This window comes from Streptomyces sp. NPDC048751, assembly GCF_043198595.1.
Lineage (GTDB): Bacteria > Actinomycetota > Actinomycetes > Streptomycetales > Streptomycetaceae > Streptomyces.
Genome location: NZ_JBICUX010000011.1, coordinates 1 through 57,288 on the forward strand (window position 1 = coordinate 1; position 57,288 = coordinate 57,288).

A 57,288-nucleotide genomic window follows, 5' to 3' on the forward strand; every position below is an offset into this window, starting at 1 on the left:
GTCATCATCACCCCGCTGTACCGGCTGTACCTGCTCATCGACCTGCCCGGCATCACCATGAGCGGCAAGCTCTACGACTCCGCCCTCGGGCTCGTGCTGATCCACGTCGCGTTCCAGTCCGGGTTCTGCGCCTTCGTGCTCAGCAACTACATGCGCTCCCTGCCCCACGAACTCACCGAGGCCGCCCTCGTTGACGGCGCCTCCGTATGGCGCCTGTACTGGCAGATCGTGCTGCCCCTGTGCAAACCCGCCATGGCCGCCCTGGCGACGTTGCTGTCCATCTGGATCTACAACGACTTCTTCTGGGCCATCGTGCTGATCTCCACCGGCGAGAACATGCCCATCACCTCCGCGCTGAACAACCTCTCCGGCCAGTACTTCACCGACCCCAACCTCGTCGCCGCCGGCGCCCTCCTCACCGCGATCCCCACCCTCATCGTGTACTTCGCACTCCAGCGCCAGTTCGTCAGCGGCCTCACCCTCGGCGCCAACAAGGGCTGACGCCCACTCCTTGAAAGAGACCCCCGTGCACCACCCCTTCACCCCGGTCGCCTCCGTGCCGGTGGACCCGCGCAGGGCCCGCGTCCACGAGGAAGGCTGGCAGTCCTGGAGCCCGAGCGGCGCCTACGCCCTCGGCACGACGCCGTACCGCCCGACCAACGCCAACTGGGCGACCGTCTGCTACCGGCCCGGCGTCACCGCCCCCGAGGGCGCCTTCCAGGGCGAGGGCCTGCTCGCGCTCGACCCGGGCGACGGCTCCCCGGTCCGCCTCTGGGCGGCGGCGGACCCCCTCCGGGAGGTGCCGTCCATCCGTCTGGTCGTCCGGGACCGGTCCGTGGCGGAGATCAGCGCGGACGGCCCGGTGAAGGAGTGGAGCGGCGAGGACGTCCAGTCGGTGCTGGGGGAGTGGGCCGACGCCCTGGGCGTCGACGAGCCGCGCCCCGCTCCGACGGTCTGGTGCTCCTGGTACGAGTACTTCACCGCCGTCACCGAGGACGACATCCACGAGAACCTGCGCGCGATGGACACCCTCGACCTGCCCGTCGACGTCGTCCAGATCGACGACGGCTACCAGAAGGCCCTCGGCGACTGGCTCACCCTCTCCGGCCGCTTCCGCTCCCGCGCGGGCATCGCCGACGCCATCCGGGCCCGCGGCCGGCGGGCCGGCATCTGGACGGCACCCTTCCTCGTCGACCCGGCGAGCGACCTGGCCGCCGAGCACCCCGACTGGCTCGTCCGCGACACGGCGGGCGGCTTCGCGCACGCCGGCCACAACTGGGACCACGACCTGCGCGTGCTCGACACCACGCACCCGGACGCGGCGGCGTACCTCACCGAGGTGTACGCCACCCTGCGCGCCGAGGGCTACGACTACTTCAAGGTCGACTTCCTGTACGCGGGGGCGCTGGAGGGCGTACGGCACGGGACGGGTGACCCGATCCAGGCGTACCGCGACGGCATCCGGCTCATCCGTGACGCCATCGGCGCCGACGCGTACCTGCTGGGCTGCGGTGCGCCGATCCTGCCGTCCATCGGCCTGTTCGACGCCATGCGCGTCAGCCCCGACACGGCCCCGCACCGCCGCCCCGAGGCCGACGACTACAGCCAGCCCGGCCAGGACCCCGCCGAGTTCACTGGGGCGGCCAGGCAGTGGCAGCACGGCCGCCTCTGGGTCAACGACCCCGACTGCCTGATGGCCCGCCCGGCCGTGGAGACCCGGGAACAGTGGGCGGCGCACGTGGAGGCCACCGGCGGACTGATGGCCTCCAGCGACCGCCTGCTCTCCCTGGACCAGTGGGGCGTCGACACCACCCGCCGACTGCTGTCCGGAGGTGCCGAGTGAAGCGCGCCCTGTCCCTGCCCGGACTCGCGTACGGCGGCGACTACAACCCCGAGCAGTGGCCCGAGGAGGTGTGGGCCGAGGACGTGCGGCTCATGGCCGAGGCCGGGGTGAACATGGTCAGCGTCAACATCTTCTCCTGGGCGCTGCTCGAGCCCGCCGAGGGCGCGTACGACTTCTCGCGCCTCGACCGCATCCTCGACATGCTGTACATCCACGGCATCGCCGCCGACCTGGCCACCCCGACGGCGGCCCCGCCGGCCTGGTTCTTCAAGGCCCACCCCGAGGCGCTGCCGGTGGACGCGGACGGGCGCCGACTGTCGTACGGCAGCCGTCAGACGTTCTGCCCGAGCAGCCCGGCCTACCGGGCGGCGGCCCTGCGGATCGCGGGCGAACTGGGCCGTCGCTACGCCGACCACCCGGCGGTCGTGATGTGGCACATCCACAACGAGTACGGCTGCCACAACGCGGAGTGCTACTGCGACACCAGCGCGGAGGCGTTCCGGCGCTGGCTGCGGGCTCGCTACGCCGATGACCTGGCGGCGCTGAACAACGCCTGGGGCACCACCTTCTGGAGCCAGTGGTACTACGACTGGGACGAGATCATCCCGCCCCGCGCCACGGGCGCGGTCCCGAACCCGACCCACCGGCTGGACTGGCGCCGGTTCTGCTCGGACGAGCTGCTGTCGCTGTGCACGGCGGAGCGGGAGATCCTGGCCCAGGCCGCTCCGAACACCCCCGCCACCACCAACTTCATGGTGATGTACAACTTCGACTCGTTGGACTACTGGCGCTGGGCGCCCGCGCTGGACGTCGTCTCCAACGACCACTACCTCCGCTCCACCGACCCCGAGTCGGAGATCGACATCGCGCTGAGCGGCGACCTCGTACGCTCCCTGGCGGGCGGGCCCTGGCTGCTGATGGAGCACTCGACGGGTGCCGTGAACTGGCAGCCGGTGAACAGGGCGAAGGAACCGGGCGAGTTGAGACGCAACGCGCTCGCCCACGTGGCCCACGGCGCCGACGGCATCGCCTACTTCCAGTGGCGGGCCGCCAAGGCGGGCGCCGAGCAGTGGCACTCGGCGATGCTGCCGCACGCCGGCACCGACAGCGCGATCTGGCGGGACGTCGTCCAACTGGGCGCGGACCTCAAGGCGTTGGCCGAGGTGCGGGGCAGCACCGGCACCGCCGAAACGGCGATCGTCTGGGACTGGAACGCCCGTTGGGCCCTGGAACTCCCCTCCCAGCCGAGCGAGGAGGTCCGCTACCTCGACCTGGTCCGCTCCTGGTACGAGCCGCTGTGGCGGTCGGGCGTAGCGGTGGACTTCGTACGCCCCGACGCGGACCTGTCGGCGTACCGCCTGGTCCTGTCCCCGAGCCTGTACCTGGTGGACGACACGGGCGCGGCGAACCTGACCTCGTTCGCCGAGCGCGGCGGCACGCTGGTGGTCGGCTTCCACAGCGGGGCGGTCGACGAGAACTGCCACGTACGGCTGGGCGGTTACCCCGGAGCGTTCCGCGAGGTGCTCGGGGTGCGCACGGACGAACACTTCCCGCTGCTGCCGGGCCGGACGGTGGGCCTGGAAGGCGGCGGCACGGGTTCCCTGTGGTCGGAGCGGGTGCGCCCGACCGGCGCCCAGACGGTGTCCGCCTTCACGGACGGCCCCCTGACCGGCGTCCCGGCGATCACCCGACACGGCTACGGCACCGGCACCGCCTGGTACGTCGCCACCCTGCCCGACCCGGACACCCTGGCCGCCCTCCTCGAGCGCGCGTCCGACGAAGCGGGCGTGACACCGGTCCGCACCGGCATCCCCCAGGGCATCGAGGTCGTCCTGCGCCGCGGCCCCGACGCCGACTACCTCTTCCTCATCGACCACCTGGGCCTGGGCGCGGAGGTACCGGTCGCGGCGGGCGCGGTCGAACTCCTCACGGGCAAGCTGCCGGCCGACGGTTCGGTGCGGGTGCAGCCGGGCGGGGTGGCCGTGGTCCGGGAGGCGCGCTGACGGTCGGTGCGCGGATCACTTACCGGGGTCGGGCCCGTACCACTGGAGGGCCTGGCCCGTGACTGCGGCGATGCACTCGAAGTCGCGGTCGCGGTGCAGCAGGGTCAGGCCCTGGAGTTCGGCGGTGGCGGCCACGACGAGGTCCACGGCGCCCGCGCTGCGGTGGCGCCCCCGCCGGGTCAGGGCTTCCTGGACCTGCCATGCCCTGTCGTACGCGCGATCGTCGACGGGGACCCACCCGAAGAGCACCCGCAGGTCCTCGATGCCGCGGGCGCGGTCCTCGGGGGAGCGCGCACTGTAGAAGAACTCGAGCTCGGTGATCGGGCACGTCGCGAGGAGACCGGCCGCGGCGGCCCGGTCCCAGCCGTACTGCTCGGCGTCGCCCCGCAGGAACCTCGCGAGGGCACTCGTGTCGATCAAGTACTGGGCTGCGTTCACCGCCGGTAGTTCCCCTTGTCCTCGAAGAGATCGAGGTCGAAGGCACCTTCCCCGGCCGCGGCACGCAACCGGGTGAGGGCCAGCGCACGGCGTCGGTTCTCCAGCACCTCGCGCAACGCGGTGTTGACCGTCTCCTTCTTGGTGCTGGTGCCGAGGGCTTTCGCCACGTCCGCGAGCAGGTCGTCGTCGAGGTCTATCACCGTACGACTCATCGAGGCACCTCCATGTATATCAACTGTGCCATCAATGATATCGCGCGAGGTGTGACCAGATCACGCGCCGGAGCGCGGCACGCCCCCACGACGTGCCGCGCTCCTTCCCCCGGTCCCCCCGGGTTTCCCCCGGCTTCTGGTTAGACAGTCTCCACCGTCGGCAGCGTGCCCGTGCGGGCCGCCTGGCCGTACCACAGGGCGCTGGACTTCGGGGTGCGGGCCAGGGTCGCGTAGTCGACGTAGACCGCTCCGAACCGCTTCTCGTAGCCGTACGCCCACTCGAAGTTGTCCAGCAGGGACCACAGGAAGTAGCCCCGCACGTCCGCGCCGTCGGCGATGGCGCGGCGCACCGCCGCCAGGTGGCCGTGGAGGTAGGCGACCCGCTCGGGGTCGTGGACGCGGCCGTCCGAGTCGGGCTTGTCGTCGTAGGCCGCGCCGTTCTCGGTGATGTAGAGGGGCAGGCCGGGGGCCTCGCGGGTGTAGCGCATGATCAGGTCGTGCAGGCCCGTCGGGTCGACCGTCCAGCCCATCTCCGTGCGGTCGCCCGGCGTCTGGTGGAAGGCGACGTCGTCCGCGCCCGGCCAGGGGGAGTGGTTGCTCGCGCCGTGCCCGTCGGTACGGGGCCCCTGGACCTGTGCGTCCGCCGCCGAGACGAGGGTGGGCGTGTAGTAGTTCAGGCCCAGCGCGTCCAGCGGCTGGTTGATGGTGCGCAGGTCGCCGTCGAGGACGTACGACCAGTCCGTCACCGACGAGGTCGCGGCGAGGAGCGTCTCCGGGTAGGCGCCGTGCAGCATCGGGCCGTGGAAGACGCCGTTGGCCAGGTCGTCGATCTTCCGGACGGCCGCGAGGTCCGCCGGGTCGCTCGGCGAGAGCGGGCGCACCACCGACGAGTTGAGGCTGACCGCCACCGTGTTGCGCGACGGCATCGACGACCGGAGCGCGGACGTGCCCAGGCCGTGCGCCAGGTTCAGGTGGTGGGCCGCGCGCAGGGAGGCCGCCGGATCCGTACGGCCCGGGGCGTGCACCCCCGAGGCGTAGCCCAGGAACGCGCTGCACCACGGCTCGTTCAGCGTGATCCAGCTCTCCACGCGGTCGCCGAGCGCCTCACCGACGATCTGGGCGTACTCGGCGAAGCGGAACGCCGTGTCGCGCTCGGGCCAGCCGCCGGCGTCCTCCAGTTCCTGCGGCAGGTCCCAGTGGTAGAGCGTGACGGCCGGCTTGATGCCGTGCGCGAGCAGCTCGTCGACCAGGCGGCGGTAGAAGTCCAGGCCCACCTGGACAGCCGGGCCGCGGCCCGTCGGCTGCACCCGCGACCAGGAGATCGAGAAGCGGTACGCCGTCAGGCCCAGCTCCGCCATCAGCGCCACGTCGTCGCGGTAGCGGTGGTAGTGGTCGACAGCGATGTCACCGGTCTCACCGCCGGCGGTCTTGCCGGGCGTATGGCTGAAGGTGTCCCAGATCGAGGGGGTGCGGCCGTCCTCCCGCACCGCCCCCTCGATCTGGTACGCGGAGGTCGCGGCGCCCCAGAGGAAGGCGGGAGGAAAGGTCACCGACTGTGCGGACTCAGGCATGGAAGCGCTCCCAGAGGAAGTCGTGGAGAACGACGGTTGGGGGAGGGGAGAGGCGGGAAGGGAGGAGGGCGAGACGGCGGTGGCTCGGCCCTCCGGGGAAGCAGGGGCTCACCCCTTGACGGCACCCTGCATGATGCCGCCGACGATCTGCTTGCCGAAGATCGCGAAGACCAGCAGCAGCGGCAGCGTGCCCAGCAGCGCACCCGCCATGATCAGGGACTGGTCGGGGGTGTAGCCGCGGCCCAGGGCCGAGACCGCGACCTGAACGGTCGGGTTGCCGTTCTGGGTCAGCACCAGGAAGGGCCACAGGAAGTCGTTCCAGGTCTGGACGAACATCAGCATGCCCAGGACCGCCATCGCCGGACGCGCGGTCGGGAACACCACGTGCCACACCACGCGCCAGCTGCTCGCGCCGTCCACCCGGGCCGCCTCGATGATCTCGTCCGGCAGGGCCTGGATCAGGTACTGCCGCATGAAGAACACACCGAACGCGCTCACCAGCGAGGGCAGGATCACCGCCTGCAGCTGGTCGGTCCAGTCGAGCTTGGCGACCATCATGTACAGCGGGATCACCTGGAGCTGCGGCGGCACCATCATCGTGCCGATCACGATCAGCATCAGGGCGCCGCGCCCCTTGAACTTCAGCTTGGCGAAGGCGAACCCGGCGATCGTCGACAGGAAGACGATGGTCAGCGCCGAAACACCGGCGACGATCGTGGTGTTGAGGAACGCCTTGCCCAGGTTGGCGTCCGTCCAGGCGAGTTCGAGCTTGTCGAACAGGCCCGAGCCGAACCAGAACGGCGGCGGGTTCTGCGCCAGGCGCTGGTTGTCGCGCGAGGCGGCGATCGCCGTCCACACCAGCGGGAGCAGCGACACGATGGTGAACACGCCGAGGATGATGTACGCCACCGGACCGGCGTGCATCTGCCCGCCCGCCCGCGCCGCCTTCATGCCGCGTGAACGCTTCGGCGGCTCGGGCGCCGCGTCGGCCTCGGGTTTCGTCAGGGTCGTCGTCACGGCCGGTTCTCCTAACTACTGGCGCGCAGCCGGCGCGAGATGACGTAGTTGACGATGCCGATCACGATCAGGATCAGGAACATCGTCCAGGCGATCGCGGAGGCGCGGCCCAGGTGCTGGTTCACCCAGCCCTGTTCGTACATGTACAGGCCGAGCGTCTGGAACTGGTGCTGCGAGCCACCGGAAGCACCCTTGGTGGAGTCGAACAGCAGGGGCTCACCGAAGAGCTGGGAGGCGCCGATGGTCGACACCACGCAGGTGAACAGGATCGTCGGGCGCAGCGAAGGCAGCGTGACGTGGAGGAACTGCCGCCAGCGGTTGGCCCCGTCGAGGGCCGCCGACTCGTACAGGTCCTGCGGGATCGCCTGCATCGCGGCCAGGTAGATCAGCGCGTTGTAGCCGGTCCAGCGCCAGATCACGATCGAGGAGACGGCGATCTGCGAGGGCCACTTCTCGTTCTGCCAGTCGATCTTGTCGATGCCGATCAGGTCCAGCGCCCAGTTGATCATGCCGTAGTCACGGCCGAAGAGCAGGGCGAAGACGAGGGACGCCGCCGCGATCGAGGTGGCGTACGGCGCGAGCATCGCGACCCGGTAGAAGGTCGAGGCGCGCAGCCGGTAGTTGAGGATGTGGGCGATGCCCAGCGCCATCATCAACTGCGGGACGGTGGAGATGATCCCGATGGTCAGGGTGTTCTTCGCCGCGTTCCAGTAGAAGTCGTCGTCGAAGATCCGGGTGTAGTTGCGCAGGCCCACCCACTCCATGTCGGTGGGCGCGGTCAGCTCCACCGCGTGCAGCGAGGCCCACGCCGTGTAGATCAGCGGGAACAGGCCGAACGCCGCGAACAGCAGGAAGAAGGGCGAGACGAAGGCGTACGGGCTCCAGCGCACGTCCCGCTGCCAGCGACGGGAGAGCCGGGCGCGCTTCCTCTCGTCGTCCGGCGGCACGGCGTCGGCGGACGGACGGGCCGGGGCCGCGCCCCCCTCCTTCGCGGGGGGCGCGGCGGCGGTGTCGTGCCGGGTGGACATACCGGTCACTTCTCCAGGTTGTTGTCGATGGTCTTGACCGCGTTGTCCCAGGCGTCCTTGGGCGACTTGCCCTGCGTCACCAGGATGACGCCGTTGTCGGTCAGGCCCTGCTGGATGATCTGGTCCTTCGCGCCGACCACCTGGACCGGGAGCTCCTTGGCCAGCGGCGCGTAGATCTGGCCGATCGGGGCGTCACCGGTCATCTTGTTCTTGGCGTCCTTGACCAGCGGCAGGTCGTAGGCCGCCTGCGCGGTCGGGAAGCTGCCGCGCTTGGCGAAGAGCTTCGCCTGCTGCTCGGGCGCGGTCAGCCAGGCGGCCAGCTTCGCGGCCTCCTCGGCGTGCTTGCCCGACTTCGGCACGCTGAGGAAGGAGCCGCCCCAGTTGGCGGCCTTCGGCGGCACGGCCAGGTCCCACTTGCCGGCGCTCTCCGGCTTCGACTTGCCCTCGATGTAGCCGAGCATCCACGGCGGGCAGGCCATCGCGGCGAACTTGCCGTTGGCGATCGTGGTGTCCCAGGCGGGCTGGAACTGCGTCTGGTTGCCGACCAGCTTGTCCTCGGCGGCCTCGGCCGTCAGGTCGAACGCCTTCTTGACGGCCGGGTTCGTCTTGTAGACGACCTCGCCGGAGGCGTTGTAGAACCGCTCCTTCTCACTGCCGATGATGGCGTTGAACAGGCCGCCGGGGGAGTCCAGGAAGGTGGTGCCCTTGGGGGCCTTCGCCTTGTAGTCCTTGCCGACCTCGATGAGCTTCGCCCAGTCGCCCGCCCACAGCTTGCCGACCTGCTCGCGGTCGGTGGGCAGACCGGCCGCCTGGAACAGGTCCTTGCGGTAGCAGATGGCCATCGGACCGACGTCGGTGCCGAGCCCGACCGTCGTACCGCTCTTCGCGGTCCCCTGCTGCCACTTCCAGGGCAGGTAGTCGCTCTCCTTGCCGTACTTCGACAGGTCGACGAACTTGTCGGAGTACTTCTCGACGACCTCGGCGATGTTGCCGACCTCGATGCCCTGGATGTCCTGCAGGCCGCTGTTGGTGGTGAGGTGGTTGACCAGCGGCGGGTAGTAGTTCTCGTTCCGCTCGATGACGGTCTGCTGGATGTCGATGTCCGGGTGGAGCTTCTCGTACTCCTTGTACAGGCCGGCCTCCTCGAAGCCGAAGCTGCCGAAGAGTCCCAGGGTGATCTTCGTCTTGCCGCTGCCGCCGCCCGACGACGAGCTGTCGCTGTCGTCGCCGCCGTCGTCGGCACAGCCGGCCAGCAGCCCGGTGCCCAGCGACGCGACGGCCGCGAGGACCAGCGCCTTGCGGGCGATTCGGGTACGTGCTCGCATTGCGTCCTCCTGTTGCCCTGACGTGCCGACCCCCCGGCCAACTGCGTGGTTGGGCCCGTTAGTTCTCGTTGCGGCTCGGGCGGGGAACGTGCGGGATGTGTATGTCTCAGGTACCGTGGGAGCGCTCCCACAAGTGATGTGTTGAAGAGTCGTCGGTCCGAGCGGGGGTGTCAAGGGAGTGGGCGCGGAGAGATGTGTTCAGTTATCGGGCTGTTAACTAACTCCAGGGGGTGGCGAACATTCCGCCCGAATTGACATAAATGGGTCCACTGGGTGGACGACAGGGGCGGCAGCCCCCGTGCCGGTCACCGACACGGACAGGACTGTTAAATTCCAGGCCATCGGTAGGGTCGACAGGAGGCGGAGCCCATGGCAAGCCACGGAGCGCGGAACCGGAGTGGGGGGCGGCCCACCCTCGAAGAGGTCGCCGCGCGCGCCGGCGTCGGCCGCGGCACGGTCTCCCGGGTGATCAACGGCTCGCCCCGGGTCAGCGACGCGACCCGCGCGGCGGTGGAGGCGGCCGTCGCCGAGCTGGGGTACGTCCCCAACACGGCCGCGCGCGCCCTGGCCGCGAACCGGACGGACGCGATCGCCCTGGTCGTGCCCGAGCCGGAGACCCGCTTCTTCGCGGAGCCCTACTTCTCGGACATGCTGAAGGGCGTCGGGGCCGAGCTGTCGGACACCGAGATGCAGCTGCTGCTGATCTTCGCCGGCAACGACCGCGAGCGCCGCCGTCTCGCCCAGTACCTGGCGGCCCACCGCGTCGACGGCGTCCTGCTGGTCTCCGTCCACGCCGACGACCCGCTGCCCGACCTGCTCGCGCAGCTGGAGATCCCCGCGGTGATCAGCGGCCCCAGGTCCGCCGCGGAGACCCTCACCTCGGTCGACTCCGACAACTACGGCGGCGCCCGCTCGGCCGTGGAGCACCTCCTCGACCGGGGCCGCACCCGCATCGCCCACATCACCGGCCGCCTCGACGTCTACGGCGCCCAGCGCCGCGTCGACGGCTACCGCGACGCCCTGCGCGACGCGGGCCACGTCGTGGACGAACTCCTCCTCGAACCCGGCGACTTCACCGAGGAGGGCGGCAGCAGGGCGACGCACAACCTGCTGGAGCGCCGCCCCGACCTCGACGCGGTCTTCGCCGGCTCCGACGTCATGGCCGCCGGCGCCCGCCAGGCCCTGCGGGAAGCGGGCCGCCGCATCCCGGACGACGTGGCCCTCGTCGGCTACGACGACTCCGCCATCGCCCGCCACATGGACCCGCCCCTCACCAGCGTCCGCCAGCCCATCGAGGAGATGGGCCGCCGCATGCTCGACCTCCTCCTCGCGGAGATCGCGGACCGCCGGCCTGCGGCGTCGCGGGGGCTGGAGCGCCGGCAGGTGGTGTTGGCTACGGAGCTGGTGGCTCGGGCGTCGTCCTGAGGGCGGCGCGCCCGGGGCATACCTGGCAAGCCATCGACGACGTAGTCGCGGGGCTGAGGGGATCGCACCGTTCGGAGCCCTGGATTGGTGGCAGGTGATCGTCGGTCAGCGCCGATTCGCCTGCGACACGGGGGTGAACAACGCGGCCAACATCAGCTTCCTGCTCTTCACTCGAAGCACCTCGCTGACGTCATCCGTCCCTGAAGGAGTCCTGTGGCATCCATCAAAGACATTGTCTTCGACAGCCCTCATCCGGCGTCGGCCGCTCGATTCTGGGCGCAGGCTCTGGACGATTATGAAATCGCGCCGTACGACGACGAGGAGCTGACCAGGCTGCGCTCCCTGGGGATCGACGACCCGGAGGACGATCCCACTGTCCTGCTCGTTGGCACGGACAGCAGGTTGCCCCGCATCTTCTTTCAACGGGTGCCAGAGGACAAGCGGGCCAAGAACCGGGTCCACCTCGACCTGAGCACGACCGATACTGCCGAAGAGGTCAAGCGGCTATGTGCGCTCGGGGCAACGGTTCAGGCCGTGCACGAGGACTGGATCACGATGCAGGACCCCCATGGCAACGAGTTCTGCGTCATGCGCTCGTGAAATCACGCCTCTCGTTCCTTCCTTGCCCGCACCGGTGTCGTAAGCCCGGTCGCCAACCCATGCCGTGGGTGTCTTCCCGCTCTCCGCGCCGGCTCGCTGGACACCTCGGCCCAGACCTGTTTGCCCCATCGGTAGAGGTCGGTGCCCCACCGCTCCGCCAGGGCATCGACCAGGAGGAGACCCCGGCCGCTGGTGAGGAGGTCGTCACCGGGCTTGGCCACCTCCGGTAGCGTGCGGGCCTTGTCGACGACCCCGATCCGCACGTACCGCTCGCTCGGCCTGGTGATGACGACCCGGATCACGCGGCTGTTGGTGTGCTTGACCGCGTTGGCCACCAGTTCCGAGACGAGCAGTGTCGCGGTGTCGGTCAGCTCCTCCAGGTTCCAGACGGCCAGAGCCGTTCGTACGAGCTTGCGGGCGGTCGCGGCGCTCTCCTCAACACCCGGGAGTGTCTCGGAGTATCCGGGGTGCCCGGTGTGGTGCGGCTTCGCTGACACGATCATCTGAACCTCAGGGGAGTCGGTGTACCCGGCCTTGGTTCAGTCAACGACCAGTCGTCTGCTCCGAGGAGGAAAGGTCGGCCGGGTGTGCGTCGGGCACGACCGGAAATTTCCCCGCTTCTGCCGTCACCGATGGCGCATCGATGGCTACCGTGGGTGCGTGCAGGGGAACGCGAGCCTCAACAGCGCCATGCGGGAAGCGGGCTTCAAGCAGGGCGAGTCAGCCGAAGCCGTCAACGAGTACCTGCGTCTGCACGGCTACGACGGCACCGTCAGCGACCGGACGGTGCGCAACTGGCTGACTGGAAAGACCCACTGGCCTCACCCGCGTCAACGCGAGGCGCTGGAGGCAGTATTCGGATGTACGGCCGAAGCGCTGGGCTTCAGCCCACCAACGGCAGGCCCGCCCGACAGCGAACCGGAGTCTCCCGTGAGGCGCAGGAACTTCCTCACCGCCACCACCGGCACAGCCGCCGCCGTTGTCGTGACGCCGATCGTGGACTCACGACCGACCTCCGTCGGTACCTCCGACGTGATCCGCCTCCGCAGCGGCTTGGATGCCCTGATGGCCCTGGACGCGGCCAGGGGAGGTCACGAGGGTCTGGAGCGGGCCGCCCTGGCGGGAGCGGACGAGGCCCTGGAGAAGGTCGGACTGGCCGCCTCCCAGCGTATCCGCCAACGGCTGTTCTCGGTGGCCGCCAACTACATCGCCACGGCCGCTTGGGCCGCAATCGACGGCCACCAGCTCGACCGGGCCCAGACCCGTCTGGACCGCGCCTTGTACCTCGCAGGGATGGCCAAGGACCCCGTCGCGCAGATGCGGGTCTGGAACTCCTACGCCATGCTCGCCCGTCAGCGGGACCAGCACACCGAGGCCGTGGACGCCGGATATGCGGCCCAGGCGACGGTCATCGCCCGGCGAGACCCCTTCTACGGGTCGCTCGCCCACGCCCGTACTGCTGTCGCCCACGCCAACGTCGGTGACCGCCAGGCCGCCATCCGGTCCTTGGGATACGCCCACGAGGCCTTGGAGAAGGCGCCGCCGGACGAGCCGCGGCCGAGCTGGGTGAGCTTCTACGGGGTGGCCGAGCTGACCGCCATCAAGGCCATCGTGTGGGGCCGGATCGGAGATGCTGCCAGGTCCGAGGCTGCCTCTCATCAGGCGCTTTCCGCGATCCCCAGGCACTTCCGCCGCAACCGCGCGCTGGCCACCACGCGGCTCGCTCTTGCCCAAGTCCACCAACGCGAGGTCGAGCAGGCGACCACTGCGGCGGCCTCGGTCTTCGAGTTGATGTCCGGCAATCCGATCCCCGGCCGGCTGCGGTCGCTGCTCGGAGACTTCTACCGCGACTTGATCACTCTTGTGCCGGACGCGCGGGTCGCACAAGAGTGGGGAGACCGCTATCGATCCGAATGGAGCCGAGCCTGATGGCCGACTTGGACGTCCGTCACTTCACCCATGACGACCTGCCGCAGATCCGGCAAACGATCATCGACATCCACGCGGATGCCCAGGGCGAGGCCATGCAGGACGACTTCAAGAAGCGCTTTCCCTGGTTCGTCGACCACTGGGGCGGGAACCCCAGCTTCGCCTGCGTGATCGCGTACGACGGTGAGCAGGCGGTGGGCTTCGCGTACGGAGCGCCCGCCAACTGGGGCCGCGAGTGGTGGCGGGAGTGCATGGACGAGACGCCGGAGAAATCCAGGACCTTCTCGTACTCCGAGCTGGCCGTCCGCCAGGCGTACCGGAAGCAGGGGATTGCCGACCTCCTCTCCCGGGCTCTGCTCGACAACCGGGACGAAGACCTGGCCGTCCTCCTGGTGGACGTCACACACCCCAGAGTCCAGAAGCTCTACGAGTCCTGGGGCTTTCGGAGGGGGGCGAGCGGCAGCCCTTCCCGGACTCACCTGTGTACGCCGTGATGCTGGCCGAGCTGCCGCTGCCGCAGTGACCGGGCAGGGGTCCAAGACTCACTCGTGCTCACTGATGGGGAACGGTTGACCTCAAGTCCGGTTGAGCTCCTACGTTCGGGTGTGCCGATGTCGACGTACCGGAAAGGAACGGCCATGAGGACGCTGGTGCTGGGGAGGATGCCCGCCAGGGTGACGGCGGTGCTGGACACGCTGCGCGCGGACGGCTTCGACGCGGAGGGGGTGACCGCCGACGAGGAGGCTCGGAAGCTGTTGGAGGCCCAGGAGTTCGCGGTGCTGATCATTGGTGGGGGCGTGGCGCCGGACTCCCGCGCAGCGCTCAAGGAGTTCGCCGCCGAGCACGGGGTACGACGGGTGATCGACGGCGCCTTGACGGAGCCGTTCGACGCCTACGTCCGGCGGGAGTTCGAGCCGCTGATCCGGGAGACCGCCTCCGAAGGGTGACGGCCATGTCTGCCCAGGCGCTGATTCGGGCGGACCCCTCACCAGCCGCAGATCGCGCGGGAGGCGGATGCGGCTGCGTCGCCGCCCCGGCGGGCACGCGCCCAAGTGAAGCGTCTTGAGGGCTCGATCACCACTCACTGCGCGCTGGGAACACCCGCTGGGGCCCGGACCCGATCACCTACGACAGGGGAGAGGTGCCGGGCCTCGAATTCTTCGCGGACGACGAGATCGAAGCGAAGGTCCGCACCGAGGTGAACGCCGTGATCTGCATGGTCCACGACCAGCTCAGCGAGGCCCCTCGCAGTCGGTGCACGCGAGGCTGTCAGCAGGGCACGGGCAGGTGTGGGCGGGCCGCCTGGGTCGAGTGTCGTTGCGGTTGAGGGCCGGCTGTGAGGGCCCGGCTAGGTTTCGGTGCGCTGCTCCAGGCGGCTGCCGCGTGGAAGGGTGACGGACATGATGTCGCTGGGGCCGTCCAGTGCGATGCGGTGCCATCGCCCGCGCGGGACGATGGCGGCCGTTCCCGCCGCCAGCTTGATCTCCTCCTCCTTCTCACCCGGCTGCTCCGGGCGGAAGCAGAGACGTATCCCGCCGGTGAGGCAGGACACGACTTCGTCCGCGGCGGAGTGGACTTCCCAATGGTCAGCGTGGACGTCGGCGTCGGTCTCCACATGGAAGGTCATCATCTGCCAACCGTCCCGCTCGGGGTCGAACACGGGTTGTTCGGCGCGCACCTGGCCGCTCGGGCCAAGGTGAATGAAGGAGGAGAAGAGATCGATCGGGGTGACGGTCATGCCAGGACATCCATTCTGTGGTCGTCGTTCAGCTGGTGAGTTGTAGGGCTTGGGGCGGTACGGTCGGCCGCGGCCGCCTACTGGGCCAGGGCACGGCGCAGGGCTGCGCCGAGTTCGGCGAACTGCCGCTGCGACACCTCGGCGGACAGGACCGCCAGCGAGCCGTGAAAGGTGCCCGGCCACTGGTGCAACTCGACCGGGACGCCCGCCTGCAGCAGACGCAGCGCGTAGGTGATCCCCTCGTCGCGGAGCGGATCGAACTCCGCCGTGGCCACGTAGGCAGGGGGGAGGCCGGACAGGTCGTCGGCCCGGGCCGGGGCGGCGTACGGTGTGGCGGGTCGGGACCCCAGGTAGTGCCGCCACGCTGCCGTGAGTGTGTCGCGATCATGCAAGGGCGTATCGGTGAAGTTCCGCTGCGACCACGTCTCCTGACGGTCATCGAGCAAGGGCTGATTGAGCAGCTGGAAGCGGATGACAGGCCCCTGCTGATCACGCGTCCGCAACGCCACCGCGGCTGCCAGCCCAGCGCCGGCACTGTGCCCTCCGACGGCGATCCGGTTCGAGTCGATGCCCAGCTCAGCCGCGTGCTCGGCCGCCCACGTCAGTACGGCGTAGGTGTCGTCCAGGGCGGCCGGGAACCGGTGCTCGGGAGATCGGCGGTAGTCCACCGAGATCACCACCGTGTCGGCTTCGGCCGCGATCCGGGCGGCGAAGTGGTGATCGGTGTCCAGGTCCCCCATGACCCAGGCTCCGCCGTGCAGCCAGACGAGGGTGCCTTGTGCCCCGCTCGGGCGGTAGATCCGCACCGGCACGTCCGGATCGGCGGGCACGGTACGGTCTTCGATCTCCATTCCTGATGTGTCGGGCGCCGGTGCCGCGGCGGCTCGTGCGGCGTAGTTCTCGCGGTCGGTGACCGGGTCGGACAGGTCGGCTTTCGGGACCAGTGGGACGAACGCTTCGAGTTCGGGATCCATGACGACCATCCTCGTCGTCAGCACCCAAGGGGTCAGCCGCCAACTGTCGCGTATCTGGACTGAGTTACGCACCGACCGGCGCACCGAACAGCTCCTACCCTTGCGCTATGGAGGCTCTCGCTGAACGGCTGTCGCACCTGGACTCACACGCCCAAGGCGCAATTCGCGTCGTCGCGTTCTACGACACATTGATGCGCCGACGGGTGGATCTCCCCGCACTCGCCCGAGCCTCAGCGGGGCTGGCCGGGTGTGTGGTCGGGATTCGGCTCCATGGCACGGGGAGAGTGATCCGCAACTCGCCCGACGGGCAGACGCCCGCTCCGCCGCGCCCTGCGTCCACCACGGCGCCGATCACACTCGACGAGGAGGAGATCGGCACGGCGTGGCTGGAACGCCCCGGCCCGCCCGGTCCGCTCGACGAAGTGCTCCTGGACCGGCTCGCCCTCGCCGCCACCGCGGTCGTCGAGCGCTACGGCCCAGCGCGCACCACCATGGCAGACCCCGCCCTCGTCGAACTGGCGATCAGCTCCGACAGCGACGAGGCGGCCCGAACCCGGGCGCTACGGCTCTTGGGGTTCGCCGCCGACCTACCGGTCCGCGTCGTCGCCGTCCGTTCACCGCTTCCACTCGACCAGGTCGGCACCCTGATCTGCCCGGCTCGCACGGTCAAGGCGGCACCGCTCGCCGACGTGGGTGTCATTCTGGCGACCACCGTGGACCAGGGCCGGTTTCCAGCAGGTGTACGTGCGGGCATCGGTGCCGCCGAAAGCCCTGAGTTGTCCTGGCGGCAAGCCCGCACCGCTCTCCGCTTCACCACCCCGCGCCGCCCGATAGCCTCCTACGTCGACCTCGGGGTGCTGGCGCTGCTCGCGCAGGTCCCCCAGGACAGCGCGCGCGACAACGCCGACGTGGCCGCGATCGCCCGCATCGCCGACAGCCAGCAAGATCTGGAGACGCTGGACGCCTACTGTGCCACCGGCTCCCTCCGCAAGGCCGCCGACCTCGTCCACCTGCACCACAGCAGCGTTGCGCGCCGCCTCGAACAGATCGGCAAGACCCTGAGCATCGAACTCACCGAGCCCGCTGGCCTGATACGGGCGGGGCTCGCCCTCACCACATGGCGGCTGCTCAACGACTGAGGAAGGCCCACGGTCCGGGCGTGTTCGGTGCCTCCTCCGGGCCCGGGCCCGGGAGTCGACTCGGCGCAGGGAACAGTCGGCGACGGGGTCACGGGTGCAGGCGTAGTCGCCAGCGTTGCTCGCCGTCGTGGACTTCGTCGGTGGGGGAGAGGCCGACGGCCGCGGCCACGGTGGCGGAGGCCGTGTGGGCGGGGTGGATGTGGGCCACGATCGTGTGGACGGGGTGGTCGCGCAGCCACTCGACGAGACCCCTCGCCGCTTCCGAGGCGTAGCCGCGGCCCTGCCAGGGCGTGCCGACCACCCAGGCGATCTCGGCGGCGCCCCGCGCGGTGATCGTGGCCTGGACGGTCCCGACGAGCTGCACCTCGCGGCGCGCGCGCAGGACCCAGTTGCACCAGGACACGGACGGATCCGGGGAGCCGGCGACGAGACGCCCGTAGCGGGCCCGCAGGGCGTCGGGGGCCAGGGGCTCGCCGCCGATGAAGGCGTGCAGGGCGGGGTCGGACAGGACGACCGCCATCTCGTGGGCGTGCTCGACGCCCAGCGGGAGGAGGTCGAGGCGGTCGGTGTGGATCGGCTCGGCTTGAACGGTGGCTCCCCGGCGTTTCCGTGCGAAAAGCGAATCAGCCGGTGACCCTGTTTCCAGGGTCACCGGCTGATTACTCAGGGTGAGTGACGGGACTCGAACCCGCGGCATCCTGGACCACAACCAGGTGCTCTACCAGCTGAGCTACACCCACCATGACCGGCGCTTCGAGGAATCTTCTCCCCGACCGGCCGAGAAAAAGTGTACAGGGTCCGAAGGGGTGCTCGCGCACACGTTTCGCGGCGCCCCCTCGCGGACCGAGCTCACGCCTGCTGAGCAGGCAGGACGTGCTTCGCCGCGATCGTCTTCGCGGTGTCCGAGTCCGGGCCGGGCTGCGGTACGAAGATGGCCTCGCGGTAGTAGCGCAGCTCCGCGATGGACTCGCGGATGTCGGCGAGGGCGCGGTGGTTGCCGTTCTTCTCGGGGCTGTTGAAGTAGGCGCGCGGGTACCAGCGGCGGGCCAGCTCCTTCACCGAGGAGACGTCCACGATCCGGTAGTGGAGGTAGCTCTCCAGCGTCGGCATGTCGCGGTGCAGGAAGCCGCGGTCCGTGCCCACGGAGTTGCCGCACAGCGGCGCCTTGCCGGGCTCCTTCACGTGCTCGCGGATGTAGGCCAGTACCCGCTCCTCGGCCTCGCTGAGCGTCGTGCCGCCGGCCAGCTCGTCGAGCAGGCCGGACGCGGTGTGCATCTGGCGCACCACCTCCGGCATGGTCTCCAGTGCCCTGGAGGGCGGCCGGATGACGATGTCGACGCCCTCGCCGAGCACGTTCAGTTCGGAGTCGGTGACGAGGGCGGCAACCTCGATGAGCGCGTCGTCCGACAGCGAGAGGCCGGTCATCTCGCAGTCGATCCACACCATGCGATCGTTCATGCGACCACCCTAAGGCTGAGGTTCACCGGAAAGGCACCGACCGGGGCCCATGTGCCATGGACCCCGGTCGGCTCTCCGCTCTTCTCCGCTCGGCTCAGCTCACGTCCCGCTGCGCTGCCCGGGCAGGCTCGCCCGGCTCGGGACGTACGCCTCGCGGGCGTGGTCGCGGGTGTGGTCCGACTGCAGGCCGATGCCGGCGGTGGCCGCCGTGCGTCGGGCCTGGAGCGGTACCGCGCTCTCCGGGTGCAGACCGGCCGGGGGGAGGCCCGGGGCGCCGGTCACCGGCGGCGGTGGCGCCTCGCCGTCCGTCGGCTTGTCGGCCTGCGGCCTGCGGGCGCGGTACGCGGCCCGGTAGGCGGCGGGGGACGAGCCGAGCTGGCGGCGGAAGTGGCCCCGCAGCGCGACGGGGGAGCGGAAGCCGCAGCGGCCCGCCACCTCGTCCACCGAGTAGTCCGACGTCTCCAGCAGGCGCTGGGCCTGCAGGACGCGCTGCGTGATCAGCCACTGCAGCGGCGCGCTGCCGGTCAGGGACCGGAAGCGGCGGTCGAACGTACGGCGGCTCATGTACGCGCGCGCGGCCAGCGTCTCCACGTCGAACTGCTCGTGGAGGTGCTCCAGCGCCCAGGCGACGACCTCGGCGAGCGGGTCGGCACCGATCTCCTCTGGTAAAGACCTGTCGAGATAGCGCTCCTGGCCGCCGGATCGGCGCGGCGGGACCACCAGGCGGCGGGCCAGCGCGCCGGCCGCCTCGTTGCCGTGGTCCGTCCGCACGATGTGGAGACACAGGTCGATGCCCGCCGCCGTACCCGCCGACGTCAGGACGTCGCCGTCGTCGACGAACAGTTCGCGCGGATCCACGTGCACCGACGGATAGCGCTTGGCCAGCGTCGGTGCGTACATCCAGTGTGTGGTCGCGGGACGGCCGTCCAGCAGACCCGCCGCCGCCAGCACGAAGGCCCCGGTGCACAGCCCGACGATGCGGGCGCCCTCCTCGTGTGCCCGGCGGAGTGCGTCGAGCGCCTCCTCCGGTGGCGGCGAGGTGATCGAACGCCAGGCGGGCACGACCACCGTGCCTGCCCGGGAGATCGCCTCCAGGCCATGTGGTGCGGTGAGTTCCAGGCCCCCTGTGGTCCGCAGCGGGCCCTCCTCGCCTGCGCTCACCAACAAGCGGTAGCGCGGCACGCCGGCGTCCTGGCGGTCAATCCCGAACACCGACAGTGGAATGGAACTCTCGAAGATGGGGCCGCCGCTGAACAGCAGCACCGCGACGATCTCCTTGCGGCGTCGCCCGGAAAGTTTCCGGGCCGCGGCTTCCGGCGCGGCAGTGGAGTCGTGGCTCATACTGCTAAGCCCCCCTCGGTGGTCGCGGCTCCTCGGTTGTGTCGCTCCTGCACGTTTCCCCTCGGTCCTGCACGAGTCCCCCGCCGTAAGACAGTCAAGATCAAATCTACTGGGTGCCGTTGTGCCTCGTGCCGCCGCGGCCGGGTTGGATACCCGGCACATTGTCGACATGGCAACTTGGCGTGAAGCATTCGATCACGAAGCGTTGCACTCGTGGGGCGTGCAGGGAAGTGCGCCTTGTCGCAGTGGCCAATCCACGTAGGGTGCACATGGTCCCGGAGACCCTTTCCATGCAGGTCAAACGGGGGGTGGGGGGTGGTTACGGCAAGGGATGCACACCCGCCAGAAGTTGGCTGAAAAGATGCGGTTGCGTGCGTGAAAACCGGTCAGCCGACCGGTGTGTTTCCCCCAGTGTGACGCCCGCCCCTGTGGGAGTCGGTTCCGGCCTTCCGCGCGCGGCCCCGATTGCGCTCGGAGCGGCGCAGCAGGAACCGGCAGACCGCGGTTACGGCGGCGAGGCCGAGCGCGGTGCCCGCCGTGCCGGCGAGGGAGGCGCCGTACCCGAGCAGGACCACCGGGACGATGACACAGCTGAAGGCGGCCCAGCGGATGACGTCGGTCACGGTGTCCTCGGTCGGGTGACCCTCGGAGGTCGAGCGGGGTGAGGGCATGACGGGCTCCCAGCGATGGCGGTTCACGAGGTTCAACGCGTGTTCGATCGGTCGGTCACTGCCGCGACGGTCCTGTGAGCGCTCGGTGAGTGAATCCTGTGCGAACCGGCTGTACGAGGCAGCAACCATTGCGTTACGGGCGCCCCCTCGTGCATGCTCCCTGGAACCCCGCGCACAGTGGGTCGAGAGCTGAGCCGAGAGCTGGGCCGTTCAGGCTTGGCGCCGTACCCTTGGGGGTAAGGGGTTGGGAAGATGATTCCCGGACACAGCTCCGCCGCACACTGTCGTCCCACCCAATAAGGATCACAACGCCGAGACAGCCATGGCCGGTCACGAATTCTTCGAACCCGCGGACCGCAAGCGGCCGGTCGCCGATCCCACGGCGGCCGATCCCCTGGCGGCGGAAGAGCCACGCCATTCCTGCGATCCCGCCTTCAAGCACGGCGTGGTCGTCGGCTTCGACGGCTCCACCTCCAGCGAGCGCGCCCTCGCGTACGCGATCGGCATGGCCCACCGCTCCGGCTCGGGCCTGATCATCGTCCACGTCGCCAACCGGCTGCCGACGACGGTGTGGGCCGGCTGCGAGCCGCCCGTCTTCGTGGACGTCCCCGATCACCGCACCGAGGTCCTCGGCCTCGAGCTCGCCTGCGCGGACTATCTCGCCGAGGTGCCGTGGATCCTCGTGGAGCGCGGCGGTGACATCTGCCACGAACTCGAAGAGGTGGGGCGGGAGTACGAGGCCGACGCGATCGTCGTGGGCTCCACGCACGGCATCGTGGGCCGCCTCTTCGGCTCCGTCGCCGGCCGCCTCGCCAAGCGCGCGCAACGGCCCGTCGTCGTGATCCCCTGACCGCCGCTCCGCGCCGGTCAACTCCCTTGTGTGCAGCACAAATCTCCCGTGCGGAGGTTGATTGTGCCCTTGTGAAGGGCATATATCGCTCACCGCACCACTGCACCTGCACGAAGGGAGCCCGCCGTGGACAACGACGTCTCCGCGGGAAACACCACCACCACCATCGCCGGCCGACTCGCCCTGGGCATCACCCTGTTGGCTTTCGGACTCGGCCACACCGCTCTCATCGACGGCGTGACGGCGGCTGACGCCGTATCAGTGGCCCACTACGTGGGCGGCGTTGCGCTCTTCGTCGCCGGCCTGCTGGCACTGCGCGAGCGCGACCCCGCCAACGGCACGGCGTTCGCCGTACTCGGCGCGATGTGGTTCACCTGGGCGGTCACCGACGGCGCGCGCGGCTCGGGCAACGCCGCGGGGCTCTTCCTGCTGCTGTTCGCCCTGGTGGCGCTCTCCCTCACCCTCGCGGGCGGGGACCAGCTCGGGCAGGGCGTCCACGGGCTGCTCTTCGTCTCGCTGGTGCTGCTCGCCGTGGCGGTCTTCGCGGACAGCTCCGCTCTCGCCGAGGTCGCCGGCTGGTTCGCCGTCGCGGCGGGGGCGGTGGCCTGGTACGCGGCGACCGCCGCGCGGGCTCACTGGCCGACGGTTCTTCAGCGGCGGGCTGCTCCCGGCCGGGGTGTGACGGCCACGGGCTGATGGCGGCAGCCGAGGCCGGGGGGTTGGGCTCCCCCGGCGCACGAGCGGACCCCCCGTGGTCGTGGCACCACGTGGGGGTCCGTTCTGTTGTCCTGCCTCTGCGGACGCGTGGGGGTTTCTCGCGCCCCCAAAAGGCGACTACTCGACCGTGACCGACTTCGCCAGGTTCCTCGGCTTGTCGATGTCCCGGCCCAGGGCCTTCGCCGTGTGGTAGGCGAGGAGCTGGAGGGGGATGCCCATGAGGATGGGGTCGAGCTCGTCCTCGTTCTTGGGGACGAGGATCGTGTGGTCGGCCTTGGGCTGGTCCTGGTGGGCGACGGCGAGGATCTGGCCGCTGCGTGCCTTGATCTCCTCCAGGGCCGCGCGGTTCTTCTCCAGCAGGTCGTCGTCGGGGACGATCGCGACCGTCGGCAGGGCCGGCTCGATGAGGGCCAGCGGGCCGTGCTTGAGCTCGGAGGCCGGGTAGGCCTCGGCGTGGATGTAGGAGACCTCCTTGAGCTTCAGGGAGGCCTCACGCGCCACCGGGTAGCCCCGGACGCGGCCGATGAAGAGCATCGAGCGGGCGTCGGCGTACTGCTCCGCCAGCTTCTGGACCTCCTCCTCCTGCTGGAGGATCTCGGAGATCTGGCCGGGCAGCTTGCGCAGACCCTCGATGATCCGCTTGCCGTCACGGACCGAGAGGTCACGGGTGCGGCCCAGGTGCAGGGCGAGCAGTGCGAAGGCGACCGTGGTGTTGGTGAAGCACTTGGTGGACACCACGCAGACCTCGGGACCGGCGTGCACGTAGATGCCGCCGTCGGCCTCGCGGGCGATCGCCGAGCCGACGACGTTCACCACGCCGAGGACCCGCGCGCCCTTGCGCTTCAGCTCCTGGACGGCGGCGAGGACGTCGTACGTCTCACCGGACTGGGAGACGGCGATGTACAGGGTGTCGGGGTCGACGACCGCGTTGCGGTAGCGGAACTCGGAGGCCGGCTCGGCGTCCGCGGGGATGCGGGCGAGCTCCTCGATCATCTGGGCGCCGATCATGCCCGCGTGGTACGAGGTGCCGCAGCCGAGGATCTTCACGCGGCGGATCTGGCGCGCCTCGCGGGCGTCCAGGTTGAGGCCGCCGAGGTGCACGGTGGAGAAGCGGTCGTCGATGCGGCCGCGCAGCACGCGGTCCACGGCGTCGGCCTGCTCGAAGATCTCCTTGTGCATGTACGTGTCGTGGCCGCCCATGTCGTAGGAGGCGGCCTCCCACTCGACGGTGGTGGGCTCGGCGGTCGTACGGGTGCCCTCGGTGGTGTACGTACGGAAGTCGTCGGCCTTGAGGGTGGCCATCTCGCCGTCGTCCAGCGTGACTATCTGCCGGGTGTGGGCGACCAGCGCGGCGATGTCCGAGGCGACGAACATCTCCTTCTCGCCGATGCCGAGGACGACCGGGGAGCCGTTGCGGGCCACCACGATCCGGTCCGGGAAGTCGGCGTGCATGACGGCGATGCCGTACGTGCCCTCGACGACCCGCAGGGTCTCGCGGACCTTGTCCTCGAGCTTCTCGGCCTGGGCGCGGGCGATGAGGTGGGTGAGGACCTCGGTGTCGGTCTCCGAGAGGAACTCGACGCCGTCCGCCTCCAGCTTCCTGCGCAGGTCGGAGGCGTTGTCGATGATGCCGTTGTGGACGACGGCGACCTTGCCCTCGGCGTCCAGGTGCGGGTGGGCGTTCACGTCGGACGGGGCGCCGTGGGTGGCCCAGCGGGTGTGGGCGATGCCGGTGGTGCCCTTGAAGCGCGCCGGGACCTTGGCCTCCAGGTCACGGACCCGGCCCTTGGCCTTGACCATCTTCAGGCGGCCGTTGGCCGGGGTGTTGACGACGACGCCCGCGGAGTCGTAGCCGCGGTACTCCAGCCGCTGCAGCCCCTCGAGGAGCAGCGGGGCGACGTCACGCTTCCCGATGTATCCGACAATTCCGCACATATATAGGTGTCCCCAAGCTCTCGTTCACCCGTAGACGATGCGTCGCAGTTGCCTGAGCGTGAGCTCGGGCGGCGCCACCGCTCGGTATTTCAGGTCCGCCTCGATCCGGTCGAAGATCGTCGCGTTGACCAGGCCCTGGGCCTGGAGCTCGCGGTGGCGGCGACGGACGTATTCCTCGGTCGTCTCGTCGAAGTAGGCGAGCACGTCCTGAATCACCCGCAGCGCCTCGCCCCGGTTCAGGGGCGTGGAACGCGTCAGATGATCAACAAGTTCGTCGTGCACCCGCTAGATCTTGAGGCACCGAAGCCGGTTACGCAAGAATCCTGCCCGATTTCGGGCAGACGTCTGTTGGGGATCTTTGGGGGAACGTTGAATCTGATATGAGGACCTGTTCGTCGGCCGTCCATCCGGCGTCCTGTGATTCGTCGCCGGAGGGGACGAGTTTCAGACGCCATGGACACTCCTCGCATGGGCGTACCCGAGCAGCTCGCCGAGCGCATGAGCATGGCCGAGCAGCACGAGTACCTGCGCAGCAGATTCTCCCGACGCACGATGATCCGCGGTGGCGCGGTCACCCTGGGCGCCGTCGCCGGTGGCGCGTTCGTACCGGGTGCCACGGCCCAGGCCGCCGTCCCGACGCGGACCACCCCGAGCACCGAGACGGTCGACGGCTCCCTCGTCGCCCCCTTCGGCCGCCACCTCGCCTACGGCAACGACCCGCGCACGGAGATCACCGTCTCCTGGCAGGTCCCGGTCGCGGTGCAGAAGCCCTTCATCCGGATCGGCGCCCACCCCTGGGACCTCTCCCGCAAGATCGAAGCCGAGGTGCGCACGCTGTTCACCCCGGCCGGGGTCGGCGCGAGCGGCAACCACACCCAGTACTACCTGCACGCCAAGCTCACCCACCTCAAGCCCGGCAAGACGTACTACTACGGCGTCGGCCACGCCGGCTTCGACCCGGCCGCCCCGCACCTGCTGGGCACGCTGGGCACCTTCACCACCGCCCCCGCCCACAAGGCGCCGTTCACCTTCACGGCCTTCGGCGACGAGGGCGTCAGCTACCACGGCCTGGCCAACAACAGCCTGCTGCTCGGCCAGAACCCGGCCTTCCACCTGCACGCCGGCGACATCGCCTACGCCGACCCGTCCGGCTCGGGCAAGACCTCCGACACCGGTTTCGACTCGCGGATCTGGGACCAGTTCCTCGCCCAGACCGAGTCCGTCGCCAAGTCCGTCCCGTGGATGCCGGCCTACGGCAACCACGACATGGAGGCCTGGTACTCGCCCAACGGCTACGGCGGCGAGGAGGCCCGCTGGACCCTCCCGGACAACGGCCCCGACGCCAAGAACCTCCCGGGTGTCTACTCCTTCGTCTACGGCAACACGGCGGTCATCTCGCTCGACGCCAACGACATCTCCTTCGAGATCCCGGCCAACCTCGGCATCTCGGGCGGCACCCAGACCAAGTGGCTGGAAGCCCAGCTGAAGAAGTTCCGCGCGTCCAAGGACGTCGACTTCGTCGTGATCTTCTTCCACCACTGCGCCTTCTGCACCTCCACCGCGCACGCCTCGGAGGGGGGCGTGCGCCAGGAGTGGGTGCCGCTGTTCGAGAAGTACACGGTCGACCTGGTGATCAACGGTCACAACCACCAGTACGAGCGCACCGACGTCATCAAGGGGGGCGCGGTCGCCAAGAAGCTCCCGATCGGCGGTACGGCGTACCCCGAGAAGGACGGCGTGGTGTACGTGACGGCGGGCGCGGCCGGCCGCAGCCTGTACTCCTTCACCGCCCCGCTCTCCTACGAGGGCCATGAGAACGAGGTCGAGTCCGTGGCCTCCTTCATCAACACCAAGGACGGCAAGCAGAACGAGACGGTCGCCTGGTCGCGCGTGCGCTACCTCGACTACTCCTTCCTGCGCGTCGACGTCTGCCCGGCGCCCCGGGGCCGCACCACCACCCTGACGGTGCGCGGCATCGCCGAGAGCGGCGAGCAGGTCGACCACTTCACGGTGGCCCGCACGGCCAAGTAGCGGCAGGTGCGCCCGGAAGGCGGGGCGCACCCACGGCAGGCGGTCCTCACCCGCACTACATGCGCTTGAGGACCGCCTGTTTGGCCATGGTGAACTCCTCTTCGGTGAGCACACCCTCGCGGCGCAGCTCACCCAGCTCGCGCAGCCGCCGCAGCAGCGTGTCGTGGTCGTCCCCGGCAGCAGGCTGCCGCGGGACGGACGCGGGCTCCTCCCTCCGTACGTCCGAGGCGCCCGCGCCGGCCGGGTGCGGGAGGCGGGCCTGGACGGCGGCCGCGACCAGGGCCATCAGCGGGTCCTTCTTGAAACCCCACAGGTCCACGGAGTTGGGGTCGTACTTGGGCGGGGCCTTGGTGGACGCGTTGCGCACGGTGAAGCGCAGCCAGCCGTTCTCCAGGCCGGCCGCCGGATGCCACTCCACGGCCTCGATGTCGGCGACGGCGAGCGTACGGGCGCCTGCGGCGGCCTTGGCGTCCTCCGTCTTCCAGTTCCACTCCAGCCGTACGTGCTCACCGTCGAAGCTCGCGGTGCCGTCCCCGGCGGACACCGACAGGGGCACCGACGGGCCCGGCAGCAGGTACGCGGTGACCGGGTCCGACGGCACCTCGTCGAGCAGCAGCGCGTTGCGCACCTCGTCCACGACGTACTCGGCGACGCCGTAGCGGTCGGACTCGACGACCAACTGGTACGGATCGTGCGGCTCGGTGAGCCTGCCGCCGGTCGCCTGCAGCAGCGGATCGGCGCCGTCCCGCAGCCGCAGCCTCAACCGCCCGTCCCGCTTCCCCTGCTCGAACGACACGCCCGCCAACGCCCCTAAGGGGACGACCAGTTCGCCCAGTGTCCTGCGTAACAGACTCACGTTCTTGTCCCGGCCGGGCGTCAGCCGCAGCGCGTCGCCGTCGAAGGCCCACGTGCCGTCCTTCTGGATGATTTCCGCCATGCGGGGATTCTTCCAAAAAAGCTGACGGGCACCCCGGAGGACCGTACTCCGGGGTGCCCGTCCGACTGTGGGGAGTCACAGGCCCGCTATGGGGTTCTCCAGGTCGCCGACGAGCTGGAGGGCGCCCGACGGGTCCGCGAGGTCGACCATCTGCTTGTTGTTGCGGAGCTGCAGGCGGTTGAGGCAGGACAGGGCGAACTCGGGGGCGAACATGTCGTACTGGCGGAACCTGTCGGCGAGTTCGGGTGCCGAGGCCTGGTACTCGCGGGTGACCTCGGCGACCGTGCGCCAGAAGTCGTCCTCCTCCAGGATCCCCTCGGTGGCGAGGTTCGCGGCGAGGAAGCGGAAGAAGCAGTCGAAGACGTCGGTGAAGATCGACAGGAGCTTCTTGTCCTCGGGGACCTCGACCCGGATCCGCCGCACCTCGGGCGGCAGCACCGCGTCCGGGTCCATGACCGCGATCTCCTCGGCGATGTCCTTGTAGATCGCGCGCCGCACGACCCCGTCCTCCAGGACGAGGATCACGTTCTCGCCGTGCGGCATGAAGACCAGGTCGTAGGCGTAGAAGCTGTGCAGCAGCGGGGTGTAGTACGCCCGCAGATAGTGCCGCAGCCACTCCCTCGGCGTCAGCCCCGACCGCTCGATCAGCGCGCCCGCGAAGGAGGCGCCCTCGTGGTCGACGTGGACCAGGGAGGCCATGGTGGCCAGGGACTCGCCGTCCCGGAGGGAGGGGGCCGGGCTCTCCCGCCACAGGGCGGCGAGCATCTTGCGGTACGGCGAGTAGCGGTCCGTCGCCTGCTCGTACTCCAGGTGCCGGTAGCCCACCGCCGCCCGCTCCCGGATGATCGACAGGCCCGTCGACTTCAGCACCGGGTCGCCCTCGATGAGCTGCGCCAGCCAGTCGTTGATCGCCGGGGTCGCCTCCATGTACGCGGCCGACAGGCCGCGCATGAAGCCCATGTTGAGGACGGACAGGGCCGTCTTCACGTAGTGCTTCTCGGGGTGCGAGGAGTTGAAGAACGTCCGGATGGACTGCTGCGCCAGGTACTCGTCGTCGCCCTCGCCCAGGCAGACCAGGTGCCGGCGGGCGACCTCGGCGGCGAAGGTGACGGTGAGCTTGTTCCACCACTGCCAGGGGTGGACGGGGATGAGGAGGTAGTTGGCGGGGTCGAGGCCCTGGTCGGTGAGCTGCTTCCCGAACCGCTCGACCGTCTCCGCGCCCAGCTCCTCGCGCACGAAGGACTCGTACTCGATCCCCACCCCCGCCGTGAAGGCCGCCCGCGAGCGGTGCGCGGCCAGCCACACCAGCCGGACCGGGCTCGCGGTCTCCGGGGCGTACGACAGGTACTCGTGGATGCCGAAGCCGAGCCGCCCGTTGTTGGCGACGAAGCAGGGGTGGCCCTCGGTCATGCCGGTCTCGATGGCCTGGAAGCCGCTCTTCGCGAGCTCCGCCGACGGGATCTGCGGTTTGGTGAGCTTGTAGCAGGTGCCGGAGAGGGTGGAGGAGATCTCCTCCAGGTAGACCGGCAGGATGTCGTCGCTCAGGCCCAGGGTCTTCTTCAGCTCGATGAAGAAGTCCAGTGCGGCGAGGGGGAGTTCGGCGCCGTCGCGGGTGCGGGTGATCGAGTCGGCGTCCACCTGCCAGTGGTCGAGGGCGCGGCGGGCGGCGGTGAAGCGGTAGGCCGTCAGACCGTCGTCGCTGCGCACGACGTACCGGTCGCCGTCCTGCTCGGGGGCGATCAGCCGCTCGTGGGCGAACTCGGCGAGAGCCTTGCGGACGAGGAGGCGGTTGGCCTTCTCCCAGCGCTCGGGGGAGAGGTGGGCCACGGTGTCGGTGAGGGTCACGCGGTCACTCCCGTCGCCGCGACGAACTGTTCCCGCGTGCAGAAACTCAGCAACGCCTTCTTCTCCGGCTTCTGGATCTCGCGCTCCGGCACGAATCCGACGGCTTCGTTCAGGGTGTGGACGGCCTTGTTGGACACGTCCGGCTCGACGACCACACGCGCGGTCGCCGGGTCGTCGAAGAGGTGCGCCATCACGGCGGTGATCACGGCCCGGGTGAAGCCGTGCACGGGCCGGTCGGTGGGCGCGACCAGGAAGTGCATGCCGACGTCGCCGGGCCGCGGCTCGTACAGGCCGACCAGCTCGCGGTGGGCGGGGTCGTAGTGCTCCATCAGGAAGGCCGGTTCGCCGTCGTGCAGGCCCAGCAGCGCGTGGTGGTGCTCGTCGGCGGCGATCTCCATGTACGCCCGCTCGACGTCCTCCAGCCCGGCGTCCTGCATCATCCAGAAGGCCGCCTTGGGATGGGTGACCCAGCCGTGCAGCAGTTCGGCGTCCTTGACGGGATCGAGGGGACGGAACGAGAGGTTCATACCGCGAACTCCTGGAAGGCGATGGTCTTCTCGACCGGGTAGTACTCCGTGCCGAGCAGCTCACGGATGATGTACGCGTTCCGGTACGCGCCCATGCCCAGGTCGGGGCTGGTGATGCTGTGGGTGTGGACACCCGCGTTCTGCAGGAAGATCCCGCGCCCCGTGACGTCGATGGCGTAGTTGCGGGCGATGTCGTGCCGGCCCTGGGAGTCGTAGCGCAGCCGGTCGCGGACGGGGGCCAGGAACTCGGGCTCGGCGTACCGGTAGCCGGTGGCGAGGACCAGGCCCTGCGAGGAGAGCTCGTAGTCCTTCTCCTGCTCCTCCTGGCGCAGGGACAGGGTGTACGTGCCGTTCTCGTACGTCACCCCGTTGAGCGAGGAGTTGGTCAGCAGACGCGTGGGCACCGGGCCGCCGAGGTTCTTCTGGTAGAGCAGGTCGAAGATCTCGTTGATCAGATCCCCGTCGATGCCCTTGAACAGGCCCTTCTGCTCGGTGGTGAGGCGGTGGCGGGTCCGCTCGGGCAGCGCGTGGAAGTAGTCGATGTACTCCGGGGAGGTCATCTCCAGCGTGAGCTTGGTGTACTCCAGCGGGAAGAAGCGCGGGGACCGCGTGACCCAGTTCAGCCGGTAGCCGTGGACGTCGATCTCGCTGAGCAGGTCGTAGTAGATCTCGGCGGCGGACTGACCGCTGCCGACCAGCGTGATCGACTCCTTGCGCTGGAGTTCCGCTCTGTGCTCCAGGTAGCGGGAGTTGTGGATGAAGTCGCCGCCCAGGCCCTGGCAGGCCTCGGGAACGTACGGCGGGGTGCCGGTGCCGAGGACCAGGTGGCGGGCGCGGAACTCCTCACCGGCCGCCGTCCGCACGGCGTACAGCCCGTCCCCGTCGTCGTACGTCACCTCCGTGACCGTCGTGGAGAAGCGGACGCTGCTCAGCTGGTTCGCGGCCCAGCGGCAGTAGTCGTCGTACTCCACGCGCAGCGGGTAGAAGTTCTCGCGGATGTAGAACGAGTACAGCCGGCCCTTCTCCTTCAGGTAGTTCAGGAAGGAGTACGGCGAGGTCGGGTCGGCGAGGGTGACCAGGTCCGACATGAACGGGGTCTGGAGGTGGGCGCCGTCGAGGAACATCCCCGCGTGCCACTCGAAGTCGGGCTTCGACTCCAGGAAGACGCCGTTGAGTTCGGCGATGGGCTCGGTCAGGCAGGCCAGGCCGAGGTTGAAGGGCCCGAGCCCGATCCCCACGAAGTCATAGGCGGCGTTCGTGGCTTCAGGAAGCGCGGTCAAGGGACTCTCCCAGGTACTGCTCGGCGTGGCCGGCGATCAGATCGAGGACGGCGGCGATGTCGTCGGCCGTCGTCTCGGGGTTGAGCAGGGTGAACTTCAGGTAGTGGCGGCCGTCGACCTTGGTGCCCGCGACGACCGCGTCACCGGAGGCGAACAGGGCCTTGCGGGCGTGGAGGTTGGCGCGGTCGATCTCGGCGGGGTCGGTGACGGCGGCCGGGATGTAGCGGAAGACGAGGGTGGACAGCGACGGCTCGACGACCACGTCGAAGCGCGGGTCGGCGGCCAGCAGCCGCCAGCCCTCCACCGCGAGGTCGCACACCTCGTCGAAGAGCTGCCCGATGCCGTCGGCGCCCATCACGCGCAGCGTCATCCACAGTTTGAGGGCGTCGAAGCGGCGGGTGGTCTGCAGGGACTTGTCCACCTGATTGGGGATACGTTCCTGCACCATGCGGCGCGGGTTCAGGTACTCGGCGTGGTAGGTCGCGTGCCGCAGCGTGGCCGCGTCCCGCACCAGCACGGCGGACGAACTCACCGGCTGGAAGAAGGACTTGTGGTAGTCGACGGTGACCGAGTCGGCGCGCTCGATGCCGTCGATGCGGCCGCGGTACTTCAGGGAGGCGAGCAGTCCGCAGCCGTAGGCGGCGTCGACGTGCATCCAGGCGCCGAACTGCTCGCACAGCTCGGCGATCTCGGGCAGCGGGTCGATGGAGCCGAAGTCGGTGGTGCCGGCGGTGGCGACGACGGCCATGGGGATCAGGCCGTCCTTCGCGCAGCGCTCCAGCTCGTGGGCGAGTGCGACGGTCTGCATGCGCTTGTCGTGGTCGACGGGGATCGACACGACGGAGTCCTGGCCCAGGCCGAGCAGTTTCGCGGACTTCTTCACGCTGAAGTGGCTGACCTCGGAGGCGAAGACGCGCAGTTCGGCGAGCGAGTCCGTCTTGCTCTCCTCGCGGGCGAGCAGCAGCGCCTGGAGGTTGGACTGGGTGCCGCCGGAGGTGAACACGCCGTCGGCGGCCGGGCCGAGGCCGATGCGCTCGGCGGTCCAGTCGATGAGCTTGCGCTCGATGAGGGTGCCGCCGGCCGACTGGTCCCAGGTGTCGAGGGAGGAGTTGACGGCGGACAGGACCGCCTCGCCGAGCACGGCCGGGATGACGACCGGGCAGTTCAAGTGGGCGAGGTAGCGGGGGTGGTGGAAGTAGATCGCGTCGCGGAGGTAGACCTCCTCCAACTCGTCCAGGACGGCCGCGGTGTCGTGCAGCGGCCGGTCCAGGTCGATCCGCTCGATGCGGGGAGCGAGAGCGTCGACCGTGACGCCGGTGAACGGACGGTCGGTGGCGGCGAGTTTGGCGGCCACCCGCTCTACTCCTTCGGTCACGGAGCGGCGGTACTGCTCCGCGGTCGTGTCATTGAGCAGGTGCGAGCGCATGTGGGGAGTCCTCCGGTGGGGGAGCGGAACTTAGGTTAGCCTAACCTAAGTTCCATTCATGTGTCACTCCTGCACCCTCAGCTGTTCCTCGGTCAGGCCCTGCCGCCAGTACCCGACGAACGTGACCCGCCGCCGGTCGACCCCGCGCTCCCCGACGAAGTGCCGGCGCAGCGCCTTCACACAGCCGGACTCGCCCGCGATCCAGACGTACGGGTGCTCGGCGGGCGGGAGTTGGGCGTCGCGGAGCGCGGCGAGGGCCATGGGGGATCCCTCGCCGCGGGTCTCGTCCTCGATCAGCCAGGTGATCTCCGCGTCCGCCTCGGTCGGCAGGTCCTGGATGTCCCCGGCGTCGTGCACCTCCAGCCAGGCGCGCACGCGCTGCCCGGCGGGGAGGGATTCGAGGATCGCCGATATCGCGGGCAAGGCGGAGGTGTCACCCCAGAGAACCACCAGATCGGTGTCCTGCGGGGGGCGGAAGCGGATGGCCCGGTTGTCGGCGATGGCGGGCCCGAGCAGCACGACCCGGTCCCCGGCGCTCGCTTGCGCGGCCCACCGCGAGGCGGGGCCGGCCGGGGTGTGCAGCACGAAGTCGATGTCGATCTCGTCGGGATCGTGCCGCAGCGCACGCAGCGTGTACGACCGCATCACGGCCCGCACGTCGTCCGGCAGCTCCCGCCACGCCTGCCACCACCCGTCCCCCAACTCGTACGGCACGGCCGGCTCGCTCTGCCCGGGGTGCGGCAGGAAGAGAGACAGCGACTGGTCACGCCCGTCGGAGAGGAAGTACTGAAGGTCATCCCCACCGAAGGTCACCCGAACAAGAGACGGCCCGAGCTGCCGAGTCCGAACAACTTGCAGGGAGAAGAACCGGAAAGGAGCGGCTACGGCGGTAGTCATGGGGGACTCCTGAAACGTGGGGAACTCTAGCTACCCAGGGGCGCGGGGCTGTATCGATTTGCGGCTCCGCCGCGTGGGCGCGACCAGCCACAACGGACCCGCAGCCAACCAAACTGCTCAGCTGACCTTCTTCGCCTTCTCCAAGGCCTCCGCAAGGCCGGTGAGAAGCGGCACACACTTGTCGTAAGACAGAATCGGCTCGGGATTACGCGCGATGACCTGCCCCGCCTTCACCGCAGGCAACTTCTTCCACGTCGCCTCCGTGATGTCAGCGGGCTGAATCGCCGACGTCCGGTTGTCCATCATGATGATGTCCGCCCCGTACTTGTCGACGTTCTCCCAGCTCAGCGACTCGAACCAGCCGCCACCCTGCTTCTTCGCGGACTCCGGCGGCTCCACGAAGTTCACGCCGAGCGCCTTGAAGTACTCCAGGTCGATGGAGAGGTTGGTCCCGGAGACGTAGAACAGCTCCTGGCTCGCCGACCCCGCGAGGACCTTGATGTCGGGCTTGGCCTTGGTCGCGGCCCGCAGCCGTGCGGCCGCGTCCTCGAACCGCTTCTTCGCGTCCGTCACCTTGGCGGACGTCACGTCCGCGCCAAGGGACTTGGCGAGCTCCAGCATGCGCTGCAGCGGCTCGGTCAGCTGGCGGTCGTAGACGGAGATGCCGATGCTCGGCGCGCCCACGGCCTCGATCTTCTTCTTCGACTCCTCCGGCACGTACCAGAGCGTGCCCGCGTCGTCGAACATCGTGGAGACGAGGAGGTCGGGTGCGAGGCCGGCGTACTTCTCGACGTTGAACTCGCCCCAGACGTTGCCGAGGATCTCCACCTTGCTGATGTCCATGTCGCCGGCCTGGACGTCGGCCTTGCCGGACGTCGTCTTCGTCGGGCCGAAGACGCCCTTGACCTGGACGCCGTAGTCGTACAGCGCGGCGGCGACGCCCGTGAACGCGACGATGCTCGACGGGGTCTTGTCGGCCTTCACGGTCTGGCCGCGGTCGTCCTTGAAGGAGAAGGGGCCGGACTTCGCGGCCGCCGCCCCGCCCTTGTCCGCGTCGCCGCTGTTCTTGTCGTCGTCACCACAGGCGGCGAGCACGGCACCGAGGCCGACGGCACCGCCCGCGGCGAGGATGCCGCGACGAGTGAGGTGGGTGGCACGGGCGTTGGGCATGGGTAGGACTGCTTTCGAACGGGGCGGAGCACCCGCCGGGACAAGTTCGAAGATAGGTTAGCCTAACCTCATTTTATGTCCAGGGGTGGGGGCCCTTGGGGTCGCGGCGGCGTGAGATGTGTGAGGGTGCGTCAGCTCTGCGTGGCGGCCTCAACCACTGTGCGCGGCAGGCTCGTTGATGCGACATCACAGGCGCGTGATCTCCAAAAGTGATCAACCCCACCCTTGAATCTGGAACCCTCGCGCTCTTTACTGTCCAGCAAATATGAAGATCGGGTAAGGAAAACGGGGGATACGTGCGATCGCACTCGCGCAACGCGGCCGCTGGGCACCGGCGAAGAAGGCCCAGACGCCTTATTGCGTTCACAACCGGAATCACTTCGATGGCTCTGCTGGCGTCCCTGCCGGCGTTCGCGGCAACAGCTTCGGCCGCACCGGCCGAGACACCGTCCGCCTCCTCGGAGACCACGCACCGCACCGCCGCGGAACAGGCGGCGGAGACCGGCCGGCAGGTGGAGGTCACCGGTGAACGCACCGAGTACTCCACCACCATGGCCAACCCGGACGGCACCTTCACCCTCGTGCAGTCCGCGGTGCCGCAGCGCGTCAAGGACGACGACGGCTCCTGGGACGCGGTGGACCCGACCCTCGAACGCCGGGCCGACGGAACCGTCGGCCCGAAGGGCGCCGTGGTCGACCTGTCCTTCTCCGGCGGCGGCGACGGCGCCGGCCTGATCAGCCTCGGCAACGATCAGGGCACCCTGCGCCTCGGCTGGCCGGGCAAGCTGCCCGAGCCCCGGATCGAGGGCGCCAAGGCGGTGTATCCCGACGTTCTCAAGGGCGTCGACCTGGAGCTCACCGCCACGGCCGAGGGCTACCGCGAGGTGCTCGTGGTCAAGTCCGCCGAGGCCGCCGACAACCCGGAACTCGACCGGATCGAGCTGACGGCCTCGGGCACCGACCTGGACGTCGTGCCCGGCGCGGGCGGTGGTCTGCGCGCGATCGACGCCGACGGCAACACCGTGTTCAAGGGCCCGGCGGGCCAGATGTGGGACTCCGCGAGCCGGACCCAGGAGTCCGGTGCCGGTGGCGTGAGCACCCAGTTGATGACCGCGGCCGAGGCCGACGCGCCGGCGCCGGTCCCCGACCCCGTCGAGGACGGCACCCAGCCGCACTCCGGCGACGCCAGCGCGGTGATGCCGGTCAAGGTCCAGGGCGACACGATCTCGGTCACGCCCGACCTCGACCTGCTGCGCGGCGAGGACACCGTGTACCCGGTGCGCATCGACCCGTCGGTCGGTCTCGGGGTGTCCGAGCGGACCGTGCTGTCCTCGGACGGCGACAAGTTCTGGATGTTCAACGGCGACTACGGCGTGGGACGCTGCAGCGTCTCGGGCCCGTACTACTGCGGCAGCAACTACACCAACCGCATGTACTTCGAGTTCTCGCCGTCGAAGCTGGCGGGCAAGTACGTCCTGGACGCCACCTTCCGCGCGTACGAGACCTGGTCGTTCAGTTGCAGCCCCAAGTGGGTCGACCTCGAGCGCACCAACAACATCTCCGAAGGCACCGGCTGGCCCGGGCCCACGCAGCTCGACCAGATGGGCGACCGTCTTGTCTCGGCGGGCCGCGGCAGCCAGTGCAGCCCCGACCAGCCCGACCAGTGGGTCGAGTTCAACGACAACCCGGACGAGGCCGACGAGAACCTCGCCTCCACGGTGCGCAGCTTCGCCGACGGCAAGATCAACCGCCTCACGTTCATGCTGCGGGCCAAGGACGAGTCCGACCCCGAGGCCTGGAAGCGTTTCGACGACAACGCCGAGCTCAAGGTCAACTACGCCTTCAAGCCGGGCGTGCCCACGGACGTCGGCCTGATCCCCGGCGACGGCACCACCGCCTACTGCAAGACCTCCTCGTCCGACCCGCTGATCGTCACCCGCGTCGATCCGATGGTGCAGGCCCGGGTGCAGACCAAGGTCGAGCACAACATGGGCGACGAAGAGGGCTCCCTTCAGGCCGAGTACGTCGTCGAGCGCGGTGACGACGCCGCCTGGCACCAGGTGTGGTCCGACTACCGTCCGGACTCCGGCTGGGACCCGGACGGCACGCTGGAGAAGATGCGCACCACCAACCGGGCCGACGGCGGCCTGTACCGGCTGCGCGCCCGCACCCAGTCGCACTGGTCGTACGGCGCCAAGTCCGGTGACCTGTTCTCCTCGTACTCGTCCTGGTGCTACTTCAAGATCGACTCGACCGCGCCCAAGGCGCCGACGATCACCACGGGCGCCCCGTACACCGAGTGCACCACCAACCTGTGCGACGGCAAGGGCGGTCCGGGCGTCCCCGGCAGCTTCACCTTCAAGCCCAACGCCGCCGACAAGGACATCACCGGCTACCGCTGGCGGCTGCTGACCACCTCGGCGAAGGAGGCCAAGCCGGTCACGGGCACCACGGTCACCGTCAACGACGTCACCCCGTCACTGTCCGGCACGCAGGTGCTGTCCGTGGAGGCCAAGGACGTCCGCAGCCGCTGGGGCGCACCCGCCGAGTTCAGCTTCAAGGTCGCTCCGGCCCAGGGCGCCTCGGGCACCTGGCACTTCGACGACAGTGTGCCCGGATCCGGCGTGACCCTCGCCAAGGACACCGCCACCGAGGGCACCCGGCACGACGCCACGCTCTACTCCGGTGCCGGATGGTCGTCGCTGGCCCGCCGCGGCGACACCGACTACTCGGTGTTCCTGGACAGCTCCGACCCGGCCAACCAGCAGGCGTACGCGGCCACCGCGACCTCCGCGGTGAACACCAAGGACTCCTTCACCATCTCGGCCTGGGCGTACCTGACGGACAACGCGTCCACGCACGTGGTGATGGCGGCCCCGGGCACCAACGCCTCGGCGTTCACCCTGTACTACTCGGCGCCGGCCAAGAAGTGGGTGTTCAACCGCACCGCGGCCGACGTCAAGGACGGGCAGACCTACCTGCGGTCGATCGCCGACACCGCCAACCCGCCGCTGAGGGTCTGGACCCACCTCACCGGTGTGTTCGACACGAAGAACGACGCCGACAAGACGAACGACACCATCCAGCTCTTCGTCAACGGGCGTCCGCAGGGCCAGCCCGTGGTCCTCAACTCCCAGGGGGCCGCGTACACCCCGTGGGTCTCCTCCGGCGGCCTGCAGTTCGGCCGCTCGCTGGTCGGCGGGGTGTACGGCGAGCACTTCCGCGGCCGCCTCGACGAGGTGAACGTCTGGCAGCGCGTGCTGACCCCCGACGAGATCGCCCAGCAGGCGCAGCTGCTGGAGAACGGCGTGGCCGCCAACGAGCTGGTGGCGCACTGGGACGCCGGCTCCTCCACCGGCACCACGGTCAAGGAGGTCGGTTCGTACCCGGCGCCGAGCCTGACGCTGTCCGCCTCGGGCGCGACCCTGGACGGGGAGAACAACGCCCTGGTCCTCGACGGCACCGCGGGTTACGCGGCGGCGACCGGACCGGTCGTCGACGAGAGCGGCTCGTTCACCGTCACCGCCCGGGTGCAGCTCGACTCCGCGAAGCTGGCGGGCAAGCCGGTCGGCTACCAGGCCGTGGTGGCCGGGCAGCAGGCGTCCACCGGTGAGTCCTCCTGGGCGCTGTGGGTGGTCAAGCCCGCCGCCGGCGTCTACCAGTGGAAGTTCACCCGGACCGCGGTCGGCAGCGACGGCAAGGTCACCCAGAGCGCCGAGGTGCCGGGCGGCGACGTCGCCGCCACCGACACCTGGGTCCAGGTCACCGGCGTCTTCGACGCCCAGGAGGCCTGGGAGTGGACCGACCCGAACGACGCGACCAAGACGGCGACCCGCTACGGCAAGCTCCACCTCTTCGTGGGTGAGTTCGACCAGCCCTCCGAGGACGCGTCCGGGTTCACCACCGCCCAGTTCGGCACCGGCACGCTCTCCGTGGGCCGGGGCAGCAAGGGCGGCACCACCGGGAACTACCTGCCCGGCGCCCTGGAGGAACTGCGCGTGTGGACCGGCGCGATGAGCGCCGACCAGGTCCGCTCGCAGGTCCTCGGCGACGTGTGACCGTCTGACCCGCCTCACACCGACTCGGCCCGGGGCCGCGGGACCTCCCGCCCCCGGGCCGCCTCGGCACGGCGCGCGCCCGTCCGGCGCGCCCCGCGACGGGCTGCCGTCGCGTGCGCTCCCGCAGGCTCCGGCGGCCCGCGCCCACTCGGCTGCACCTCTCCGAACCCAACCAAAGGGACTCTTCCTCATGCGACCCAAACCCCCGGTCCGGCACGCACCGGACCGGTCCTCGCCCCACCGCGCGCCCTGGCTGCGGCGCGTCAGCATGGTCGTCGGCCTCGGGCTGCTGCCCGGTCTGCTCGCCCCCGCCGCGGCGATGGCCGACGACGTCGACCCGCTCGGCCGGCCCGCGCTGTCCAAGCCGCGCGCCCAGAAGGTCCAGCCCTTCAAGGGCAAGTCCGACCCGAAGACCACCGCCGTCGTGAAAGCGGCCGCCCAGGCCGACAAGGCGGCCGCCGAACGCGCCGACAAGGACCGGGCCCGGACCACCACATGGCCGTCGGGCGGCTCGGCCCGCCTCACCCTGCCCGTCTCCGGCGCGGCGAAGGCCAAGCCGGGCAATCTGCCCGTCACCCTCACCCCGCCCGCGGCCGGCGCGCGCACCACGGCGGTCACCGTCGAGGTAATGGACCAGAAAGCCGCCCAGGTCCTCGGTGTCAAGGGCGTCGTCCTGAAGGTGACCGGTCCGGCGGCCGGCGGCCGGGCCAGGCTCGGCATCGACTACTCGGCCTTCGCCTCCGCCTACGGCGGCGACTGGGCCGGCCGGCTCGCCGTCCTGCGCCTGCCGGACTGCGCCGCGCAGAGCCCGGCGGCCGCCAAGTGCCGGGCCGCGACCCCGGTCGGCTACACCAACTCCCGCGCCAAGGAACGCATCACCGCTGACCTGACCTTCGCGAAGAAGCCGGCGGGGAGCGGCAAGGCCGGCAGGGCCACGAAGCCCGCGCCGACGGCGAACCCCGGCCCGTCGACCACCGCCAAGGCGGCCTCCGGGCCGACCATGATGCTGGCCCTCACGGCCGGCAGCGCCTCCGCCGACGGCGACTACAAGGCGACCCCGCTGGCCCCGTCGTCCACCTGGGAGGCGGGCACCAGCTCCGGCACCTTCACCTGGAGCTACCCGCTCAAAGCACCCGAGCCCGCCGCGGGCCAGGCCCCGAAACTGGAGATCTCCTACGACTCCGGAAGCGTGGACGGCCGTACGGCCACCAGCAACAACCAGGGCACCCAGGTCGGTGAGGGCTTCGACATCACCTCGTCGTACATCGAGCGCAAGTACGGCTCCTGCACCGATGACGGCCACAGCGACAAGCACGACCTGTGCTGGAAGTACGACAACGCCTCGCTCGTCCTCAACGGCAAGGCCACCGAGCTGGTCAAGGACGACACCACCGGCGAGTGGCGGCTGAAGAACGACGACGCCTCCAAGGTCACCCTGGACACCGGGGCCGAGAACGGCGACGACAACGGCGAGCACTGGACCGTCACCACCAACGACGGCACCAAGTACGTCTTCGGTCTGAACAAGCTGCCCGGCGCCGGCACCGACGACCGCACCAAGTCGGTGTGGACCGTGCCGGTCTTCGGTGACGACGAGGGCGAGCCCGGCTACTCCTCCGGCAGCACCTTCGCCGAGCGCGCCAAGAAGCAGGCATGGCGGTGGAATCTCGACTACGTCGAGGACACCCACAGCAACGCCATGAGCTACTGGTACGAGGACGAGACCAACAACTACGACAAGCTCGGCGACGACGACACCGGCACCCAGTACACCCGCGGCGGCTACCTCGAGGAGATCCGCTACGGGCAGCGCGCCGGCGCCCTGTTCAGCGGCACCCCGGCTGCCTCGCACAAGATCGCCTTCAGCTACTCCGAGCGCTGCCTGGCCTCCGGCACAGGCTGCGACTCGCTCACCGAGGACACCCGGGACAACTGGCCGGACGTACCGTTCGACCGGATCTGCAAGGACGGCGCCAAGTGCCCGTACCTGGACAGCCCGACGTTCTTCACCCGCAAGCGGCTGACCGGGGTCACCACCTACGCCTGGGACGCGGCGGCGGCCACCCCCGCCTTCGCGCCGGTCGACGCCTGGACGCTCAAGCAGCTCTACCTCGACCCGGGCGACACGGGTGACTCCACCGACCAGTCGCTGTGGCTGGACGAGATCAAGCACACCGGCAAGCACGGCACCGACCTCTCCCTCGACCCGGTCAAGTTCTCGCACGTCTTCCTGCCCAACCGTGTGGACAGCCCGAGCGACGACATCCTGTCCTTCGAGCGGCCGCGGCTGAAGACGGTCGTGTCCGAGACCGGCGCGCAGACCATCGTCGACTACATGCCGGCCGACTGCGTGGCCGGACAGACCATGCCCAAGGCCGACGAGAACACCTCGCGCTGCTACCCGGTGTACTGGTCGCCCTACGGCGCCGAGGACCCGATCCTCGACTGGTTCCAGAAGTACCCGGTCAGCGCGGTGCGCACCACCGACCCGTACGGCGGCTCGGAGGCGGTCCAGCACACCTACCAGTACTCCGGTGGCGGCGCCTGGCACTACAACGACGACCCGCTGACCCCCGCGAAGGAGCGCACCTGGTCCCAGTGGCGCGGCTACGAGCGGGTCACCCACCTCACCGGCCCCTCCGGCGGCACCCAGACCAAGACGGTCACGGTGTTCCTGCGGGGCATGAACGGCGACCGCGTCCTCGGCTCGGACGGCAAGACCCCGGACCCCGACCAGCGCAAGACGGCCAAGGTGACGGGCGTCAAGGCCCCGGAGATCACCGACTCCGAACAGTTCGCCGGCTTCACCCGGGAGACCGTCTCCTACGACGGCACCACCGAGACGTCCGGCACCGTCAACGACCCCTGGTCGCAGCGCACCGCCACCCAGCACAAGTCGTACGCCGACACCGAGGCGTACTACACCCGCGTCGGCGCCTCGCACGCGCGTACCAACGTCACCAGCAAGCTCACGCCGTACGACCGGGTCCGCACCACGAAGACCACGTACGACAGCCTCGGCATGCCGACCACGGTGGAGGACCTCGGCGACGACTCCGTGACCGGTGACGAGAAGTGCACCCGCACCTGGTACGCCCGCAACGACGCGGCCAACCTGACCGCGCTGGTGTCGCGCACCCGGATCGTTTCCCGGGCGTGCTCCGTCGCGGACACCTCGCTGGACCTGCCGGCGGACTCCACCCGCACCGGTGACGTGGTCTCCGACACGGCGACCGCGTACGACACCCTCACCTGGTCGGCCACGCAGACGCCCACCAAGGGCGACGCCCGCTGGACCGGCCGCGCCAAGGGGTACGGCAGTGACGACCAGCCGCTGTGGCAGCAGACGGCGGTCACCGAGTACGACACGCTCGGCCGGCCCACCCTGGTGAAGAACACCAACAACGTCGTCACGTCCACCACGGACTACGTGCCGACCGCGGCCGGCCCGCTCACCCAGACGGTCGTCGGCAACGCCAAGAGCTACAAGACCACCACACTCAAGGACTTCGCCACCGGCGTGGACCTGAAGGTCACCGACGTCAACGGCAAGGTCACCGAGTCCGAGTACGACAGCCTCGGCCGCGTCACCAGCGTCTGGCTGCCCAACCGGCTGCGCGCGCTCGGCAAGACCGCGAACTACGTCTACGCCTACAGCGTCAAGTCGACCTCGCTGCCGTGGGTGTCCAGCGCCTCGATCAAGGGCGACGGCTCCGGGTACAACACCACCTACGAGATCTACGACTCGCTGCTGCGCACCCGCCAGGTGCAGGCGCCGTCCGCCGCGGGCGGGCGGATCATCGCCCAGACCCTGTACGACGGCCGCGGCCTGCCCGTGACCGCCCAGGCGGACATCTGGGACAACACGGCCGCGCCGTCCGGCACGATCGTGCAGATCGACGGCGGCCAGGCGCCCAAGCAGACCGACAGCGTCTACGACGGCATGGGCCGGGTGAAGAAAGCCATCACCAAGAGCTACGGCGTCACCAAGTGGTCGGTCGACACCACCTACCAGGGCGACACGGTCCTCACCAGCGCCCCGGCGGGCGGCACGGCCAGCGCCGTGGTCTCCAACGCCCTCGGCAAGACCGTCGAGCGCCGTGACTACGCGGGCACCTCGCCGGCCGGCACCACCTACATGACCACCCGCTACGGCTACGACGGCGGCGAGCGACAGAAGACCATCACCGCGCACGACCAGTCCGCCTGGTCGTACACGTACGACCTCTTCGGCCGTCAGGTCTCTGCGTCCGACCCCGACAAGGGCACCACCACCACCGAGTTCAACGAGCTCGACCAGGTGGCGAAGACCACCGACAGCCGCAACCAGGCGCTGCTGTTCGAGTACGACGTCCTGGGCCGCAGGACCGGCATGTGGCAGACGTCCAAGACCGACGGCAACAAGCTGGCGGCCTGGACGTTCGACACGCTCGCCAAGGGCCAGCAGGACACGGCCGTCCGCTACGAGGGCGGTGTCGCCGGCAAGGCGTACACGCAGAAGGTCACCGGCTACGACCCGCTGTACAAGGTCACCGGCAACCAGCTGCTCCTGCCCGCCGGCGACCCGCTGGTCACCGCGGGCGTGCCCAGCACCCTGTCCTTCTCCACGGGGTGGAACCTCGACGGCACGGTCAAGCAGGCCGCCGCGCCCGCCGTGGCCGGACTGTCCGCCGAGACCGTGTCGTACACCTATGACACGCTCGGCCAGGTGCTGACCGCCAATGGCAGCACCGGCTACCTCCAGGGTGCCGCCTACTCCCCTCAGGGCGATGTGCGGCAGCTGACGCTCGGCACCGACCCGGCCGGCAAGAAGGTGTACGCCAACTACGACTACGAGGCCGGCACCCGCCGTCTCACCCGGTCGTACGTCACCGACGACGTGCACGGCTACATGCTCCAGGAGTTGAAGTACTCCCAGGACGACGCCGGCAACATCACCTCGATCCACGACGGCACCACCCTGGGCGGCACCGGCAAGGAGGACTACCAGTGCTTCACCTATGACGGCTACCGCCGTCTGAGCGAGGCCTGGACCCCCAAGACCGCCGACTGCGCCGCGTCCGGCCGCACCACCGCCAACCTCGGCGGGGCCGCGCCGTACTGGACGAGCTACCAGTACAACGACTCCGGCCTGCGTTCCCAGCAGGTCGTGCACAGCATGGCGGGAGACGTCACCACCGACTACCACTACGGCACCGCCAAGGGCCAGCCGCACGCCCTGTCGTCCACGACGTCCGGCTCGACGACCACGTCGTACACCTACGACGCCACCGGCAACACCGAGACCCGGCCCGGCACCCAGGCCAAGCAGACGCTGACCTGGAACGCCGAGGGCAAGGCCGCCACCGCGAGCGAACCCGCGGCGGGCACCAAGCCGGCCACCGGCACCGGATACGTCTACGACGCCAGCGGTGAGCTGCTCATCCGGAGGCCCACCACCACCGACGGCGAGACCGTGCTCTACCTGGGGGTGACCGAGGTCCACCTCAAGGTCAGCGGCGGCGGCGCCACCAAGGCGCTCTCCGGCAGCCGCACCTACAAGGCGGGCGACACGGTCATCGGTGTGCGTACCTCCACCGCGGGCGTCACCGGCACGAAGCTCACCTTCCTCGCCGGTGACCACCACGGCACGTCGAGCCTGGCCATCGCCTCGGACACGCTGGCCTTCGTCAAGCGCTACACGGCACCCTTCGGCGCCCAGCGCGGCACGGCGTCCGGCACCTGGCCCGACGACAAGGGGTTCCTCGGCAAGTCCGTGGACCAGACGACGGGGCTCACCCAGCTCGGCGTCCGTCTGTACGACCCGGGCAACGGCCGGTTCCTGAGCGTCGACCCGCTGCTCGAACCGGACAAGCCGCAGTCCCTGAACGGCTACGCCTACGCGAGCAACAGCCCGGTCACCAACTCCGACCCGACCGGCAACAGTGACGGCATCGGCGGCATCATCGGGGCCATCGGCGCCATCATCGGCGGGGTCGTCGGAGCCGTGCTGGGCGTCGTGGGCGCCGCGATCGACGCGGTGTCGTCCTCCGGCAGCGGTACGGCGTCGACCGTCTCCGGCGGCTGGACGGGCCAGACCATCAACCAGTGGACGCCCGGGGCGACGTACAACTACATCACCAAGTCCTGGGACCTGCCGTTCAACAGACCCGGCAAGAGCCTGGACGAGATGCTGGCGTCCCTGCCCGACTGGGGCATCGTCCAGGACTCGAAGGCGATGAACCAGTGGGAGTCCTCGCGCTCCCTGTTCTTCGGCTGGCTGTGGGGCGGCGGCTACCCGCTCAGCGACCACCAGGACTTCCGCGGCGGCGACGCCTTCACCGCGATCCTGGCCAAGGACGACACCATCGCCGGGTGGCGGTCCAAGATGGTCGGCCAGGCCCGTGAGGGCACCAAGGGGCAGTTCGCCAAGGAAGTCGACATCCAGTACAAGGACCGCGGACCGGATCCGGGCAGCCCCTGGTGGAAGGCGAACTCGCTGCGCGGTGCGGCCAACGACGTCCTCGGCACCCTGACCAACGGCTCTCTGGGCACGGAGAACTCGGCCGACGCCTTCCTGGGCACCTGGTCGGGCACGGCCAAGATCAAGTCGATCAACAAGAAGGAAGGCTCCGTCACTCTGAAGTTCACGGCCTGGAACCTGTCGGACTGGCATTCCGCGACCCACTTCATTCCCCGGATGATGAACCCCGCCTTCACCGACACGTTCGGAGCGGCGACCCGGCAGGACTTCTCGTGGGAGGAGAAGTGGCCGGTCAACGAGTGCGTGAACTATTCGGACTGGCTCTGACAGCGATCCGCACCAACCGCGCCGCGCCAACCGCGGCGCACCGGTAAGACACCGTGGGGCCGGGACCGTCGAACGGCCCCGGCCCCACGGCCGTTCCAGCCCCACACCTAGGATGCATTCGTGTTCAAGAAGCCGCTGAGGTCCGCCCGCTGGACCGCTCTCCTCATCGCGCCGTTGCTGCTGGTCACCGCCTGCGGCGACACGGAGGAGAAGGCGAAGGTCCCGGCGGAGCAGATCGTCGGCACCTGGACGGCGGCCGACGGCGAGACGTTCTCCTTCGCGGCCGACCGCACCTTCACCTCCGCCGGCCTCGACTCGAAGAAACTCGCCGACGCCCGGTGCCCCGGCGAGAAGGCCACCGGTAGCTGGGCGTTCTTCGCCGACCAGGGCGACGGTCTGTACGGCACGTCGGAGAAGGCTCGCTCCGGCGACGAGATCGGGCTCGCCTTCGACAAGGAGCCGCAGGAGAGGTGCACGATGAACCTCAGCGTGGTCGACGGCGGCAAGACCCTCTGCGCCACCGACGACCCTGATGACCCCTGCGGCCTCGATGTCCGCTTCACCCGGCAGAAGTGAAGTGACGCGGCGCCGGTTGGCAGGGCGTGTCGCGCCCTAGCCCGCCAGCCCCAACTCCCTCGCGATCAGCATCCGCTGCACCTCGCTCGTGCCCTCGCCGATCTCCAGGATCTTGGAGTCGCGCCACATACGGGCCACCGGATACTCGTTCATGAAGCCGTACCCGCCGTGGATCTGCGTGGCGTCGCGGGCGTTGTCCACGGCGACGGTCGACGAGTACAGCTTGGCGAGCGCCGCCTCCTTCTTGAACGGCTCGCCGGACACCAGACGTGCGGCGGCGTCACGCCAGGCGAGGCGGGCCGTGTGGGCCTTCATCTCCATGTCGGCGATCTTGAACTGGATGGCCTGGTTGGCGCCGATGGGCCGCCCGAAGGCCTGACGTGCCTTCGCGTACTTCACCGACTCGTCCACACAGCCCTGCGCGAGACCCGTGCCGAGCGCCGCGATGGCGATACGGCCCTCGTCCAGGATCCGCAGGAACTGCGCGTAACCGCGGCCCTGCTCGCCCAGCAGGTTGGCCGCCGGGACCCGCACGTCGTCGAAGGACAGCTCACGGGTGTCCGAGGCGTTCCAGCCGACCTTGGAGTACTGCGGTGCCACCGTGAACCCGGGTGTGCCCGAGGGGACGATGATCGAGGAGATCAGCGGGCTGCCGTCCGGCTTGCGTCCGGTGACGGCCGTGACCGTGACCAGCCCGGTGATGTCCGTGCCCGAGTTGGTGATGAAGCACTTCGTGCCGTTGATCACCCACTCGTCCGTCTCCGCGTCGAGGCGGGCCGTCGTCCGGGTGGCTCCGGCGTCGCTGCCGCCGTCCGGTTCCGTGAGGCCGAAGGCGCCCAGGACCTCACCGGTGCACAGCCGCGGCAGCCACTCGCGCTTCTGCTCCTCCGTGCCGAAGAGGTGGATCGGCATGGCGCCCAGCGAGACACCGGCCTCCAGCGTGATCGCCACCGAGGAGTCGACCCGGGCCAGCTCCTCCAGGGCCACGCCCAGGGCCAGGTAGTCGCCGCCCATGCCGCCGTACTCCTCCGGGAACGGCAGCCCGAACAGGCCCATGCGGCCCATCTCGCGGACGATCTCGTACGGGAACTCGTGCCGCTCGTAGAAGTCGCCGATCTTGGGCGCCACCACCTCGTGCGCGAACTCCTCGACCGTGCGGCGGAGTTCTTCCAGTTCGGGGGAGAGTCGGAAGTCCATCGGGATCAGTGCTCCTTGATGTCCTGGGCGTCCTCGTGGGACAGGGCTCGGACGGTGCGGGACGGGCTGGGTCGGCCCAGTCGGTCGGCCATCCACACGCTCGTGGCGACGAGGCGGCCGAGGTCGACTCCGGTGTCGATGCCGAGACCCTGAAGCATCCACACGAGGTCTTCGGTGGCGAGGTTGCCGGTGGCGGACTTGGCGTAAGGACAGCCGCCGAGGCCGCCGGCGGAGGCGTCGACGGTGGTGACGCCGTGCTGGAGGGCGGCCAGGGTGTTGGCGAGCGCCTGGCCGTAGGTGTCGTGGAAGTGCACGCCCAGCGCGCCGACGGGGATGCCCCGTTCGCCGAGCGCGGCGAGGAGGGCGTTCACATGCCCCGGGGTCGCGACGCCGATCGTGTCGCCGAGGCTCAGCTCGTCGCAGCCCATGTCGGTCAGGGCCGCGCAGACCCGTACCACCTGGGCGACGGGGACCGGGCCCTCCCACGGGTCGCCGAAGCACATCGACAGGTAGCCGCGCACATGGACGCCCTCGGCCTTCGCCCGGGCCACCACCGGCTCGAACATCGCGAGGGCCTCGTCCACCGTGCGGTTGAGGTTGGCCTTGGCGAAGGACTCGGTGGCGCTGGCGAAGACGGCGACGCGCCGCGCCCCGAGTGCCAGGGCCCGGTCCAGGCCGCGCTCGTTCGGCACCAGGACCGGCAGCGCGACAGGCAGCTCGCTGACGGCCGGGAACAACTTTTCGGCGTCGGCCAGTTGGGGCACCCACTTGGGGTGGACGAAGCTGGTGGCCTCGATGGTCGTCAGGCCCGCGTCGGCCAGCCGGCGGATGAACTCCGCCTTGACCTCGGTCGGGACCGTCGACTTCTCGTTCTGGAGGCCGTCACGCGCGCCCACCTCGTGGATGCGGACGCGGGCGGGCAGGCCCTGGGCCGGTACGGTCATGGGCAGCGTCATTCGTCCTCCTCCACCGGTGCGATGACGGCGAGCACCTGGTCCATGGCGACCGTCGTGCCCGGTGCCACGTCCAGCTCGGTGACGGTGCCCGCGTGCGGGGCGGAGATGACGTGCTCCATCTTCATCGCCTCCACCACCAGCAGGCTCTGACCGGCGGTCACCTCGTCCCCGACGGCCACCTTCACCACGGTCACCGTCCCCGGCATGGGCGCGGTCAGCGAGTCGGCGCCCGCGTGCGCGGCCCGGTTCAGGGACGCGGCGACGGGATCGTGGTCGCGCACGTGCCAGGCGTCGCCGTCGCGGCCGAGCCAGTCGGCGCCGCGGTGGAAGGTGTGGCGGACGCCGTCGAGGGTGACGGAGACCCGGTCGTCGGTGACGGTGTGGGTGCCGCGCGGCACGTACTCCACCGGGTCCTGCACCCGCAGGTGGAAGCCGACAGGCCGGGGCTCCCCGCCGAGCCGCCAGCCGCTCGGCACCGAGAAGGGATCGGTCCAGCCGTCCTCCGCCCTGGGCCGCAGCGCCTCCAGCCGTACGGCCGCCGCCGCCTCGTACACCTCGTCCGGTACGTCGGTGGAGACGAGCCCCTCCACCTCGCGCTCCACCAGACCGGTGTCCAGCTCCCCGGCGACGACCGCCGGATGGGCCAGCAGCCTGCGCAGGAAGCCCGCGTTGGTCTGCACCCCCAGCGTGACCGTCTCCGCGAGGGCGGCCCGGAGCTTCCTGAGCGCGGTCGCGCGGTCGGGGCCGTACGCGATCACCTTGGACAGCATCGGGTCGTACAGGCTGCCGACCTCGGTGCCCTCACTGAGCCCGGAGTCGGTGCGCACGCCGTCGCCCTGGGGCTCGCGGAGCCGCAGTACCGTGCCGCCAGAGGGGAGGAACCCGCGGGCGGGGTCTTCCGCGCAGAGGCGGGCCTCGATCGCGTGCCCGGTGAGAGCGATGTCGTCCTGTCCGAAGGACAGGGGCTCGCCCGCAGCCACCCGCAGCTGCCACTCCACCAGGTCCAGGCCCGTGACCAGCTCGGTCACCCGGTGCTCGACCTGGAGGCGGGTGTTCATCTCCATGAAGTAGTACGAGGAGGGGTCGCCGCCGGGGACGATGAACTCCACCGTGCCCGCGCCCCGGTAGCCGCAGGAGCGGGCCGCCTGGACGGCAGCCTCGCCCATCGCGGCCCGGGTCTCCTCGTCGAGGAGAACCGAAGGGGCCTCCTCGACGACCTTCTGGTGGCGCCGCTGGAGGGAGCACTCGCGCTCGCCCAGGTGCACCACGTTGCCGTGGCCGTCCGCCAGGACCTGGATCTCGATGTGCCGGGGCCGGTCGACCCACCGCTCGACGAGGAGGGTGTCGTCGCCGAAGGAGGCGCGGGCCTCGCGGCGGGCGGCGGCGATCTCGTCCTCCAGGACGGTCAGGTCCCGCACCAGGCGCATGCCCTTGCCGCCGCCGCCCGCCGAGGGCTTGAGCAGCACGGGCGCCCCGAGCTCACGAGCCGCTTCGGCCAGCTCGGGGTCACGGCCGCCGGGGACGACCGGCACCCCGGCCGCCCGGACCGTCTCCTTGGCGCGGATCTTGTCGCCCATCAACGCGATGGCGTCCGCCGGGGGCCCGATGAAGACCAGGCCCGCCTCGGCGCACGCGCGCGCGAAGCCGGCGTTCTCGGCGAGGAAGCCGTATCCGGGGTGGACCGCCTGGGCGCCCGTCCGCGCGGCCGCCTCCAGGAGGCGCTCGACGGAGAGATAGCTCTCCGACGCGGGCGCCGGACCGATCCGTACCGCGGTGTCGGCCTCCCGGACGTGCCGGGCGTCGGCGTCGGCGTCGGAGAAGACGGCCACCGAGCGCACGCCCATCAACCGCAGCGTCCGGATGACGCGGACGGCGATCTCGCCCCGGTTGGCCACAAGCACTGTGTCGAACATCGTCGTCAGGTCCCTCACATCCGGAAGACGCCGAACTGGGGCTCACCCAGCGGGGCGTTGGCGCACGCGGTCAGGGCGAGGCCCAGCACCTGCCGGGTCTCCAGCGGGTCGATCACACCGTCGTCCCAGAGGCGGGCGGTCGCGTAGTAGGCGTTGCCCTGGCGCTCGTACTGCGCCCGGATCGGCGCCTTGAACGCCTCCTCGTCCTCCAGGGGCCAGGACTCCCCGCGCCCCTCCAGCTGGTCCCGCTTGACGGTCGCGAGGACGGAGGCGGCCTGCTCGCCGCCCATCACGGAGATCTTGGCGCTCGGCCACATCCACAGGAAGCGCGGCGAGTACGCCCGACCGCACATCGAGTAGTTGCCCGCGCCGTACGAGCCACCGACGACGACCGTCAGCTTGGGGACCCTCGTGCACGCCACGGCCGTGACCATCTTGGCGCCGTGCTTGGCGATGCCACCGGCCTCGTAGTCCTTGCCGACCATGAACCCGGAGATGTTCTGCAGGAACACCAGCGGGATCCCGCGCTGGTCGCACAGCTCGATGAAGTGGGCGCCCTTCTGGGCGGACTCGGAGAACAGGATGCCGTTGTTGGCGACGATCCCGACGGGGTGGCCGTGGATGCGGGCGAAGCCGGTGACCAGGGTCTGGCCGAACTCGGACTTGAACTCGGCGAACCGGGAGCCGTCGACCACGCGCGCGATGATCTCGCGCACGTCGTAGGGGGTGCGGGAGTCGACCGGCACCGCGCCGTACAGCCCGTAGGGGTCGACCTTCGGCTCGACGGCCGCGGTCACCTCCCAGGGCAGCTCCCCGCGCGCGGGGAGCGTGGCGACGATGTTCCGGACGATCCGCAGCGCGTGCGCGTCGTCCTCCGCGAGGTGGTCCGTCACACCGGACACACGCGAGTGGACCTCGCCCCCGCCGAGCTCCTCCGCGGTGACGACCTCGCCGGTGGCGGCCTTCACCAGGGGCGGGCCGCCGAGGAAGATCGTGCCCTGGTCGCGGACGATCACGGCCTCGTCGCTCATCGCCGGGACGTACGCGCCGCCGGCCGTGCAGGAGCCGAGCACGGCTGCGATCTGCGGGATGCCGGCGCCGGACATGCGGGCCTGGTTGTAGAAGATCCGCCCGAAGTGCTCGCGGTCGGGGAACACCTCGTCCTGCATCGGCAGGAACGCCCCGCCGGAGTCCACGAGGTACACGCACGGCAGCCGGTTCTCCAGGGCCACCTCCTGCGCGCGCAGGTGCTTCTTCACCGTCATCGGGTAGTACGTGCCGCCCTTGACGGTGGCGTCGTTGGCGACGATCACACAGGCGCGGCCGCTGATCCGCCCGATCCCGGCGATGACCCCGGCGGCCGGGGCCTGCCCGTCGTACATCCCGTCGGCGGCCAGGGGCGCCAGCTCCAGGAAGGGCGAGCCGGGGTCCAGAAGGGTGTCCACGCGGTCGCGCGGGAGCAGCTTGCCGCGCGCGGTGTGGCGGGCGCGGGCCTTCTCACCGCCGCCGAGACGGGCCGCGGCCAGCTTGCCGCGCAGCTCCTCGACCAGCGCGCGGTGCGCCTCCTCGTTGGCCCGCCAGACCTCCGACGCGGGGTCTGCCGCGCTCTGAAGCTCCGGTGCCTGGTGCATCCTGCGGCCCCTCACTTTGTTAATGAGCGTTAACGCATTTCCTTCAGGTTAACGACCGCTAACCTCCCTGTCTAGAATTGCCTTCATGAGCACCCGGACCGACGCCCCCACCCGCCGTGAGCAGATCCTCAAGGAGGCCGCGCGGCTCTTCGCCGAGCGCGGCTTCCACGGCGTCGGGGTCGACGAGATAGGCGCCGCGGTCGGCATCAGCGGCCCCGGCCTGTACCGGCACTTCCCGGGCAAGGACGCGATGCTCGCCGAGCTGCTCGTGGGCATCTCCGGCCAGCTGCTGACAGGGGCGAAGCAGCGGCTGAAGGAGGCCGACGGCGTGACTCCCGGGGAGGTCCTCGACTCGCTCATCGAGGGGCACATCGACTTCGCGCTCGACGACCGTCCCCTCATCACCCTGCACGACCGCGAGCTGGACCGCCTCCGGGACAGCGACCGCAAGCTCGTCCGACAGCTCCAGCGGCAGTACGTCGAGCTGTGGGTGGGAGTCGTCCGCGAGGTCTACCCCGACCTGGGCGAACCCGCGGCCCGCTCGGCCGTGCACTCCGTCTTCGGCCTGCTCAACTCCACCCCCCACCTCGGCCGCGCCGGCTCCCTCCCGGGCCGCGGCGCCACGGCCGAGCTGCTGCACCGGATGGCGCGGGGGGCGCTGGAGGCCGCCGGGACCGAGTGACTCCGGCCGGCGCCGGGTCCGAAGCGTGATGAGCGTTACGTGGACGCAGTCGCTTACTCGCCGGTACGGTGAATGAGCAAGCGCTTAGACATGCTCAGGACGTGGAGGTGGCGCCGTGCGCCGTACGCTTTTCGACGAGGATCACGAGGCGTTCCGGGATACCCTCCGGGCCTTCATCGAGGCCGAGGTCGTCCCCGTCTACGACGAGTGGTTCGCCGCCGGCCAGGCCCCGCGCGACTTCTACTACAAGCTCGCCGACCTCGGCGTCTTCGGCATCCGCGTCGACGAGGAGTACGGCGGCGCCGGCATCGACTCCTACAAGTTCGAGGCCATCCTCTACGAGGAGACCGCCCGCGCGGGTGTCTCCTTCGGCGGCTCCGGCGTGCACGTCCTGCTCGGCCTGCCCTACATCAAGCTCCTCGCCACCGACGAGCAGAAGAAGCGCTACCTGCCGAAGTTCGTCTCCGGTGAGGAGATGTGGGCGATCGCGATGACCGAGCCGGGCACCGGCTCCGACCTCGCGGGCATGAAGAGCACCGCCAAGCTCTCCGAGGACGGCACGCACTACGTCCTCAACGGCGCCAAGACCTTCATCACCGGTGGTGTGCACGCCGACCGCATGATCGTCTGCGCCCGCACCTCCGCGCCCACCGCCGAGGACCGCCGCCACGGCATCTCCCTCTTCGTCGTGGACACCAAGGCCGAGGGCTACTCCGTCGGCCGCAAGCTCGACAAGCTCGGCCTGAAGACCTCCGACACCGCCGAGCTGGCGTTCGTCGACGTCAAGGTCCCCGTCGAGGACCTCCTCGGCGAGGAGAACAAGGGCTTCTACTACCTCGGCCACAACCTGGCCTCCGAGCGCTGGGGCATCGCCTACGGCGCCTACGCCCAGGCCAAGGCCGCCGTCCGGTTCGCCAAGCAGTACGTGCAGGACCGGGTCGTCTTCGGCAAGCCCGTCGCCGCCTTCCAGAACACCAAGTTCGAGCTGGCCGCCTGCCAGGCCGAGGTGGACGCCGCCGAGGCCGTCGCCGACCGCGCCACGGAGGCCCTCGACGCCGGTGAGCTGACCCCCGCCGAGGCCGCCAGCGCCAAGCTGTTCTGCACCGAGGTCGCCCACCGCGTCATCGACCGCTGCCTCCAGCTGCACGGCGGCTACGGCTTCATGAACGAGTACCCCATCGCCCGCCTGTACGCGGACAACCGCGTCAACCGCATCTACGGCGGCACCAGCGAGATCATGAAGTCGATCATCGCGAAGGACATGGGCCTGTAAGCCGCCCGCAATTACTGGCCGGTACAACAGACGCCATGAGCCAGGCACTTCAGGATCTCCTCGATCTGCTCGACCTCGAACAGATCGAGGAGAACATCTTCCGCGGCCAGTCCCGCTCCGCCGTCGTCCCCCGCGTCTTCGGCGGACAGGTGGCGGCCCAGGCGCTGGTCGCCGCCGGGCGTACGGTCCCCCCGGACCGGCACGCCCACTCCCTGCACGCGTACTTCCTGCGCATGGGCGACCCGGGCGCGCCCATCGTCTACAACGTCGAGCGCATCCGCGACGGCCGCTCCTTCACCACGCGCCGGGCGGTCGCGGTCCAGCACGGCAGGCCGATCTTCACCCTGTCCGCGTCCTTCCAGACGTACGAGGAAGGCCTCGACCACCAGACGCCCGTCCCGCCCTCCCCGGACCCGGCCACGCTGCCCACCTCCGAGGAGCGGATGCGCGGCTACGACCACCTCGACGCCGCGGTGGTGGAGAAGTTCCTGGAGACCCGCGAGGCGATCGACCTGCGGTACGTCGAGGAGCCGCCGTACGGCAAGTTCGGCGAGCCGCGCGAGCCGCACTCGCAGGTGTGGTTCCGCACCAACGGCAAGCTCGGCGGTGCTGTTGACGAACCCCTGCTGCACGTGGTCCTCGCCACGTACGTCTCCGACATGACCCTGCTCGACTCGGTCCTGCTCGCGCACGGACGCGGTGGCTGGGCCGTCGGTGACGTCGTCGGGGCGTCCCTGGACCACGCGATGTGGTTCCACCGGCCGTTCCGCGCCGACGAGTGGCTCCTGTACGACCAGGAGTCCCCGACGGCGCACGGCGGCCGGGGCCTGGGGCAGGCCCGCATCTACACCCAGGACGGCGAGCTCGCCATCTCGGTGATCCAGGAGGGCGTGGTCCGCGTCCCGCGCTGACCACGCCTCCCGGGGAGCCTCACTCCCCGGCGAGACCCGCCTCCGCCAGGAGGTACGCCACCATCGGGTCGTAGTGGCGCGGGCTGAGCACATGGTCGTCGAGGGGGACCGTCACCTGCACGGTCCCCTCCGCCTCGGCGAGGAAGAGCGCCGGGTCGTTGCAGTCGGCGTAGCCGACGGAGTCCACGCCGTGCTGTCCCGCGTAGCCCGCCCAGCCGTGGTCGGCGACGACCAGGTCGGGCAGCGGGCGCCCCGCGTGCTCGAGTGCGGTGAGGATGGCCTTCATCGGCTCGCCGGAGTGGGTGTGCCAGAGGCTGGCACCGTGTGCCAGGACCGCCACGTCCGCGAGCTGCCAGACGTACCCCTCGTCCGTCTGCAGCCCTTCCGGGATCACCAAGATCTCGCAGCCGGCCGCGCGCAGGGCGGCGGCCGTGGCGCGGTGCACGTCGAGCAGGCTGCCCGGGTGGCCCGTCGCGAACAGCACCCGCTGCCGGCCGTCGGCCGCCTTGCGCAGCCGGCCCGCCAGCCGCTCCAGGGCAGCGACGGTCAGCTCGGGGTCGATGGTGTCCTGGCCGTACCGGTACTCCGGATCGTCGTTGACGCCGACCCGCTCCGCCATCACCGCGAGCACGTCCTGCTCGTCGCTCCACCGGTCGCCGAGCTCCAGGCCGAGCCAGTACTTGCGGTCGCCGTTCGCCAGCTTGCGGAAGTGGGAGAGGTTGTTCTCACGCGGCGTGGCGACAGCGCCCGCGATACGGGTCCTCACGAGGTGGTCGACGAGCTCGGCGCGGCTGGGTGTCCCGGGTATCGGCATGTGTCCATTGTGAGGCAGCGCTCTGTGCGCGCACTCGACGTCCCGCACGCTGGGACGTGCGTCACGCCATGATCTACAGCCGCCCCAGCGCGAACCACAACTCCATGCGTATGTCCGGGTCGTCCAGGTCGGCGTCGAGCAGCGCCGCGCACCGGGCGATCCGCTGCCGCACGGTGTTGCGGTGCACCGACAGCGCCACCGCCGTACGGTCCCAGCTGCCGTGCAGCGACAGCCAGGTGCGCAGGGTCTCGGCGAGGGCGGGGCTTCCTCCGGTGATCGGCGCGAGGAGCGCGCGGGCGTGTGTCCCGGCCTCGTCCGGCGGCACCAGATCAGCGAACGCGGTCCGCCCGCCGTGCCGGACCAGCGGGGTGCGGGTGGCCCGGGCGCGCGCCAGGGCACGGGCCGCCTGGGAGTCGGCGGCGGGCCACTCACCGGGCTCGGCCGGGGCGCTCACGCCCAGCGTCCACCCGGCCTGCGGCGCCACCTCCCGCCCCTCCGGCACGAGCACCCGTACGACGTCCTCAGCCAGGTCGACCAGCGGGGAGCCCAGGGCGGTGCCGAGCGCGGACGCGGCGACCGCGTCCAGGGTCCGGCCGTGCGGAACGGCGTGCACGACCACCCACCGCCCGCCGCCCAGCAGTGGGGCGACCTCCTCCGTCGTACCGCCCAGCAACAGCCGCACCAGTGCCGACGACCGCGCCGCCCCCGACCCGCTCTGCTGCTCCCCGGTGAGGAGGGAGAGCAGCACGGCGGCGACCGACGCGATCGTGTGGTCACCGGGCTCGCGTTCCGCCGCCGCGACCCCGAGCACGAAGCCGTGCCCGGCGCCCAGGGCGTAGGCGGCGAGGTGGGTGCCGGCGACGGTGTCGGTGGCGGAAGAGGGGGTGGGGACGGAGGCGGTGGGGGCTGAGGTCTCGGCGGGGCTGCTGCCGACCGGATGCGCCGGCCGGACCACCGACGTCAGGTCTCGCAGCGCCTTCCTCGCCGCCTCCCCCGGCGGCCGCCCCGCCGTCGCGATCTCCGTGCCCTCGGGCCCGTACAGCACCGCCCAACCCCCGACCCGCTGGGCCAGCCGGACGAGGACGGACGGCACCGGGTCGGGGCGGGCGGCCGCGGCGGCCAGGCTCTGCTGGGCCTCCGTGACGCGGCGGAGTTCTGCGTGCCGGGCCTGGGCCATCAGCTGCCAGACCGCGCGGGCCACGCCGGAGAAGGTCGTGCGGGGCGGGACCTCCAGCAGCGGCAGCCCGTGCGTGTCGCAGGCCGCCACCAGGCCGCTCGGCACGCTGTCGTGCACCGGGGCGAGCCCGAAGCCCAGGGCCGTGCCGCCCGCCGCGACGATCCGGGAGACATAGGCGTCGAAGTCGAAGGCGCGCCCCGGCCCCGCCGCCTCCGGGAGGTACGCCCCCGCGGTCAGCAGCAGTTCGCCGCCCAGGAGGTAGGGCGAGGGGTCCGCCATCTCGGAGGAGTGCGCACCATGGATCGTGACGGCGCCGTCCGCCGGCCCGGCGATCCGCCGCAGGCCCAGGTCCTCGTGGGCCAGCAGCGCGACGAGGGGTACGGGAGGGGTGGGGGGAACGACGGAGTCCGGCACGGTGGACGTTTCCTCCGGTGTCATGGCTTGATGTGGATGAAACGTACACTTCGCAGTCGCTGTCCACCCACCTAGGGTCAGGACCCGTCAGCCTGGAGCGCAGGAAAGAAGGCACACGACCATGAGCAGCAACGAGACGCCCCGCGGACCCGTCGACTCCTCCCGCGTCCCGCGGTACGCCGGACCCGCGACCTTCGCCCGGCTGCCCCGTCTCGACGAGGTCGGCCGCGCCGATGTCGCCGTGGTGGGCGTGCCGTTCGACTCGGGGGTCTCGTACCGGCCCGGCGCCCGCTTCGGCGGCAACGCGATCCGCGAGGCGTCCCGGCTGCTGCGGCCGTACAACCCGGCGCAGGACGCCTCCCCGTTCGCCCTCGCGCAGGTCGCGGACGGCGGCGACATCGCGGTGAACCCGTTCAACATCAACGAGGCCGTGGAGACCGTCGAGGCGGCCGCCGACGACCTGCTCGGCACCGGCGCCCGGCTGATGACCCTCGGCGGCGACCACACCATCGCGCTGCCCCTGCTGCGGTCGGTCGCGAAGAAGCACGGCCCGGTCGCCCTGCTCCACT

The 57,288-nt window shown here is 70.2% G+C and carries 46 protein-coding genes, 1 tRNA gene and 1 pseudogene (1 of these 48 only partly in view); 19 read left to right on the forward strand and 29 right to left on the reverse strand.

Annotation, left to right across the window (positions count from 1 at the left end; all coding sequences use genetic code 11):
- The 3 genes from ACGFNV_RS31005 to ACGFNV_RS31015 all read left to right on the forward strand — a co-directional run.
- Positions 1-501 (forward strand): carbohydrate ABC transporter permease (locus ACGFNV_RS31005; protein WP_393626906.1); only part of this gene is annotated, 501 nt, incomplete at its 5' end.
- Between the two features lie 25 nt (positions 502-526).
- Complete coding sequence (locus ACGFNV_RS31010; protein WP_393626908.1) at positions 527-1,843, forward strand: glycoside hydrolase family 36 protein; 1,317 nt, start codon at positions 527-529, stop codon at positions 1,841-1,843.
- Positions 1,840-3,846: a beta-galactosidase gene (locus tag ACGFNV_RS31015; protein WP_393626910.1), complete on the forward strand. Its 2,007-nt coding sequence runs from the start codon at positions 1,840-1,842 to the stop codon at positions 3,844-3,846. Before ACGFNV_RS31010 ends, ACGFNV_RS31015 begins: the two co-directional genes overlap by 4 nt.
- Positions 3,847-3,861: 15 nt before the next feature.
- Here the strand turns inward: ACGFNV_RS31015 and ACGFNV_RS31020 are convergent, their stop codons facing one another.
- The 6 genes from ACGFNV_RS31020 to ACGFNV_RS31045 all read right to left on the reverse strand — a co-directional run bounded on the left by ACGFNV_RS31020 (position 3,862) and on the right by ACGFNV_RS31045 (position 9,437).
- A complete protein-coding gene (locus ACGFNV_RS31020) occupies positions 3,862-4,284 on the reverse strand; it encodes a PIN domain nuclease (RefSeq protein WP_393626912.1) in 423 nt (140 codons plus the stop codon).
- Entirely contained in the window at positions 4,281-4,496 is a 216-nt protein-coding gene (locus tag ACGFNV_RS31025; protein ID WP_393626914.1) for a type II toxin-antitoxin system VapB family antitoxin, read from the reverse strand. Before ACGFNV_RS31025 ends, ACGFNV_RS31020 begins: the two co-directional genes overlap by 4 nt.
- A 140-nt stretch (positions 4,497-4,636) precedes the next feature.
- On the reverse strand, positions 4,637-6,067 hold the full coding sequence (locus ACGFNV_RS31030) for a GH1 family beta-glucosidase (protein ID WP_393626916.1): 1,431 nt from the start codon (positions 6,065-6,067) through the stop codon (positions 4,637-4,639).
- 108 nt (positions 6,068-6,175) lie between these two features.
- A complete protein-coding gene (locus ACGFNV_RS31035; RefSeq protein ID WP_393626918.1) occupies positions 6,176-7,084 on the reverse strand; it encodes a carbohydrate ABC transporter permease in 909 nt (302 codons plus the stop codon).
- An 11-nt stretch (positions 7,085-7,095) separates the two neighbouring features.
- Positions 7,096-8,112, reverse strand: coding sequence for a carbohydrate ABC transporter permease (locus tag ACGFNV_RS31040; protein WP_393627321.1), 1,017 nt, complete (start codon positions 8,110-8,112; stop codon positions 7,096-7,098).
- 5 nt (positions 8,113-8,117) lie between these two features.
- Positions 8,118-9,437 carry an extracellular solute-binding protein gene (locus ACGFNV_RS31045; protein ID WP_393626920.1) on the reverse strand — a complete coding sequence of 440 codons (1,320 nt, stop codon included), beginning with the start codon at positions 9,435-9,437 and terminating at the stop codon, positions 8,118-8,120.
- Positions 9,438-9,806: 369 nt separating this feature from the next.
- Here ACGFNV_RS31045 and ACGFNV_RS31050 point away from each other — a divergent pair, with 369 nt between their 5' ends.
- Positions 9,807-10,862, forward strand: coding sequence for a LacI family DNA-binding transcriptional regulator (locus ACGFNV_RS31050; protein ID WP_393626922.1), 1,056 nt, complete (start codon positions 9,807-9,809; stop codon positions 10,860-10,862).
- A 213-nt stretch (positions 10,863-11,075) separates the two neighbouring features.
- The gene (locus ACGFNV_RS31055) at positions 11,076-11,462 is read left to right on the forward strand and encodes a VOC family protein (RefSeq protein WP_393626924.1); all 387 of its coding nucleotides are present in this window, start codon (positions 11,076-11,078) and stop codon (positions 11,460-11,462) included.
- Positions 11,463-11,464: 2 nt separating this feature from the next.
- On the opposite strand, the gene ACGFNV_RS31060 is transcribed toward ACGFNV_RS31055, so the two are convergent.
- Entirely contained in the window at positions 11,465-11,965 is a 501-nt protein-coding gene (locus ACGFNV_RS31060; RefSeq protein ID WP_393626926.1) for an ATP-binding protein, read from the reverse strand.
- A 157-nt stretch (positions 11,966-12,122) separates the two neighbouring features.
- Between ACGFNV_RS31060 and ACGFNV_RS31065 the strand changes: the two genes are divergently transcribed.
- The 3 genes and pseudogenes from ACGFNV_RS31065 (at position 12,123) to ACGFNV_RS31075 (ending at position 14,338) form a co-directional block, all read left to right on the forward strand.
- Positions 12,123-13,391: an XRE family transcriptional regulator gene (locus ACGFNV_RS31065; RefSeq protein WP_393626928.1), complete on the forward strand. Its 1,269-nt coding sequence runs from the start codon at positions 12,123-12,125 to the stop codon at positions 13,389-13,391.
- Positions 13,376-13,914, forward strand: a pseudogene (locus tag ACGFNV_RS31070) (GNAT family N-acetyltransferase). Before ACGFNV_RS31065 ends, ACGFNV_RS31070 begins: the two are co-directional and overlap by 16 nt.
- A 115-nt stretch (positions 13,915-14,029) precedes the next feature.
- Positions 14,030-14,338: a hypothetical protein gene (locus ACGFNV_RS31075; protein ID WP_393626930.1), complete on the forward strand. Its 309-nt coding sequence runs from the start codon at positions 14,030-14,032 to the stop codon at positions 14,336-14,338.
- Between the two features lie 401 nt (positions 14,339-14,739).
- Here ACGFNV_RS31075 and ACGFNV_RS31080 read toward each other — a convergent pair whose 3' ends face one another.
- Positions 14,740-15,129, reverse strand: a complete 390-nt coding sequence (locus ACGFNV_RS31080) for a cupin (protein WP_393626932.1) — start codon at positions 15,127-15,129, stop codon at positions 14,740-14,742.
- 77 nt (positions 15,130-15,206) lie between these two features.
- A complete protein-coding gene (locus tag ACGFNV_RS31085; RefSeq protein WP_393626933.1) occupies positions 15,207-16,103 on the reverse strand; it encodes an alpha/beta hydrolase in 897 nt (298 codons plus the stop codon).
- A gap of 107 nt (positions 16,104-16,210) precedes the next feature.
- Between ACGFNV_RS31085 and ACGFNV_RS31090 the strand changes: the two genes are divergently transcribed.
- Entirely contained in the window at positions 16,211-17,242 is a 1,032-nt protein-coding gene (locus tag ACGFNV_RS31090) for a helix-turn-helix domain-containing protein (protein ID WP_393626935.1), read from the forward strand.
- Positions 17,243-17,330: 88 nt separating this feature from the next.
- On the opposite strand, the gene ACGFNV_RS31095 is transcribed toward ACGFNV_RS31090, so the two are convergent.
- From ACGFNV_RS31095 to ACGFNV_RS31115, 5 genes are all read right to left on the reverse strand, one after another.
- Positions 17,331-17,816: a GNAT family N-acetyltransferase gene (locus tag ACGFNV_RS31095; RefSeq protein WP_393627323.1), complete on the reverse strand. Its 486-nt coding sequence runs from the start codon at positions 17,814-17,816 to the stop codon at positions 17,331-17,333.
- Between the two features lie 93 nt (positions 17,817-17,909).
- A tRNA-His gene (locus tag ACGFNV_RS31100) sits at positions 17,910-17,982 on the reverse strand.
- 109 nt (positions 17,983-18,091) lie between these two features.
- On the reverse strand, positions 18,092-18,700 hold the full coding sequence (gene orn, locus ACGFNV_RS31105; RefSeq protein ID WP_393626937.1) for an oligoribonuclease: 609 nt from the start codon (positions 18,698-18,700) through the stop codon (positions 18,092-18,094).
- Positions 18,701-18,799: 99 nt separating this feature from the next.
- Positions 18,800-20,041, reverse strand: coding sequence for a helix-turn-helix domain-containing protein (locus ACGFNV_RS31110; RefSeq protein ID WP_393626939.1), 1,242 nt, complete (start codon positions 20,039-20,041; stop codon positions 18,800-18,802).
- Between the two features lie 386 nt (positions 20,042-20,427).
- Positions 20,428-20,712 carry a hypothetical protein gene (locus ACGFNV_RS31115; protein ID WP_393626941.1) on the reverse strand — a complete coding sequence of 95 codons (285 nt, stop codon included), beginning with the start codon at positions 20,710-20,712 and terminating at the stop codon, positions 20,428-20,430.
- A gap of 322 nt (positions 20,713-21,034) precedes the next feature.
- Between ACGFNV_RS31115 and ACGFNV_RS31120 the strand changes: the two genes are divergently transcribed.
- Both ACGFNV_RS31120 and ACGFNV_RS31125 read left to right on the forward strand, forming a co-directional pair.
- Positions 21,035-21,562 (forward strand): universal stress protein, encoded by a 528-nt coding sequence (locus ACGFNV_RS31120; RefSeq protein ID WP_133926081.1) that lies wholly within the window; start codon positions 21,035-21,037, stop codon positions 21,560-21,562.
- A gap of 126 nt (positions 21,563-21,688) precedes the next feature.
- Complete coding sequence (locus ACGFNV_RS31125; protein ID WP_393626943.1) at positions 21,689-22,258, forward strand: hypothetical protein; 570 nt, start codon at positions 21,689-21,691, stop codon at positions 22,256-22,258.
- A gap of 138 nt (positions 22,259-22,396) precedes the next feature.
- Here ACGFNV_RS31125 and glmS read toward each other — a convergent pair whose 3' ends face one another.
- Together glmS and ACGFNV_RS31135 are read right to left on the reverse strand one after the other, a co-directional pair.
- Positions 22,397-24,214 carry a glutamine--fructose-6-phosphate transaminase (isomerizing) gene (glmS, locus tag ACGFNV_RS31130; protein WP_393626945.1) on the reverse strand — a complete coding sequence of 606 codons (1,818 nt, stop codon included), beginning with the start codon at positions 24,212-24,214 and terminating at the stop codon, positions 22,397-22,399.
- 24 nt (positions 24,215-24,238) lie between these two features.
- The gene (locus ACGFNV_RS31135; protein ID WP_352184416.1) at positions 24,239-24,496 is read right to left on the reverse strand and encodes a hypothetical protein; all 258 of its coding nucleotides are present in this window, start codon (positions 24,494-24,496) and stop codon (positions 24,239-24,241) included.
- A gap of 186 nt (positions 24,497-24,682) precedes the next feature.
- Between ACGFNV_RS31135 and ACGFNV_RS31140 the strand changes: the two genes are divergently transcribed.
- Positions 24,683-26,245, forward strand: coding sequence for a fibronectin type III domain-containing protein (locus ACGFNV_RS31140; protein ID WP_393626948.1), 1,563 nt, complete (start codon positions 24,683-24,685; stop codon positions 26,243-26,245).
- A gap of 55 nt (positions 26,246-26,300) precedes the next feature.
- Here ACGFNV_RS31140 and ACGFNV_RS31145 read toward each other — a convergent pair whose 3' ends face one another.
- From ACGFNV_RS31145 to ACGFNV_RS31175, 7 genes are all read right to left on the reverse strand, one after another.
- Positions 26,301-27,182: a DUF4429 domain-containing protein gene (locus ACGFNV_RS31145; RefSeq protein WP_393626950.1), complete on the reverse strand. Its 882-nt coding sequence runs from the start codon at positions 27,180-27,182 to the stop codon at positions 26,301-26,303.
- A gap of 75 nt (positions 27,183-27,257) precedes the next feature.
- Positions 27,258-29,027 carry an IucA/IucC family protein gene (locus ACGFNV_RS31150; RefSeq protein WP_393626951.1) on the reverse strand — a complete coding sequence of 590 codons (1,770 nt, stop codon included), beginning with the start codon at positions 29,025-29,027 and terminating at the stop codon, positions 27,258-27,260.
- Positions 29,024-29,554 carry a GNAT family N-acetyltransferase gene (locus tag ACGFNV_RS31155; protein WP_393626953.1) on the reverse strand — a complete coding sequence of 177 codons (531 nt, stop codon included), beginning with the start codon at positions 29,552-29,554 and terminating at the stop codon, positions 29,024-29,026. Before ACGFNV_RS31155 ends, ACGFNV_RS31150 begins: the two co-directional genes overlap by 4 nt.
- Positions 29,551-30,834 carry a lysine N(6)-hydroxylase/L-ornithine N(5)-oxygenase family protein gene (locus ACGFNV_RS31160; RefSeq protein WP_393626955.1) on the reverse strand — a complete coding sequence of 428 codons (1,284 nt, stop codon included), beginning with the start codon at positions 30,832-30,834 and terminating at the stop codon, positions 29,551-29,553. The genes ACGFNV_RS31155 and ACGFNV_RS31160 overlap by 4 nt, the downstream gene beginning before the upstream one ends.
- Positions 30,818-32,260, reverse strand: a complete 1,443-nt coding sequence (desA, locus tag ACGFNV_RS31165; protein ID WP_393626957.1) for a lysine decarboxylase DesA — start codon at positions 32,258-32,260, stop codon at positions 30,818-30,820. Before desA ends, ACGFNV_RS31160 begins: the two co-directional genes overlap by 17 nt.
- Positions 32,261-32,323: 63 nt before the next feature.
- Positions 32,324-33,157 (reverse strand): siderophore-interacting protein, encoded by an 834-nt coding sequence (locus tag ACGFNV_RS31170; protein ID WP_393626959.1) that lies wholly within the window; start codon positions 33,155-33,157, stop codon positions 32,324-32,326.
- A 117-nt stretch (positions 33,158-33,274) separates the two neighbouring features.
- On the reverse strand, positions 33,275-34,327 hold the full coding sequence (locus tag ACGFNV_RS31175) for an ABC transporter substrate-binding protein (RefSeq protein WP_393626961.1): 1,053 nt from the start codon (positions 34,325-34,327) through the stop codon (positions 33,275-33,277).
- Between the two features lie 383 nt (positions 34,328-34,710).
- On the opposite strand from ACGFNV_RS31175, the gene ACGFNV_RS31180 reads away from it, so the two are divergent.
- The 3 genes from ACGFNV_RS31180 to ACGFNV_RS31190 all read left to right on the forward strand — a co-directional run bounded on the left by ACGFNV_RS31180 (position 34,711) and on the right by ACGFNV_RS31190 (position 45,751).
- Complete coding sequence (locus tag ACGFNV_RS31180) at positions 34,711-38,385, forward strand: LamG-like jellyroll fold domain-containing protein (RefSeq protein ID WP_393626963.1); 3,675 nt, start codon at positions 34,711-34,713, stop codon at positions 38,383-38,385.
- Between the two features lie 190 nt (positions 38,386-38,575).
- The gene (locus ACGFNV_RS31185; protein ID WP_393626965.1) at positions 38,576-45,175 is read left to right on the forward strand and encodes an RHS repeat-associated core domain-containing protein; all 6,600 of its coding nucleotides are present in this window, start codon (positions 38,576-38,578) and stop codon (positions 45,173-45,175) included.
- A 120-nt stretch (positions 45,176-45,295) separates the two neighbouring features.
- The gene (locus tag ACGFNV_RS31190; RefSeq protein ID WP_393626967.1) at positions 45,296-45,751 is read left to right on the forward strand and encodes a hypothetical protein; all 456 of its coding nucleotides are present in this window, start codon (positions 45,296-45,298) and stop codon (positions 45,749-45,751) included.
- Between the two features lie 36 nt (positions 45,752-45,787).
- Here ACGFNV_RS31190 and ACGFNV_RS31195 read toward each other — a convergent pair whose 3' ends face one another.
- The 4 genes from ACGFNV_RS31195 to ACGFNV_RS31210 are packed head-to-tail and all read right to left on the reverse strand — an operon-like array spanning position 45,788 to position 51,448.
- A complete protein-coding gene (locus ACGFNV_RS31195; protein WP_393626969.1) occupies positions 45,788-46,948 on the reverse strand; it encodes an acyl-CoA dehydrogenase family protein in 1,161 nt (386 codons plus the stop codon).
- 5 nt (positions 46,949-46,953) lie between these two features.
- The gene (locus tag ACGFNV_RS31200; protein WP_393626971.1) at positions 46,954-47,904 is read right to left on the reverse strand and encodes a hydroxymethylglutaryl-CoA lyase; all 951 of its coding nucleotides are present in this window, start codon (positions 47,902-47,904) and stop codon (positions 46,954-46,956) included.
- Positions 47,901-49,817: an acetyl/propionyl/methylcrotonyl-CoA carboxylase subunit alpha gene (locus ACGFNV_RS31205; RefSeq protein WP_393626973.1), complete on the reverse strand. Its 1,917-nt coding sequence runs from the start codon at positions 49,815-49,817 to the stop codon at positions 47,901-47,903. Before ACGFNV_RS31205 ends, ACGFNV_RS31200 begins: the two co-directional genes overlap by 4 nt.
- A gap of 14 nt (positions 49,818-49,831) precedes the next feature.
- On the reverse strand, positions 49,832-51,448 hold the full coding sequence (locus tag ACGFNV_RS31210) for a carboxyl transferase domain-containing protein (protein ID WP_393626975.1): 1,617 nt from the start codon (positions 51,446-51,448) through the stop codon (positions 49,832-49,834).
- A gap of 85 nt (positions 51,449-51,533) precedes the next feature.
- On the opposite strand from ACGFNV_RS31210, the gene ACGFNV_RS31215 reads away from it, so the two are divergent.
- From ACGFNV_RS31215 to ACGFNV_RS31225, 3 genes are all read left to right on the forward strand, one after another.
- Entirely contained in the window at positions 51,534-52,130 is a 597-nt protein-coding gene (locus tag ACGFNV_RS31215; RefSeq protein WP_393626977.1) for a TetR/AcrR family transcriptional regulator, read from the forward strand.
- 115 nt (positions 52,131-52,245) lie between these two features.
- Positions 52,246-53,403, forward strand: coding sequence for an acyl-CoA dehydrogenase family protein (locus tag ACGFNV_RS31220; protein ID WP_133926100.1), 1,158 nt, complete (start codon positions 52,246-52,248; stop codon positions 53,401-53,403).
- 35 nt (positions 53,404-53,438) lie between these two features.
- Positions 53,439-54,314: an acyl-CoA thioesterase gene (locus ACGFNV_RS31225; protein ID WP_393626979.1), complete on the forward strand. Its 876-nt coding sequence runs from the start codon at positions 53,439-53,441 to the stop codon at positions 54,312-54,314.
- A gap of 19 nt (positions 54,315-54,333) precedes the next feature.
- On the opposite strand, the gene ACGFNV_RS31230 is transcribed toward ACGFNV_RS31225, so the two are convergent.
- Together ACGFNV_RS31230 and ACGFNV_RS31235 are read right to left on the reverse strand one after the other, a co-directional pair.
- Positions 54,334-55,128 carry a phosphatase gene (locus ACGFNV_RS31230; RefSeq protein WP_393626981.1) on the reverse strand — a complete coding sequence of 265 codons (795 nt, stop codon included), beginning with the start codon at positions 55,126-55,128 and terminating at the stop codon, positions 54,334-54,336.
- Between the two features lie 73 nt (positions 55,129-55,201).
- On the reverse strand, positions 55,202-56,719 hold the full coding sequence (locus ACGFNV_RS31235) for a PucR family transcriptional regulator (RefSeq protein WP_393627325.1): 1,518 nt from the start codon (positions 56,717-56,719) through the stop codon (positions 55,202-55,204).
- 121 nt (positions 56,720-56,840) lie between these two features.
- Between ACGFNV_RS31235 and speB the strand changes: the two genes are divergently transcribed.
- Positions 56,841-57,288: the 5' end (the start) of an agmatinase gene (speB, locus tag ACGFNV_RS31240; protein WP_393626982.1), read on the forward strand. The gene runs 521 nt beyond the window's last position; 448 of the gene's 969 nt are visible here — the first part of the coding sequence; it begins with the start codon at positions 56,841-56,843; its stop codon lies beyond the right edge, outside the window.

What these genes read in the sequence shown, in the direction of transcription:
- ACGFNV_RS31025 (WP_393626914.1), bottom strand. Translation starts at nt 4,496, where the DNA reads ATGAGTCGTACGGTGATAGACCTCGACGACGACCTGCTCGCGGACGTG.
- ACGFNV_RS31030 (WP_393626916.1), bottom strand. Translation starts at nt 6,067, where the DNA reads ATGCCTGAGTCCGCACAGTCGGTGACCTTTCCTCCCGCCTTCCTCTGG.
- ACGFNV_RS31040 (WP_393627321.1), bottom strand. Translation starts at nt 8,112, where the DNA reads ATGTCCACCCGGCACGACACCGCCGCCGCGCCCCCCGCGAAGGAGGGG.
- ACGFNV_RS31045 (WP_393626920.1), bottom strand. Translation starts at nt 9,437, where the DNA reads ATGCGAGCACGTACCCGAATCGCCCGCAAGGCGCTGGTCCTCGCGGCC.
- ACGFNV_RS31050 (WP_393626922.1), top strand. Translation starts at nt 9,807, where the DNA reads ATGGCAAGCCACGGAGCGCGGAACCGGAGTGGGGGGCGGCCCACCCTC.
- ACGFNV_RS31060 (WP_393626926.1), bottom strand. Translation starts at nt 11,965, where the DNA reads ATGATCGTGTCAGCGAAGCCGCACCACACCGGGCACCCCGGATACTCC.
- ACGFNV_RS31075 (WP_393626930.1), top strand. Translation starts at nt 14,030, where the DNA reads ATGAGGACGCTGGTGCTGGGGAGGATGCCCGCCAGGGTGACGGCGGTG.
- ACGFNV_RS31080 (WP_393626932.1), bottom strand. Translation starts at nt 15,129, where the DNA reads ATGACCGTCACCCCGATCGATCTCTTCTCCTCCTTCATTCACCTTGGC.
- ACGFNV_RS31085 (WP_393626933.1), bottom strand. Translation starts at nt 16,103, where the DNA reads ATGGATCCCGAACTCGAAGCGTTCGTCCCACTGGTCCCGAAAGCCGAC.
- ACGFNV_RS31090 (WP_393626935.1), top strand. Translation starts at nt 16,211, where the DNA reads ATGGAGGCTCTCGCTGAACGGCTGTCGCACCTGGACTCACACGCCCAA.
- orn (WP_393626937.1), bottom strand. Translation starts at nt 18,700, where the DNA reads ATGAACGATCGCATGGTGTGGATCGACTGCGAGATGACCGGCCTCTCG.
- ACGFNV_RS31110 (WP_393626939.1), bottom strand. Translation starts at nt 20,041, where the DNA reads ATGAGCCACGACTCCACTGCCGCGCCGGAAGCCGCGGCCCGGAAACTT.
- ACGFNV_RS31115 (WP_393626941.1), bottom strand. Translation starts at nt 20,712, where the DNA reads ATGCCCTCACCCCGCTCGACCTCCGAGGGTCACCCGACCGAGGACACC.
- ACGFNV_RS31120 (WP_133926081.1), top strand. Translation starts at nt 21,035, where the DNA reads ATGGCCGGTCACGAATTCTTCGAACCCGCGGACCGCAAGCGGCCGGTC.
- glmS (WP_393626945.1), bottom strand. Translation starts at nt 24,214, where the DNA reads ATGTGCGGAATTGTCGGATACATCGGGAAGCGTGACGTCGCCCCGCTG.
- ACGFNV_RS31140 (WP_393626948.1), top strand. Translation starts at nt 24,683, where the DNA reads ATGGGCGTACCCGAGCAGCTCGCCGAGCGCATGAGCATGGCCGAGCAG.
- ACGFNV_RS31145 (WP_393626950.1), bottom strand. Translation starts at nt 27,182, where the DNA reads ATGGCGGAAATCATCCAGAAGGACGGCACGTGGGCCTTCGACGGCGAC.
- ACGFNV_RS31155 (WP_393626953.1), bottom strand. Translation starts at nt 29,554, where the DNA reads ATGAACCTCTCGTTCCGTCCCCTCGATCCCGTCAAGGACGCCGAACTG.
- desA (WP_393626957.1), bottom strand. Translation starts at nt 32,260, where the DNA reads ATGCGCTCGCACCTGCTCAATGACACGACCGCGGAGCAGTACCGCCGC.
- ACGFNV_RS31170 (WP_393626959.1), bottom strand. Translation starts at nt 33,157, where the DNA reads ATGACTACCGCCGTAGCCGCTCCTTTCCGGTTCTTCTCCCTGCAAGTT.
- ACGFNV_RS31175 (WP_393626961.1), bottom strand. Translation starts at nt 34,327, where the DNA reads ATGCCCAACGCCCGTGCCACCCACCTCACTCGTCGCGGCATCCTCGCC.
- ACGFNV_RS31180 (WP_393626963.1), top strand. Translation starts at nt 34,711, where the DNA reads ATGGCTCTGCTGGCGTCCCTGCCGGCGTTCGCGGCAACAGCTTCGGCC.
- ACGFNV_RS31185 (WP_393626965.1), top strand. Translation starts at nt 38,576, where the DNA reads ATGCGACCCAAACCCCCGGTCCGGCACGCACCGGACCGGTCCTCGCCC.
- ACGFNV_RS31195 (WP_393626969.1), bottom strand. Translation starts at nt 46,948, where the DNA reads ATGGACTTCCGACTCTCCCCCGAACTGGAAGAACTCCGCCGCACGGTC.
- ACGFNV_RS31200 (WP_393626971.1), bottom strand. Translation starts at nt 47,904, where the DNA reads ATGACGCTGCCCATGACCGTACCGGCCCAGGGCCTGCCCGCCCGCGTC.
- ACGFNV_RS31205 (WP_393626973.1), bottom strand. Translation starts at nt 49,817, where the DNA reads ATGTTCGACACAGTGCTTGTGGCCAACCGGGGCGAGATCGCCGTCCGC.
- ACGFNV_RS31210 (WP_393626975.1), bottom strand. Translation starts at nt 51,448, where the DNA reads ATGCACCAGGCACCGGAGCTTCAGAGCGCGGCAGACCCCGCGTCGGAG.
- ACGFNV_RS31215 (WP_393626977.1), top strand. Translation starts at nt 51,534, where the DNA reads ATGAGCACCCGGACCGACGCCCCCACCCGCCGTGAGCAGATCCTCAAG.
- ACGFNV_RS31225 (WP_393626979.1), top strand. Translation starts at nt 53,439, where the DNA reads ATGAGCCAGGCACTTCAGGATCTCCTCGATCTGCTCGACCTCGAACAG.
- ACGFNV_RS31230 (WP_393626981.1), bottom strand. Translation starts at nt 55,128, where the DNA reads ATGCCGATACCCGGGACACCCAGCCGCGCCGAGCTCGTCGACCACCTC.